This window comes from Tepidimonas thermarum (genome assembly GCF_007556705.1).
GTDB classification, from domain to species: Bacteria; Pseudomonadota; Gammaproteobacteria; order Burkholderiales; family Burkholderiaceae_C; genus Tepidimonas; species Tepidimonas thermarum.
Genome location: NZ_VJOL01000016.1, coordinates 1 through 46791 on the forward strand (window position 1 = coordinate 1; position 46791 = coordinate 46791).

A 46791-nucleotide genomic window follows, 5' to 3' on the forward strand; every position below is an offset into this window, starting at 1 on the left:
CGGCCATCACCTCCTCCAGCAGGCGGGCGCGGTGCTCGATCGGCCCACCGTAGGCGTCGGTGCGCTGGTTGCTGCCGCGACGCAAAAATTGGTCCAACAGGTAGCCGTCAACGACGCGCACGACGACGAGCCGCAACCGCTGTTCGACCACGTGGTGCGCCGGCTGGCGCCGCTGGGCTTGGCCTATGTGCACGTGATCGAGGGGCAAACGGGCGGCCCGCGCGACCACCAGCAGGGGCCGCAGCCGTTTGACTACGCGGCGCTGCGCCGCGCTTACCGCGACGCCGGCGGGACAGGGGCCTGGATGGTCAACAACGGCTACGACCGCGCGCTGGCCGAGCACGCCTTGGCCAACGGCGCCGATCTGGTGGCGTTTGGCCGCCCGTTCATCGCCAACCCGGACCTGACCCGGCGCTTGCGCGAGGGTCTGCCCCTCAACCCCCTGGACCGCGCCACGCTCTACGGCGGCGGGGCGGCCGGCTACACCGACTACCCGTTTGCGGCCTGAGGGGGCCGCTGCGCCACACGCCCGCCGACACGCGCGGTGCCGCGCGCCGGCGCCAGCCCGCTGGCACCGCGCTGGCGCCTCACAGCGGGCTGTCGATGCGGATCCAGGTGGTCTTGAGCTCGGTGTATTTGTCGAAGGCGTGCAGCGACTTGTCGCGCCCGATGCCGCTTTGCTTGAAGCCGCCAAACGGCACGGTGATGTCGTCCTCGTCGTACTGGTTGACGTGCACGGTGCCGGCGCGCAGCGCGCGCGCCACGCCGTGCGCCTTGTTGAGATCGCGGGTCCACACCGCCGCCTGCAGGCCGTAGATGCTGGCGTTGGCCTGCCGCACCACGTCGGCGATGTCGGTGAAGGTGATGACCGACAGCACGGGGCCGAAGATCTCCTCGCGCGCGATCGTCATGTCGTTGGTCACGCCATCGAAGACGGTGGGCTGCACGTAGCACCCGCCGGGCACGGGCTCGACGGCCTGCCCGCCGGCGAGCAGCCGCGCCCCTTCGGCCTGGCCTTGTTCGATGTAGCGCAACACGGTGTCGAGCTGGATGCGATCGACGATCGCGCCCATGACGGTGTTGCGGTCGAGCGGATTGGCCGGCTGGTAGCGCGGCACCAGGGCCAGCGCCTTGTCCAAAAAGGCGTCCTTGATCGACGCTTCGACGAACAGGCGCGAGGGGGCGTTGCAGCTTTCGCCCTGGTTGAAGAAGATGCTGCCCACGGCGGCCTCGACCGCGCGGTCCAGATCCGGGCAGTCGGCAAAGACGATGTTGGGCGACTTGCCGCCGAGCTCGGTCCAGGCGCGCTTGAGGTTGCTCTGCCCCGCCATGACATGGATTTGCTTGCCCACGCGCGTGCTGCCGGTAAAGGCAATGCAGTCCACGTCCATGTGCAGGGCCAGCGCGCTGCCCGCCTCCGGCCCAAAGCCGGGCACGACGTTGAAGACGCCCGGCGGAATGCCCGCTTCCAGCGCCAGCTCGGCCAGCCGCAGCGCGCTCAGCGGCGACTTTTCGCTGGGCTTGAGCACCACCGAATTGCCTGCGGCCAAGGCAGGGGCGATCTTCCACGCCGCCATGATCATCGGGTAGTTCCAGGGCACGATCACGCCCACCACCCCCACCGGCTCGCGTGTGATGAGCGCCAGCGCGGTTTGCGGCGTGGGCGCGATCTGGTCATAGACCTTGTCCACCGCCTCGCCATACCAGCGGATGCAGTTGGCGGCGCTGTTGACGTCCACGCCCCGGGCGTAGCGCAGCGGCTTGCCCATGTCCAGGGTTTCGATCAGCGCCAGCTCGTCGCCGTGCGCCAGGATCCGCTCGGCAAAACGGATGAGCACGCGCTTGCGCGCCGCCGGCGCCATGCCGGCCCAGCGCCGGTCCTCGAACGCCGCGCGGGCGGCGGCCACGGCGGCGTCGATGTCGGCCGGCCCGCCGCGCGCCACGCGCGTGAGCAGCCGGCCATCGACCGGCGAGAGGCAGTCGAAGGTGCGGCCATCGGCGGCATCGACGCGGCGGCCGTCGATGACGGCGCGGCCATCCAGGGACAGGGTGGACAGGTCGGGGGTGGCGCTGGTCATGGGCAAGGTCCTGGGGTTGGGGATAAGGGGCCGTTCAACGTCCGGTCAGTGCCGGGGTGTCGGCGCGCAGCGCGGCGGCGATTTCGCGCTCGCGCCGGCGCGTGCTGCGCGCCACCCAGGTGGCGTAGCCGACCACCACCAGGGTCACGACCGTGATCAGTATCGTGGCCGCCGCATAAATGGTGGGGTTGATGCCGCGGCGCGCGTAGCCAAAGATGACCTGCGGCAGCGTGTTGACGCCCGGGCCGGAGAGGAATTCCGAAATCACCACATCGTCGAACGACAAGGTGAACGAGAGCAAAAAAGCCGCCACCACCGCCTGCGCAATGTTGGGCAGCGTCACGAGGAAGAACACCTGGTGCGGCCGCGCGCCCAGGTCCATCGCCGCCTCCTCGATGCGGCGGTCCATCTCCAGCAGGCGCGACTGCACCACCACCATCGCGTAGGCCATGCCCATGAGCGTGTGGCCCAGGATGATGGTGAGCATGCCGCGCTCGGGCCAGCCGAACACGTTTTGCGCCCCCACCATGAGCAGCAGCAGCGACAAGCCGATGATGACCTCGGGCATCACCAGCGGGGCGTTGACCATGCCGGAAAACACGGTGCGCCCCCAAAAGCGCCGGTAGCGCACCAGCACGAAGGCGGCAAACGTCCCCAGCACGGCCGACAGCGCCCCGGTGGTCAGCGCCACTTTGAGCGAGATGAAAAAGCCGTTGACGATCTTGGTGTCGCTCAGCAGCGCCTCGTACCAGCGCAGCGAAAACCCGGTAAAGACCGCATCCTGGCGCGTGCTGTTGAACGAAAAGACGATCATGAACAGCAGCGGCGCGTACAAAAAGGCATAGACCAGCAGCATCCAGCCCTTGCCAAAGTGGCGCGTGAGCAGGGATTTCATGGGGCCTCCGGTTCAGGCAGCGGTGCGCTCACCGCTGTAGCGGTAGTAGATGGCCAGCGGCACGACGATCAGGCCGATCATGACCACCGCCAGCGCCGCCGCGCGCGGCCAGTTGTTGGCGGCAAACATCTCGTCCCACACCACGCGACCGATCATGAGGTTTTCCGGGCCGCCCAGCAGCGACGGGATGACGAACTCACCCACCGACGGGATGAACACCAGCATGAAGCCGGCGATGATGCCTGCCTTGGACAGCGGCACGGTCACCAGCCAAAACGCGCGCCACGGCGTGGCGCCCAGGTCGTAGGCGGCCTCCAGCAGCCGCCAATCCAGCTTGACCAGGTTGGCGTAGAGCGGCAGCACCATGAAGGGCAGGTACACATAGGTCATGCCCACCAGCATCGACACGTTGGTGTAGAGCAGGTGCAGCGGCTCGTCGATGAGGCCGATGGCCATGAGCGCGCGGTTGAGGATGCCGGCGTCGGCCAGGATGCCCTTCCAGGCATAGACGCGCAGCAAAAACGAGGTCCAAAACGGCAGCATCACCAGCAGCAGCAGCGCCGGCCGCACCGACGCCGGGCTGCGCGCGATGAAGTACGCAAACGGGTAGCCGATCAGCAGGCACAGCGTGGCGGTGATGCCCGCATACAGCAGCGAGCGCACATAGGCCTCGATGTAGAGCGTCTGAAACAGTGGGCCGTCCCATTCGGCCTTGAAGATGGTCCAGTAGTTCTCGTACTTCAGGCGCAGCACGCCGGCCGAGGCGTCCCACAGGGGTCGGAACGGGTCGATGCCGTCGCCCATGTCCACGAAGCTGATGTAGAGGAGGATCAGAAACGGCAGCAGAAAAAACACCGTCAGCCATGCAAACGGCACGGCAATGACGAAGCGGCGTCCCGGCACGGACAGCCAACCGGGGGCGGGGGCGGGGGCCATCGCGGTTCTCCAGCAACGGGGGCGGCGTCAGTCGCGCAGCACGACGCCGGCGGTGTCGCTCCACCAAAACCACACCTCATCGTCCCAGGTGATGTCGGAGAGGTCGTGGCGCGAGGTATTGGCCTCGGTGATGCGTATCTTTTGGCCCGAGGCGGTGACGACGATGTAGCTGTTGTACGAGCCGAAGTAGGCGATTTCCTTGACCCGGCCCTGGAACAGGTTGCAGGGCACCCCTTCCGGGCGGGTTTTGGCGATGTCGATCTTCTCGGGCCGCACGGCCACGCACAGCGGCATGCCCACGGTGCCCGTGGTGCCGTGGCCGACGTGGATGCGCCCGACCGCGGCATCGACGGCGCAATGGTCGGGCTCGTCGATGCTGAGCGTGCCGTCGAACAGGTTGACGCTGCCGATGAAGTCGGCCACGAAGCGGTTGGCCGGAAATTCGTACATCTCCTGCGGCGTGCCGACCTGCAGCACCCGGCCCTTGCTCATGACGGCGATGCGGCTGGCCATGGTCATGGCCTCTTCCTGGTCGTGCGTGACCATGACGCAGGTCACGCCCACCTGCTCGATGATGTTGACCAGCTCGAACTGGGTCTGCTCGCGCAGCTTTTTGTCCAGCGCGCCCAGCGGCTCGTCCAGCAACAGCAGCTTGGGACGCTTGGCCAGGCTGCGCGCCAGCGCCACGCGCTGCTGCTGGCCGCCGGAGAGCTGGTGCGGCTTGCGCTTGGCGTAGGCGGTGAGCTGCACCAGCGCCAGCATGTCATCGACGCGCTTGGCGATTTCGGCCTTGGGCAGACCCTCGCGCCGCAGCCCAAAGGCGACGTTTTCCCAAATGTCCAGGTGCGGAAAGAGCGCGTAGCTCTGGAACATCATGTTGACCGGGCGCTCGTAGGGCGGCAGGCCCGCCACATCCTGCCCCCCCAACAGAATGCGGCCCGAGGTGGGCGTCTCGAAGCCGGCGAGCATGCGCAGCAGCGTCGATTTGCCGCACCCGGAGCTGCCCAGCAGCGCAAAGATCTCGCCGCGGCGCACGGACAGCGACACCTCGTCGACGGCCACCGCCTCGTCAAAGCGCTTGACGAGCTTTTCGGTGACCAGGTAGTTCTCCTGCTCGCCTGGAGCACGGGGAGCTTCAGCCATGACGGTTCACACTCCTGCAGGTCGGCCACGGTGGCCTACAGACAAACAAAACGGGCTGTTCATACACGGTGGCACGAACAGCCCGGGGGTCATCGGCGGTGCGGGAGGACACCGCCCGGCATCACTTGCCGCGCTTGAACGCGTTGTAGGCCGACGCCATCGCCTCGCGCGCCTCGTTCGTGAAGCTGCTGGGCTGGATGAGCTTGGGCATGTAGTCGGCCGGCGGGAAGATCGAAGGGTTGTTGACCACCTCGGGCTTCATCTGGTCGCGGCCCTGGGTGTTGCCGGTGTTGTAGCCCATTTCGTTGGCCATGGCGGCGGCGTTTTCGGGCTTGAGGAAGAAGTTGATGAACGCGTGCGCGTTGTTGGGGTGCTTGGCGTCCTTGAGGATGGCCATGGTGTCGAAGAACGCCAGCGCACCGGTGGCGGGCAGCAGCGCGACGATTTCGTCCTTGGAGCCGGTTTCGGCGGCGCGGCTGGCAGCGATGTTGATGTCGCCCGCCCAGCCGATGACCGCGCAGGCCTTGCCGCTGGCGATGTCGTCGATCATGGTGGAGCTGAAGATCCGGATGTCCTTGCGCACCTTGAGTAGCATGTCCACCGCGGCCTTGTAGTCGGCCGGATCATTGGAGTAGGCGTCCTTGCCGATGTAGTGCAGCGCCACCGGGATGATTTCGGTGGGCGAGTCCAGGTAGGCGATGCCGCAGGACTTGACCTTGGCGGTGTACTTGGGGTTGAACACCAGGTCCCAGGCGTTGTCGGGCATGGGCATGCCGCCCAGCGCCTTTTCCACCTTTTGCTTGTTGATGCCGACGGTGGTAAAGCTCCAGCCCCAGGGCACCAGGTATTGGTTGCCCGGGTCGACGCGATCGAGCACCTTCATCACGGCGCTGTCGAGGTTGCCGTAGTTGGGGATCTTGGCCTTGTCCAGCGGCTGGAACAGGCCGGCTTCGATTTGCGGCTTGGCAAACACGCTGCCGGGCACGACGATGTCGTAGCCGGTGTTGCCCGCCACCAGCTTGGCGTGCAGGGCCTCGTTGGTCTCGAAGGTGTCGTAGTTGACCTTGATGCCGGTCTCTTTCTCGAACGCTTCGAGCATGCCCTCGGGGATGTAGTCGGGCCAGTTGTAGATGTTGAGGACTTTCTCGTCGTCGAGCACGGGACCGGCCGGGGCTTGGGCGACCGCGGGGGCCGGGGCAGGGGCGGGCTGGGCGACGGGTTCTTCTTTCTTGCCGCAGCCGGCAACGAAAGCGGCGGCCAGGGCCAGGGCCAACAAGCGCTTTTTCATGTCCACACTCCTATCGGGATCGAGGGTTTTTGGAGATTGGGATTGCCAAGCAACCATCAGGCCGGTGCGGACGGACCCACCACGACGCCCCAAGATGCTCGTGGCAGATTCTAGGACACCCCCGGCGCGGTTTTGCCCTGTTGTCGCAAATCCGCCCATGTGGCGTCGAGCGCGCGGCGAATCAGCGCAATCATGTCGTCGATGTCGGCGCGCGTCATGACCAGCGGCGGCGCGATGATCATGCGGTCGCCCACGGCGCGCATGACCACGCCGGTATCGAAGCAGTGCGCGCGGCAGGTCATGCCCACCGCCCACTCCTCCGGGAACGGTGCCAGCGTGGCCTTGTCACGCACCAAAATGAGGCCGGCGACGAAGCCGCAGGTCTCGGCCACCCCCACCAGCGGGTGGTCGGTCAGCTCGGCAAAGCGCTGCGCCAAATAGGGGCCGGTGTCGTGCCGCACGCGCTCGGGCAGGTGCTCGCGCGCCATCAGGTCCAGGTTGGCCAGCGCCACCGCGCACGCGACCGGGTGGCCGCTGTAGGTGTAGCCGTGGGTGAACTCCCCCCCTTCGATGAGCACGCGCGCCACGCGCTCGTTGACCAGGACGCCGCCCAAGGGGATGTAGCCGCTGGTGACCGCCTTGGCAAACGTCACCAGATCGGGCTGGGTGCCAAAGCGCTCGTAGGCAAACCAGTGGCCCAGGCGGCCAAAGGCGCAGATCACCTCGTCGGAAATCAGCAAAATGCCGTACTTGTCGACGATGCGCTGGACCTCGGGCCAGTAGGTCTCGGGCGGGATGATGACGCCACCCGCACCCTGCACGGGTTCGGCAATGAAGGCCGCCACGCGTTCCGGGCCGACCTCGAGGATTTTTTCTTCCAGCCAGCGCGCGGCGCGCAGGCCAAACGCCGCCGGCGTCTCGTCGCTGCGCCGGTGCTGCCAGTAGTAGGGCTGCTCGATGTGCACGATGCCGGGGATGGGCAAATCCCCCTGCGCGTGCATGCCGGCCATGCCACCCAGCGAGGCGGCGGCGACGGTGGAGCCGTGGTAGGCGTTCCAGCGGCTGATGATGACCTTGCGCTGGGGCTGGCCCATCAGGTCCCAATAGCGGCGCACCAGCCGCACGTTGGTGTCGTTGGCCTCCGAGCCGCTGCTGGTGAAAAAGACGTGCGAAAAGCGCCGCCCGTTGACCGGCGGGGCCAACGCGGTCAGGCGCTGGGCCAGGCGCACGGCCGGCTCGGTGGTGGTCTGAAAAAACGCGTTGTAAAAGGGCAGCTCCAGCATTTGGCGGTAAGCGGCCTCGGCCAGCTCACGCCGCCCATAGCCGGCGTTGACGCACCACAGCCCGCTCATGCCATCCAGAATGCGGTGGCCTTCGGAGTCCCACACGTAGATGCCCTCGGCGCGGGTGATGACGCGCGCGCCCTTGGCCGCCAGCGCCTGGTGGTCGGTAAAGGGATGCAAAAAATGCGCGCTGTCCAGCGCCTGCAGCGCGCGCGTGTGCGCGCTCGGGGAGGGAAAGCGGTCGGCGGGGGCGTTCATGGGCGGGCTCCTCGGGGCGGTCTCGGGCAGGTCAGACGTGCAGCAGCAGGTGCTCACGCTCCCAGGGCGAGATGACTTTCATGAACTCTTCGAACTCGAGTTCCTTGATCTCGGTGTAGATGGTGATGAACTCCTCACCCAGCACGTGGTGCAGGTCGGGCTCGCGGCGCAGCCAGTCCAGCGCTTCGCCCAGGCTGCGTGGCAGCGCGTAGGGCGACAAATAGGCGTCGCCGCGCATCTCCGGCTTGGGCTTGATCTTGTTGACCAGGCCCAGGTAGCCGCAGGCCAGCGTCATGGCCATGGCCACGTAGGGGTTGGCGTCGGCGCCGATGACGCGGTTTTCCACCCGGCGCGCCTGCGGCGGCGCGATGGGCGAGCGGATGCCCACCGTGCGGTTGTCGTGGCCCCATTCGATGTTGATGGGCGCGGCGGTGTGACGCGCCAGCCGCCGGTAGCTGTTGACGTAGGGTGCCACCAACGCCATGGCCGCCGGGATGTAGCGCTGCAGCCCGCCGATGTAGTGGTAGAAGGCCTCCGAGGGCGAGCCGTCCTCGTTGCTGAAGAGGTTGCGGCCGGTGGCCTTGTCGACGATGCTTTGGTGGATGTGCATCGCACTGCCTGGCTCGCCGGCGATCGGCTTGGCCATGAAGGTGGCGTACATGTCGTGGCGCAGCGCGGCCTCGCGCACGGTGCGCTTGAACAAAAACACCTCGTCGGCCAGCGCCAGCGGGTGGGAGTGGAAGAAATTGATCTCCATCTGCCCGGCGCCCACTTCGTGGATCAGGGTGTCCACGTTGAGCTCCATCTTTTCGCAGCAGTCGTAGATCTCCTCGAACAGGGGGTCGAATTCGTTGACCGCGTCGATGGAGTAGGCCTGGCGCGAGGTTTCGGCGCGGCCGCTGCGGCCGATGGGCGGGTGCAGCAGCGTGTTGGGGTCGGTGTTGCGCGCGGTCAGGTAGAACTCGAGCTCCGGCGCCACCACCGGCTCCAGGCCCATGGCCTCGTACAGACCGCAGACGTGGCGCAGCACGCTGCGCGGCGCGTAGGGAATGAGCTTGCCGCTGTGGTCGAAACAGTCGTGGATGACCTGGGCCGTGGGGTCGCTGGCCCAGGGCACGATGCGCGCCGTGGTGGGGTCGGGGCGCAGCTGCATGTCGCGGTCGGTGGGCTCGATGACGTCGTAGTACGGCCCGCTTTTGGGCTGCTCGCCGGTCACGCTCATGGCCACGATGGCCTGCGGCAGCCGCATGCCGCGGTCTTCGGTGAATTTTTCGCGCGGCAGGATCTTGCCGCGCGCGACACCGGTCAGGTCGGGCACCAGGCACTCGACTTCGGTGACCCGCCGTTCGTTGAGCCACTGTTCGAGATCGTTGAAAGATTTGAGGTGTTTGGAACTGCTCATGGGTTGCTCCGTTGCCCGGAAGGAGGCGCCACGGCCGGCACGGCTGGCGACGCCCACGGGGGTTGCCCGGTCATGCTGGCTGCGGGCGCGGCCACGCACCAAGACCCGGCGCACAGAACAGCCTAAGGGAATTCGGGGGCGGCGGCAAAGGCGCGCGCCTCGGCCTCGCGGCGCGCGCGCCGCTGGCGCAGCGCCTGGCCAAAGGCCTCAAATATGGCACTGGACAGCGCATCCTCCCAGCAGCGCCACTCCGGGTGCCACTGCACGGCCAAGGCAAAGGCGCGGGCCTGCTCGAATTCGACCGCCTCGATCAGGCCATCGGGCGCATGGGCCACGGCACGCAAGCCGGGCGCAAGGCGCCGGATGCCCTGGCCGTGCAGCGAATTGACGCGCACGCTGGGCGCGCCGCGCGCCAGCCGGTGCAACAGGCTGTCGGGCTGCAGCGTCACCTCGTGCCGCGGCGCGTATTGTTCGTCGAGCGGCGCGCTTTTGGGCTCGCGGTGGTCCAGGTAGCCGGGCAGGGCGTGCACCGCCTGGTGCAGGCTGCCGCCCAGGGCGACGTTGATTTCCTGAAAACCGCGGCAAATGCCCAGCAGCGGCACACCCTCGGCCAGGGCCTGCCGCACCACGGCCAGCGTCACCTCGTCGCGCGCCTCGTCCAGCGGCAGCGACGGGTCGGCCACCGGCTCGCCAAAGTGACGCGGGTGCACGTTGGAGGGCGAGCCGGTCAGCACGACACCATCGACCAGCGCCAGCAGCCGCGCGACCTCGCTGGCATCGGCCAGCGGAAACATCACCGGCTGGGCCTGCGCGCCCACCTTGACGGCACGGGCGTATTTGTCCCCCAGGATCAGGTAGGGTTGCGCGTGCACCGTCTCGCCCAGCAGGCGGTGGTCGGCGGGCATCCAAACGAGGGGGGTGGCAGAGGCGACCGACATGGTTGGACCCATTCTGGCGGTCGATTGGGTGCACAATGGGTGCCATTTGCCCCCACCGCATGGTGCCACTTGACGGGGGACAAGGATGGCTTTCGATGACGCAATCCTCCACGCTGCTGGCCGATTACGTGCTCACGGAGATGGCGCGGCCCGACGGCCCGGCCGGACCGGGCTCGGGGTTGCCGCTCAACCGCCGGCTCTACGAGGCGCTGCGGCGCGCGATGCTCGAGGGCCGGCTGTCGGCGGGCGATCGCCTGCCGTCGAGCCGCGAGCTGGCACAAGACCTGCACCTGTCGCGCAACACCGTGGTCGCCGCGCTCGAACAGTTGGGCGCCGAGGGCTACCTGGTCAGTCGCGTCGGCAGCGGCACCTATGTGCATGAGCAGCTGCCCCACGCTGGCATGGGCGCCCGCCCGCGCGCGCACGCCGGCACAACGCGTCTGCCCGGGCTGTCGGGGCGCGGGCGGGTGCTGGTCGAGCGCTACGGTGCGTGCGCGCTGGAAATCCAGCCTTTCACGCCCGGCCCGGCGGACTTCAGCGCCTTTCCGGTGGCGCTGTGGCAGCGGCTGCAAAACCGCCACTGGCGCAACGCCCGGCCCGAGATGCTGGACTACACCACCTCGGGCGGCTACGGGCCGCTGCGGCGCGCCGTGGCCGACTACCTGCGCGTCTCGCGCAGCGTGCGGCTCGACCCCGAGCAGGTGCTCATCACCACCGGCACGCAGCAGTCGCTGGAGCTGTGCGCGCAGTTGCTGGCCGACGCGGGCGATGCGGTGTGGATCGAGGACCCCGCCTACTGGGGCGCGATCAAGGCCTTGACCGCGTGCGGCCTGCAGCTGCAGCCGGTGCCGGTGGATGGCGACGGCGTCGACCCCGCGGCAGCCAGCGGGACGGCACCGCGGCTCATCTACGTGACGCCGTCGCACCAGTACCCCAGCGGCGTGGTGATGCCCTTGGTGCGCCGCCAGGCGCTGCTGGCCGCCGCCGCCCGCGCCAACGCCTGGATCCTGGAGGACGACTACGACAGCGAATTCCGCTTCGACGGCGCACCGATCGCGTCGCTCAGCGGCCTGGACGACGACGGCCGCGTGTGCTACCTGGGCACGTTTTCCAAGGTGCTCTACCCCGGGCTCAAGCTCGGCTACCTGGTGGCGCCGCGCGCGCTGGTGGACGCCTTCCGGCAGGCGCACTACGACCTCTACCGCCCGGGCCAATTGCCGCTGCAGGCGGCCCTGGCCGAGTTCATCGAGATGGGCCATTTTGCCGCCGCCCTGCGCCGCACGCGCCAGACCTACGCCGCGCGGCGCGCGCAGCTGCTGCAGGCGCTCGAGCCGCTGTTGCACACCGGCCAGGTCCAGCTCACCGGCGCCGCCCAGGGGCTGCACCTGTGTCTGCGGCTGCCGCTTTCGGTGGACGACCGCGCCATCGCCGAGCAACTGGCCGCCGAAGGCATCTCGGTGCGGCCGTTGTCGGCCTATTGCCTGCAGCGGCGTGATCTGCGCGGGCTGCTCATCGGCTACGGCTACGCGCAGCCCCAGCTCATCGAGCCGTGCGCGCGCCGCATCGTGGCCGTGGTGCAGCAGGCGCTGCGCTAGCCCGCGCGCGGTGCGCGCCTGGGGGCAGGGTTTAGCTGCCCAGCGCGTCGCGCCAGCGGTGCCACGCCATGCCCAGGGCCAGCACCGGGGTGCGCAGCCACGGCCCGCCGGGAAAGTCGCGGTGGCGCAGCCGCGCAAAAAGGTCAAAGCGCTCGGACTGGGCCGTGATGGCTTCGGCCACCAGGCGGCCGGCCAGCCCGGTCAGGGCCACGCCGTGGCCGCTGAAGCCCTGCAGGTAGTAGATGTGGTGCCCCACGCGGCCAAAATCCGGCGCGCGGTTCATCGTGATGTCCACGAAGCCGCCCCACACATGCATCGCCTGCACGCCGGTGAGCTGGGGAAAGACCGCGCACAGGCGCCGCAGCAGGGTGTCGCGCAGGTGCCGCGGCGTCATGGTGGTGTAGCTCACGCGCCCGCCAAACAGCAACCGGTCGTCCGCGCTGAGGCGAAAATAGTCCAGCACGACGTTGTTGTCGCACACCGCCGCCCGGCTGGGGATCAGGGTGGACGCCAGCGCGCGCGGCAGGGGTTCGGTGGCCAGGATGTACGTGCCCACCGGCATGATGCGCGGGTGGATGTCGGCCAGCACACCGGGGCCGTGCTCGGGCAGCGTGCAGTTGCCCGCGACGACGGCAAAGTCCGCCTCCACGGTGCCAGCGTCGGTGTCCACGCGCACGCCATCGGGCAGGCGCTGCAGCCGGCGCACCGGGCTGTGTTCGTGCAACACGGCCCCGGCCGCCTGGGCTGCGCGCGCCAGCCCCAGCGCGTATTTGAGTGGGTGCAGGTGGCCGGAGACGGTCTCGTAGGCCGCGGCCACGTAGCGCGGGCTGTCGATGTGGCGGCGCACCTCGGCACCTTCGGCCCAGGTACTGGCCAGGCCGTAGTCGCGCGCCAGCGCGTCCATCTCGGCCCGCAGCGCGCGCGCCTTGCGCGGGCGGTCGGCCACGTACAGGTAGCCATGCACACGGTCGCAGTCGATGCCGTGGCGCGCGATGCGCTCGTCAATCAGCCGCACCGCCTCCAGCGACAGCTCCCAGGCCATGCGCGCCGCTGCCCGGCCCAGCTGCGCCTCGAACGGGGCCATGCCACTGGCATAGCCGACGATGGCCTGGCCGCCGTTGCGCCCGCTGGCGCCGGCCCCGATGCGCTCGGCTTCCAGCAGCACCACGCGCCGGCCGCGCTCGGCCAGCTCCAGCGCCGCGCTCAGGCCGGCAAAGCCGCCACCCACCACCACCACGTCGGCACGCTGCCGGCCCGCAAGCGCGGGCTGCGCCGGCGGACGCGTCACACTCGCCTCGTAGTAGCTGTCGGCGTTGAGCTGGGTGTCGGAACGCAAAAGGGAAGGGCGCAGCATGGCGTGACCAAGGCAAGCAATGGCACCGTACCATAGCCCATACAGGCTTGTCCCAGGGTGCCAATCGCGCCCGCGTGCGCGGCGCCAGCGCGCGCCCGCACACGGCTCAGTTCAGGTGTGCAGCAGCGCGGCCGTCTGGCGCGCCAGCTCGTCGAGGAAGGCGCGGGTGCGTGCCGGCAGGTGGCGCCGGCTTGGCAGCGCCGCGTACAGCGACCAGTGGTCGGTGACCCAGCCATCGAGCACGCGCTCGAGCTCCCCGCTGGCCAGGCGCTGCGCCACCAGGTCGAGCGACACCGACACAATGCCGCCCCCGTCGAGCGCCATGCGCAGCAGCGCTTCCAGGTGGTTGCTGCACGCGCGCGGCTCGACCGCCACGCGCACCTTCTGCTCCGGGCGGTCGGGTGGCCACAGCGTCCACGCGTGGGCGTGCTGCCCCGGGGGACGGTAGCGCAAGCAGTGGTGGCGCACCAGCTCGTCTGGGTGGCTGGGTGCCCCCATACGGCGCACATAGGCCGGCGCGGCCACCAGCGCGCTCACCCCACTGGCGATGCGGCGCGCGATCAAGCCGGTATCGACCACCCCTTCGACCGCGAACAGCGCGACGTCGTGCTCCTCCACCGACGGGATGGCGTAGCTCTCGACATCGACTTCGACACGCAACGCGGCATGTTGCGCGGTCAAGCGCGGCACGATGGGCGCCACCAGCACGCTGGCCAGCACCGGGGTGGCCAGCACCCGCAACACGCCCGAGACGGTGTGGCTGCGCTGGCTCACCAGCGCGTCGGCCTCGTCCAGGTCGGCCAGGATGCGCCGCACCCGGTCCAGATAGGCCGCGCCCTCGTCGGTCAACACCACGCGGCGCGTGGTGCGCTGCAGCAGGCGCACGCCCAGTTGCGCCTCGAGCTCGGCCACCATGCGCGTGACGCTGGCAGCCGAGACGTCGAGCACCCGGGCGGCCGCAGCGAAGCCGCCCGCATCGACGACGGTTTGAAAGGCGCGCAGGCAGTGCAGTCGGTCCATGGGGATATTGTCGATGTTTGTTTCATTTACCGCAACAGTTTATTGCACTTCAAGCGGTTTATCGGCACGACGTTGATCAGTACAGTTCGTCTCACGGGCTGCGACGACAGCCCCGAATCTGCAAACCACGCACTGCTTCAACGAAAGGAAATGATCATGAACCGCTTGTCTTTTGCCACTCTGTTGGGTGCTGCCCTGCTCGCCAGCGCAACGGCTGCTTCGGCCGCGGGCTTCCCGGTCGCCTCGGGCGAATTCTCGTCCGTGGACATGGCTGCCGCCAACGCCAGCGCACCGGCGCGCACCGCCAGCGCAACCCCCAAGGCCGAAGGTCGCACGCGCGCCGAGGTGATGGCGGAACTGGAAGCCGCCCGCTGCCGTGGCGAGCTGCTGTTCGACGGTGAAACCGGCCGCACCTACAAAGACGTCTTCCCCGGCCGCTATCCGCTGCCCGAATGCCGTTGAGGACAGCACGTCACCGGGCCGGGCCTGCACGCCTGGCCCACACGCCCGACCCACCCAAAGCCTCCGTTCGCGGAGGCTTTGTCATGGGTTTGTCACGCCCTCGGCCGACGATCGTGGCCTCCCTGGTTCACCTCCCACGACTCACCATGGCCAAAGACTTCGACCTGATGGAAGACTCCAACCGCAGCGCCAACCCGACCATCCACGAGGTGTCGGATCCCGCACGGCGCATTTTCGTGCGCGGCGCGCTGGCCAGCGCCACCGCTGCGCTGTTTGGCGGCAGCCTGCTGGCGGGCTGCGCCAGCACCGGTTCGTCGCAGGCGGCCTCGCTCGGCCGCGGCATCGGCTTTGCAAGCGTTCCGATGCGCGACGTGGACGAGGTGCTGGTGCCGCCGGGCTACACTGCGCGCGTGCTCAACCGCTGGGGCGACCCAGTGGGCATTGCCGGCAAGATGCCCGCGTTCAAGACCGACGGCTCCAACACCGCCGACGAGCAAGCGCTTCAGGCCGGCATGCACCATGATGGCCTTGCCTACTACCCGCTCGACGGCAGCCGCCGCGGCCTGCTGGCCATCAACCACGAGTACACCGACGACGGGCTGCTGCACCCGGATGGCATGAAGACCTGGAGCGCCGAGAAGGTGCGCAAGGCCCAAGCCGCGCACGGCGTGTCCATCATCGAGGTCGAAGCCGGCCCGAACGGCTGGCGCCAGGTGCTGCCGTCGAAATACGCGCGCCGCATCACCGCGGCCACGCCGATGACGATCAGCGGCCCGGCCGCCGGCCATGCGCTGATGAAGACCGCCGCCGACCCGAGCGGCACGCGGGTGCTGGGCACGCTCAACAACTGCGCGCACGGCCAAACGCCCTGGGGCACCTACCTGACCTGCGAAGAAAACTTCATCGGCTACTTCCACGGCCCGGACAGCCCGGACGCGCACGGCAAGCGCTGGGGCCTCAAGAAAGGCGGCGCCGGCTACCGCTGGCATGAGTACGACGAGCGCTTCGACGCCACCCGGCACCCCAACGAACCGAACCGTTTTGGCTGGGTGGTCGAAATCGACCCGATGGACCCGACCATGACGCCGATCAAGCGCACCGCGCTGGGCCGCGCGGCGCACGAGGGTGCGGCGGTGGCGCTGACCGACGATGGCCGTGCCGTCGTCTACATGGGCGAAGACGCGCGCTTCGAGTACATCTACAAGTTCGTCAGCCGCGACCGCGTCAAGCCGGGCGGTTTTGCCGCCAACCGCGATTTGCTCGACCACGGCACGCTGTACGTGGCCAAGTTCAACGCCGACGGCAGCGGTGAGTGGCTGCCGCTGGTGCATGGCCAAGGCCCGCTGACGGCCGCCAACGGCTTTGCCAACCAGGGCGCAGTGCTGATCCAGGCGCGTCAAGCCAGCGATGCCCTGGGCGCCACCAAGATGGACCGCCCGGAATGGACCGCCGTGGACCCGATCAGCAAAGAGGTCTATTGCACCCTGACCAACAACAGCAACCGCGGCCGCGACAAGAGCCCCGGTGCGGATGCGGCCAACCCGCGCGTGAACAACACCATGGGCCACATCATCCGCTGGAAGGAAAGCGGCGACCTGGACGCCACCCGCTTCACGTGGAACCACTTCGTGATGGCGGGCGATCCGTCGCTGCCGCGCGCCGAGGCCAAGGGCAACATCCGCGGCGATATCTTCGGCAGCCCGGACGGCCTGTGGGTCGATCCGCGCGGCGTGCTGTGGATCCAGACCGACGTGTCCACCTCGACGCTGGGCAAGGGCGACTATGCCAACTTGCCCAACAACCAGATGCTGGCCTGCGACCCGACCAAGGGCGAGATCCGCCGCTTCCTGGTCGGCCCGCGCGGCTGCGAGGTCACCGGCATCGCGATGACGCCGGACCTGCGCACGATGTTCATCAACATCCAGCACCCGGGCGAAAGCCCCAGCGAGCGCAGCGACCCGGACGCGCCGACCAAGTACTCGCGCTGGCCGGACGGCGGCCGTCCGCGCTCGGCCACCGTCGTCATCACCAAAAACGACGGCGGCGTCATCGGCCTGTGACCCCCGGGCGGACACCCGGTCCGCCTGCCCCCGATCTGCCGGCCCCTCGGGGCCGGTTTTGTTGAGGAGTCCGATCCCATGCGTTTTCCCCTTTTGCCCCTGGCGTGGCGCGGCGCCGTCGCCGCCACGGCCCTGCTGCTGGCCGGCACCGTCGCGGCCCAGACCGTGCGCTTCGTCGCGCTGGGCGACATGCCCTACGGCCCGCCGGACAAGAGCTATCCGCCCTACCGCGCGCTGATCGAGCGCGTCAACGCGCTGCAGCCGGCCTTCACCGTCCACGTCGGCGACTTCAAGGCCGGCTCCACGCTGTGCAGCGACGAGGAGTTTTCCGCCCAGTTGGAGCACTTTGGCCGCTACCGCGGTGCCGTGGTCTATACCCCAGGCGACAACGAGTGGACCGACTGCCACCGCGCCAACAACGGCAGCTACGACCCGCTGGAGCGCTTAACCACGCTGCGCCAGCGCTTCTACACCCCCGGGCGATCGCTCGGCCAGCAGCCCATCGCGGTGGAAAACCAGTCCACCGCCATGCCCGCCTTCGCGCCCTATGTGGAAAACCAGCGCTGGTGGGCCGGCGACGTGCTGTTCGTCGCCGTGCACATCGTCGGCAGCAACAACAACTTCGAGACGCGCGACCCCAAGGCCGTGGCGGAGTTTTTCGAGCGCGACCGCGCCAACGTCGCCTGGCTGCGCGCCGCCTTCGAGCTGGCGCAGCAGCGCAACGCGCGCGCCATGGTGGTGGCCATGCAGGCCGACCCGTTCGACAACCAGCAGCCGGTGGAGACGTTCCCGCGCCACTCAGGGTTTGCCGCCAGCATCGGCGACACGCTGGTGCCGCTGGCCGCGCAGTGGGGCCGCCCGGTGTTGCTGATCCACGGCGACAGCCACGTGCTGGCGTTCGACAACCCTTTCAAGCACCAGAAAAAGCCGGTGCTGAACCTGACACGCCTGCAGGTGCCGGGCGCGGCCGACGTGCGCGCGGTGGAGGTGAGCGTCGATCCGGCGTCGTCGCAGCCGTGGACCATCCAGGTCTTTGACGCCCAGCCTTGAGGCGCGTGTGAAGCCCGATGACGTTGTTTATGAACAACATTCGGGTCATCACGAATTGACTTCACATCACCGTCATCAGGGGCCGGTGCAATAGCCCCTGTGGTTCGGCCCTCCGGGCCACCCATCCCCGGTTGCAGCCCCCCATCCGGGGCTGCCGCTTTCTGGTTCAACCCTAGGAAATCCGACGATGAAAAAATCCCTGATCGCCCTGGCCGCCCTGATGGCCACCGGGGCCGCCCTGGCCCAATCCAACGTCACGCTGTACGGTCGCGTGGACCTGTCGGTGGGCAACCTCAAGGACAAGGTCAAGAACACCTCCACCACCCAGATGTTCCAGGGCGGCGAGGGCGGTCTGACCACCTCGCGCTGGGGCCTGCGCGGCACCGAGGATCTGGGCGGCGGCCTGAAGGCGGCCTTCAAGCTGGAAAACCGCTTCAACGCCGACACCGGCGCGTCGCAAGACCCATACTTCAAAGGCGAATCCAGCCTGTCGCTGATGGGTGGCTTCGGCGAGGTCAAGCTCGGCCGCAGCACCACGGTGTACGACGACGTGCGTGCCCTGGGCCAGAGCCGCGATGTGTTCGACTCGGCCTTCACCGCTTCCAGCAACGGCGTGTTCAAGTCGGGCGGCGACTACACCTCGCGCTTTGACAACAAAATCAGCTACTACAGCCCCAACATGAACGGCTTTTACGCCGGCATCGACTACGCGCTCGACGAGGACGCGACCAAGTCCGCCGACCAGTACGCGCTCAAGGTGGGCTACAAGGTCAAGGACTTCGAGGTGGCGCTGGCGCACCAAAACGAAAAAGGCAAGCAGGACAAGTACACCGTGCTGGCCGCGATGTACGACTTTGGCGCCGCCTCGGTGTCGGGCTCGATCAACCAGCGCAACGGCAACGCCACCAATGGCGACGACACCGAGTACGCCTTTGGCGTGACGGTGCCCATGGGCGCGTTCGCGTTCTCCGGTGGCTACGCCTACAGCAAGACGAAGAGCTCCGCGGGCGGCGCCAAGAACGGCAAGGGCAACGGCTTTGCGCTGGGCATGACCTACAGCCTGTCCAAGCGCACCCGCCTGTACGCCGGCTGGCGTGATGTCGAGGTCAAAAACGCCGCTGGCAAAAAGACCAAGGACGAGCGCCTGTACGCCGTCGGCGTGCGCCACGACTTCTGATCGCCGCGCCGCGGCCGACCCGGGCGGGAACGGGCCGCCTGGGTTGCTCTCCAAGGAACGCTTTCGGGCCGTCTGCGCACGGCCCGTTTTTTCGTCTGGCCAAGGCGCACGGGCGGTTTACGCCAACGCCCGCTGCCGCCACGCCGACGCGGCCCCCAGCCACAGCGCCAGGGCCGAAAACAACAAACCGCGCTCCAGCCCACCCGCTGCGTCGCCGATCCAGCCCACGACCGTCGGCCCAACGATTTGCCCCGCCGCAAACACGATGGTGAACGCGCTGATGCCCGCCGCCCAGCGGTGCGCAGGCAGGTTGTGGCGCACCAGCGCCGTGGTCGAGGCCACCACGGACAAAAACACCGCGCCAAACAACACGCCAGACGCCAGCACCATGGGCCAGGCGTGGGTGAGGGCCGGCAACACCGTGGCCACGCCAAGCAAGGCGTTGAGCCGCGCCAGCGGCTGCCCATCGCGGTGGCGATCGAGCAAACCGGCCCACAAGCGCGAAGAGGCCACCACCGCCACCCCAAGCAAGGCATAAAACAGCGTGATGTCCGCCGCCGGCGTGCCGCGCTCGCGCAGCAGCGCAATGACGAACGTCATGTAGCCGATGTAGCCCACGCCAAACAGCAGGTAACCCAACAGCGCCGGCGCCAACGCGCGCAGCAGCGCCCCGGTGGGGTGGGCCCGGTCTGCGCCGGGGGACGTTGGCCCGCCCGATGCGGGCGGTGATGGCGGCACGGCCGGCGCGGGCCCCGCCAGCCCCAAGGTCGCCAGGACCCGCTGAACATGGGCCAGGCCAGCCGTTGCCACCAGACAGACCAGGGCCAGCCCCCACCAGGCCCACGCCCACGCGTGCGGGCGCTGCGCGGCCCAGGCCAACAGGACCGGTACCGCCAGGGCCGACACCACGATGCCACTGCCCACCCCGCCGTAGTACAGGCCCAGCAGCAACCCCGCGTGCCGCGGCCAGACGCTGCCCAGCCGCGCCGCCAGCAAGCCCCCGGCAACGAACACCCAGGCGCTGGTGATGCCGGCCAGCCAGCGCTGCGCCAGCAGCGGCGCATCCGCCGTAAAAAACCCGCTGCCCGCCATGAACAGCGCCGCCAGCGCCGACCCACCCAGCAGCACCGCCATCGCGCCCCAGCGCCGCATCAGCGCCGGCACGGTAAGCGCACCCACCAAATAGCCCACGGCGTTGGCGGTGTTCATGGCGCCGGCCAGCACGTAGCTCCACCCCAGGTCCGCGCGCATCGGCGGCAGCAGCAGCCCATAGGCAAAGCGCGTGATGCCCAGCGACACCGCCGCGCCCAGCGACAGCCACAGCGCCAGCACCACCCCCTGGCGCAGCGGTCGCCCAGAAGCGGATCCTTGCTCGATGCTCGACATGGCTCCGCATTGTGACGCGCCGCTGCCTATGCTGTCTGATGATGCGTGACACCCTGCCCCCTCTACGCGACGAACCCGTGCCGGCCGAGCGCCTGGCTGCCCTGCAAGCGCAGGAGCGCGAACGGTTTTTGACGACCCACCCGGCGTCGCACGCCCTGGCCGCGCGCTGCCAACACCACTACCTGTTTGGCGTGCCGCTGCACTGGATGCGCGACTGGCCCAACCCGGTGACGCTGTTCGTGCGCAGCGCTCAGGGTGCCGAGCTTACCTGCGCCGATGGGCACCGCTATGCCGACTTTTGCTTGGGCGACACCGGGGCGATGTTCGGCCATTCGCCGCCAGCGGTGGCGCAGGCGATCGCCGCACAAGCCGCCCAGGGCCTGACCTGCATGCTGCCGGATGCCCGCGCGGCGCGCGTGGGCGAGGCCCTGGCCGAACGCTTTGGCCTGCCCTGCTGGCAACTGGCGATGACCGCCAGCGACGCCAACCGCTTCGTGCTGCGCTGGGCGCGCGCCATCACCGGGCGGCCCCAGGTGCTGGTATTCGACGGCTGCTACCACGGCGCGGTGGACGACACCCTGGTCGACCGCGACCCGGCCACGGGCGCCACGGTGCGCCGCCGCTCGGTGCTCGGCGGCGTGCACGACCACCACGCCTACACGCGCGTGGTGCCGTTCAACGATTTGGCGGCCCTGGAACAGGCGCTGGCCGATGGCCAGGTGGCGGCATTGCTGGCCGAGCCGGCCCTGACCAATTTTGGCCTGGTGCCGCCCCAGCCCGGCTTTTGGGCCGCGGCGCAAGCCTTGTGCCGCCGCCACGGCACCTTGCTGGTGCTGGATGAAACGCACACCCTGTCCAGCGGTGTGGGCGGCTACGCCCGCACGCACCGGCTGCAACCCGACCTGTGGGTGGCGGGCAAAGCGGTGGCAGGCGGCCTGCCCTGTGCGGTGTACGGCTTTACGGCCGACGTGGCCGCGCGCATGCGCCGCGCCAAGGAAGCCGCGCCGGATGGCCACAGCGGCATTGGCACCACGCTCACCGCCAATGCATTGGCGCTGGCGGCGCTGGAAGCAGCGCTGGCGTACCTACACACCGACGACAGCTACACGGCCATGAACCGCGCGGCCGACGCCCTGGAGCACGGCCTGCTCGAGCGGCTGCACCGCCGCGGTCTGCCCTGGACGGTCACGCGGCTGGGCGCGCGCATGGAATTGCAATTCATGCCGCACACGCCCCGCAACGCCGACGACGTGCGGCGCCACGCCCAGCCCGCGTTGGAGGCCAACCTGCACCTCTTCCTGCTCAACAGGGGGGTGCTGCTGACCCCGTTTCACGGCATGATGTTGTGCTCACCCGCCACGGGCGAGGCGCACGTGGCGCGGTTGCTCGACGCCTTTGACGCCTGGCTGGCCGCGCTCGGGCGGTAAGCGCTGTGTCCGTGCGCGCCAGCGCTCACGCCCCCAGCCCGATTGGCGCTGGCGCCACCTCCAAAATGCGCTGAAACAGCCGCTCGTACGCCGGATCCGGTGCGTAACGCCCGGTCAGGGGGTCGCGGTTGGCCTCGAAGGCTTCGTCCAGCGCGCGCCAGTCGGCCTCGTCGAGCACGCGCTGGGCAGCGGGCAGGATTTCCTGTTCCTCCAGCCGCATGTGCTCCAGGTAAAACGCCACGTAGCGTTCGCAGGCCTCGACGAAATCGGCGCGCCGCGCCTCCCCCAGCCACTCCCAGGCCAGCAGACGGTGCTGCAACTCGCGCACCTGGGATTCCCCTTTCATGTGGTCCTGCTCCAGCCGCGTCACCGTGGGCAACACGGCCGGCTCGCGCTTGACCACGCGCGGAAACAGCAAATCCGACTCCTTAGGGTGGTGCAGCCGTTCGGGGAATTCGTCGATGTAGAACAGCATCGCGCGCAGCGTGTCGAAAAAGCGCGCGCGGTCCTCACCCGGTCCATGCCGAACCAGCCACAGCAGCGATTGCAGCATGGCCGCCAAGGCGGCATGTTCGTCGCGGATGGTGCGCAAGGCGCTCGATGGGTGCATGGTGTGTCTCTCCTGCCCGACGGCGCAAGCCGTTCGCCGGGCGACATGCCCCTGCTGGTCCCGGCGCGCAACCGCCCACGCCCAAGCATGCGGCCAAACGCGGCGCTGCAGCTTGACCTGGGTCAAGTGGGCGCATCGGTGGCGCGCGGCCGCCAGCGGCTCAACCACAGCGCGTTGGTGACGACGCTGACCGAGCTGGCGGCCATGGCCGCCCCCGCCAGCACCGGGTCCAGCACGCCAAACGCCGCCAGCGGAATGCCGGCCACGTTGTAGACGAACGCCCAAAACAGGTTTTGGCGGATTTTGCGCACCGTACGCGCCGCAATGTCCAGCGCCGCCGGCACCAGCAACGGGTCGCCGCGCAGCAGGGTCATCCCCGCCACGTGCATCGCGACGTCGGTGCCATTGCCCATGGCAATGCCGACGTCGGCCGCCGCCAGCGCCGGGGCATCGTTGATGCCGTCGCCCACCATGGCCACAGCGCCGTCGCGCTCGCGCAGGCGCGCCACCACGGCCGCTTTCTCGGCCGGCAGCACCTCGGCATACACCTCGTGCGCCTCGGGGCGCAGCCCCAAGCGGCGCGCCATGGCCTCGGCCGCGGGGCGCTGGTCGCCAGAAATCATGGCCACACGCAGCCCGCGTGCGCGCAACGCGGCAATGGCCGCCGCCGCATGCGGTTTGGGTTCATCGGCAAAGGCCAGCAGCGCCAGCGGGTGCCAGCCGTCGTCGCGCTGCCACGCCAACACCGCCAGCGTGGCACCGGTGCCCGCCTGTTCGTCCCGCAACTGCGCCCACGCCGGCACGGACGCCGCCAGCGCGGGCCAGGCACAGCCCAGCTCCGCCATCCACGCCGGGCTGCCCAAGGCGAGCGGCACGCCCTCGACGCTGGCGCGCACGCCGCGCCCCGGCACGGTTTGGCTGTCCTGCGCCACCGGGATGGGCTGGCCCTGCGCCGCGGCCAGCACCGCGCGCGCCAGCGGGTGGTTGCTGCCCGCCTGCAAGGCGGCCGCTGTCTGCAGCGCCGCCGCGGCATCCACCCCGGGGGCAGGCACGAACGCCGTCAGCCGCGGTTGGCCCAGGGTCAGCGTCCCCGTCTTGTCAAAGGCCACCACACGCACACGCTGCGCCAACTCCAACGCTTCGGCGTCTTTGATCAGGATGCCGTGGCGGGCGGCCGCGCCGGTGCCGGCCATGATCGCGGTGGGCGTGGCCAGGCCCAGCGCGCATGGGCAGGCGATCACCAGCACCGCCACCGCGCGCAGCACCGCCGTCTCGACCCCCACACCGCCCACGCTCCACCACAGCAAGGCGGTCAACAGCGCCAGGCCAACCACGACTGGTACGAACACCGCGGCCACGCGGTCGACCAAGCGCTGCACCGGCGCCTTGCCAGCCTGGGCGTCCTGCACCAACGCAATGATGCGTTGCAACACCGACTGCGCGCCCACGGCGGTGACGCGCACCTCGATCGTGCCTTCGCCGTTGAGGCTGCCCCCGGTAACGGCATCCCCCTCGCCCTTGGCCACAGGCAGCGGCTCGCCGGTCAGCATGGATTCGTCGACCTGGGTGCGGCCACGCTCGATCACGCCATCGGCCGGGATGCGTTCGCCGGCGCGCACCAGCACGCGATCGCCGGGGAGCAGCTCGGCCACCGGCACATCCTGCAACGCCTCGCGGCGCACGCCATCGGGCAGCAGGTGGGCCAGCGGCGGCTGCAAGCGCTGCAACGCGTGGATGGCCGCCGTGGTGCGGCGCTTGGCGCGCGCCTCCAACCATTTGCCCAGGCGCACCAGGGTGATGACGACCGCCGACGCCTCGAAATACAGGTGCGGCGTGTCGGGCGGCTGCGTGCGCCACCACAGCCACACGCTCATGCCCCAGGCGGCGCTGGTGCCCAGGGCCACCAGCAGTTCCATGTTGCCCGAGCCGCTGCGCAACGCCTGCCAGCCGGCGCGATAAAAGCGCGCACCCAGGCCAAACTGAACGGGCGTGGCCAGCAGAAACTGCCACAGCGCTGGCAGCATGACATGCGCCCCCCACAGCAGCGCCACCATCGGCGCCACCAGCGGCAGCGACAGCAGCACCCCCGCCAGCACCCAGGCGCCTTCGCGGCGCATGGCGTCGCGTTCGCGTTGGGCGTCGGCATCGCCGCTTTCGATGGGGCGTGGCTCGTAGCCGGCGTCGCGCACCGCGCGCTGCAGGCGCGCCGGCAACTCGGCGGCCGCGGCGGCATCCGCCTGCCAGCGCACGCGCGCGGTCTCGGTGGCCAGGTTGACGCTGGCGTCCACCACCCCCGGCACGCGGCGCAGCGCCCGCTCCACACGCGACACGCACGAGGCGCACGTCATGCCGCCGATGCCCAGATCGCATTGGCCCGTCTGTGCATCCGCGGCGGTTTCGGCAGCTTGCTCGGTCATGGCCACAGTATGCCGCAGCGTCTCTACCGGCGTATCATCGCCGTCTACGTTCACTGGCGGGAAACCCCATGCAACACGTCTTCACCGTCAACGGCATGTCGTGCGGTCACTGCGTCAAGGCCATCACCCAGGCCATCCGCGCGCTCGACCCCAACGCCACCGTCCAGGTGGATCTCGACGACCGTCGCGTCGAGGTCGATTCCGAACAGCCGCGCGTCGCGCTGGCCGACGCCATCCGCGACGAAGGCTACACCGTCCTCGACTGAGTCGAAGACCGGCCACGCCGGTCCACGTCCTGGGTCCATCGGCCCGCACGCACGGGTCGCGCCATGGCGCGACCCTCTCGCACCCCCCACACCCGCCCGCCCGCGCCGGCACCCCGCTGAGCGGGTCGCCCACGGCGCAACTCCCCCTGCCATCGCTTGGATGCCCACACCGGCTGACCGCTGGCCATGCGCGCCACGGCCAGGCGGTGCCATGCGCACCCTGACCGCCGCGGCCCAGCACGGCGCCCAAAGGGGTTTTGCACAAATCTGTGGACAATTTACGTAAAAACCCCTGGTTATCCACATCGCCATCGGTCCCGGGGCAGGTTGTTCGCCTTCGCGCCGGCTTCAGCGAGCGCCCCGCCCACAGGGTCATGCGCCAGCCAAGTGCTTGTGGCAACAGGACAAAACCGGCTTGTCCACGCCCGGCCGCCGCCTTCTAGCTACGACGACTACCTCAAGACACTGAACATAAGGGAAAACACGGCACAAGCCGCGCGCGCCGTTGACCGCCGAACCCGTCGGGGCACGCAGCCACGCTGCTAAGATGTGCGGCCAACATCGCCATGTCCAGCGCCACACCCTTGTCAACCGCGATCGAGATCCGCCATGGGCACATGCCCCTGGTGGTGGCTCGCCTGCGCGGCCCTGACGTGTCCAGCACGCTGGTGGAAATCGAGCAGCGTTACGGGGACGCCCCCGGCTTTTTTGAAGACGAACCGCTGCTGCTGGATTTGCTGGAATGGCCGGACAGCAACCGCCAACCCGCCCCGCTGGAAATACAAGCGTTGCTCGACGGTTTGCGCCGCATCGGCTTGCGACCCCTGGCCTATCGCGGCGGATCGCCCACCTGGCAACAAGCGCTGCAGGCGCGCGGGCTGGTGCCATCGGATCTGCACGGCGCAGGTGCCGTACGACCGGTCGAAGCGGCCCAACCTCCGGCGCCGTCCCCCGCGTCGCCTGCGCCGGCGTCGGTGGCCGCATCGGCCCCAACGGCCCTGGTGGTGGACCGCCCGCTGCGGTCGGGTCAACAGGTCTATGCGCGCGGGCGCGATCTGGTGGTGCTGGCCATGGTCAACCCCGGGGCGGAGGTGATTGCCGACGGCCACATCCATGTCTATGCGCCGCTGCGCGGGCGCGCGATGGCGGGTGCCCGGGGCTTGGCCGAGGCGCGCATCTTCGCCCTGGCGCTCGAGCCGGAGTTGGTGTCGATCGCGGGGGTCTACCGGACCGCCGAGGCACCGTGGCCCGAAGAGGTGCGTGGCAAACCGGCGCAGGTGCGCCTGACCAGTGGCCCCGAGGGCGACAAGTTGCTCTTCGAACCGTTTTCCTGATCCGACAACGCACCCTCTGAAAGCGTTACACATGGCCAAAATCGTCGTCGTCACTTCTGGCAAGGGCGGCGTGGGCAAGACCACGACCAGCGCCTCGTTCGCCACCGGGCTGGCCCTCAAGGGGTTCAAGACGGTGGTCATCGACTTTGACGTCGGGCTGCGCAACCTCGACCTCATCATGGGTTGCGAGCGGCGCGTGGTGTACGACTTTGTCAACGTCATCCACGGCGAAGCCAACCTGAACCAGGCGCTGATCCGCGACAAGCAAGTCGATCAGCTCTACGTGCTGGCGGCCAGCCAGACGCGCGACAAGGAGGCCCTCAAGCAGGAGGGGGTGGAGCGGGTGCTCAACGACCTGGCTGCCATGGGCTTCGAGTACATCGTGTGCGACTCGCCCGCGGGCATCGAAACCGGTGCGTTGATGGCGATGCACTACGCGGACGAGGCGCTGGTGGTCACCAACCCCGAGGTGTCGTCGGTGCGCGACTCCGACCGCATCCTGGGCATGCTCAGCTCCAAGACCAAGCGCGCCATCGAGGGCCGCGAGCCCGTCAAGGAGCATCTGTTGATCACGCGCTACAACCCCAACCGCGTGCAGGATGGCCAGATGCTGTCGCTGCAGGACATCCAGGACATCCTGCGCATCCCGCTCATCGGCGTCATTCCCGAGAGCGAAGCGGTGTTGCAGGCCTCCAACCAGGGCGTGCCGGCCATCCACCTGCAGGGCACCGACGTGTCGGAAGCGTACAAGGACGTCATCGACCGGTTTTTGGGCCAGGACAAGCAGCTGCGCTTTACCGAAGCGGAAAAACCCAGCTTCTTCAAGCGCCTGTTCGGGAGGTGAGCGCCGTGTCGTTCCTGTCCTTTTTGCTGGGCGAGAAGAAAAAAACCGCCTCGGTGGCCAAGGAGCGGTTGCAAATCATCCTCGCGCACGAGCGCGCCGGGCGCAACGCCAGCGAGCCCGACTACCTGCCTGCGCTGCAGCGCGATTTGGTGGCGGTGATCGGCAAGTACATCGCGATCAATCCGGACGACATCAAGGTTCACCTCGAGCGCCACGACAACCTCGAAGTGCTCGAGGTCAAGATCGAGCTGCCCGATGCCCGCTGAGGCCTGGGCTGGCTGGGCCGATACGATCGGCAGCCTGGCCGCGCTGTTGACGACGGTGAGCTTCGTGCCACAGGCGTGGCTGACCTGGCGCACGCGCGACGTCAGCGGCATCTCGCTTGGGATGTATTCGGTGTTCACCACCGGTGTGGCGCTGTGGCTGGTCTATGGCCTGTTGCTGGGGGCGTGGCCCATCGTGGCCGCCAACACCGTGACGCTGGCCCTGGCGTTGTCGATCCTGCTCATGCGCATCCGCTACGGCGGGACCACGCACGCCAACACCCCGCGGTCGCACGACACCACAGGGTGAGACCGGGGCGGATCGTCGGCTTAAGAGGTGGCGGTGCGAAAGGCGTCGGCGTAGCGCTGGCGCAGCAGGTTTTTTTGCACCTTGCCCATGACGTTGCGCGGCAGCTGATCGACCACGAACAGGCGTTTGGGCACTTTGAAGCCGGCGATGCGGTTTTTGACCGCGGCCAGCAACGCGTCGGGGTCGAGCGTGGCCCCGGGTCGGGCCACCACCACGGCCACCACGCCTTCCCCCAAGTCCGGGTGCGGGCAGCCGATGACGGCCGATTCTTCCACCCCTTCCAGTTCGTTGAGGTAGCTCTCGACCTCGGCCGGATAGACGTTGTAGCCGCCGGTGATGATCAGGTCTTTGCTGCGCCCCACCAGCGTCAAATAGCCCTGGGCGTCGACAAAGCCCATGTCGCCGGTGCGAAACCAGCCATCGGGCGTGAACTCCTTGGCGTTGACGTCGGGCATGCGCCAGTAGCCCGGAAAGACGTTGGGCCCGCGCACTTCGACGCCGCCGATGTCGCCGGTGGCGCAGACAGTGCCAGATTCGTTGACCACGCGCACCTGCACGCCAGGCAGCGGCCGCCCCACCGTCCCTGCAAGGCGCGGCCCCTCGGCCGGGTCGTAGGGGTTGGAGGTCAGCATCAGCGTCTCGCTCATGCCGTAGCGCTCCAAAATGGTGTGGCCGGTGCGCGCCTGCCAGGCGTGAAAGGTCTCGGTCAGCAGCGGGGCCGAGCCGCTGATGAACAGCCGCATGCGCGCACACACCGCCGGCGACAGCGCAGGCTCTTGCAACAAGCGCACGTACAGCGTCGGCACGCCCATGAACACGGTGGCGCGCGGCAGCCACTGCAACACCTGCGCCGGCGTGAACCGCGCCATCCACAGCATGGGGCTGCCGTTGAGCAACGCCAGGTGGGCGGCGACGAACAGGCCGTGCACGTGGAAGATGGGCAGCGCATGGATCAGCACGTCGTCCGGCTGCCAGCCCCAATAGCGGTGCAGCGTCTGCACGTTGGAGGCCAAGTTGTCGTGGGTCAGCTGGGCGCCCTTGCTGCGCCCGGTGGTGCCGCTGGTGTAGAGGATGGCCGCGACATCGGAGCCGGCCACCGCCGCCACGCGGTGCTGCGCGGCGTGGTTTTGCGCGTCGGTCCATGCACTGCCCTGGCCGCTGGCGTCCATTGTGGCCAGGTGCGCCACCCCCAGGCGCTGCGTCAACTCGCGCAGAACATCGTGCTTGGCAGGGTCGCCAACGACCAGCCGCGGCTCGGCGTTTTCCATGAAATAGGCCAGCTCCGCCGCCTGGTACGCCACGTTCAAGGGCACGTACACCACCCCTGCGCGCAAGCAGGCCAGATACAGCACCAGAGCAGGCACCGACTTTTCCACCTGCACCATGACGCGGTCGCCCGGCTGCAGACCCAGCGTGGTCAGCCAGTTGGCCATGCGCGCAGAGTGGGCCTCGAGCTCGCCAAAGGTCCAGGTGCGACCGTCCTCGGTTTCCACGGCCACGGCATCGGGTTGCTGTGAAAACGTCTGTTGAAAGAGGCTGTAGAGGTTGGGGTTGGTCATGGCATGAAGCCCCATCATGGGGTTGGCGCTAGGCGGCCGCCCGCTGCAGCCGGTCGCGGATGCCGTCCCAGGCCGGATCGGCGGGCGGGCGTTCGACCCAGATCAGGCGCGTTTCGCCATCGTCGAGCGCGCGCAGCACGGCAAACAGCTCGTGCGCACAGGCGGCCGGGTCGTCGGGCATGCGCTGCAGCCGCACCTGGGCGCTGACGCTGCGCAGCGGGCTGCGGTGGTAGATGGCGATGTGGCGCGCCTGCGCCCCCAGCACATCCAGCGCGGCCTGCAGTTCGGCCGCGTCCATCAGGCGCACCGGGGCCTGGGGGGCGTAGTGCGACGCCAGCGTCCCCGAGGCGCGCGGCGCGGCTCCGTCGCGGTCGGCCACCGGCAGGCCGGCTGCCGCCTGCACGTCGGCACGGCCGATCATGCCCGGGCGCAACAGCACGGGCTGCGCGCGGGTGGCGTCGATGATGGTCGATTCGATGCCCACCGGACAGGCACCGCCGTCCAGGATCAGCAGCGCCTCGTCATCCAGGTGGCCCAGCTCCGCCTGCACATGGGCGGCGCTGGTGGGGCTCACACGTCCAAAGCGGTTGGCGCTGGGCGCGGCCAGCCCCCAGATGCCCGCGGCCCGGCACGCGCCCAGCAGCCGTTGCGCCACCGGGTGCGAGGGACAGCGCAGGCCAATCGAGGGTTGACCGCCGGCAGCGGCGTCGGCCACGCCGGGCCGGCGTGGCAGGATGAGCGTCAGCGGCCCGGGCCAAAAGGCGTCCATCAGGCGCTGCGCGAACGGGGGTACCGCGCTCGCGTAGTGCGCCACGGCCTCCGCGCGCGCGGCCGGGCTGGTGGCGGCGATGTGCACGATCAGCGGGTGGTCGCTGGGGCGGCCTTTGGCGGCAAAAATGCGCGCCACGGCCGATAATTGGTCGGCATCCGCCGCCAGGCCGTACACGGTCTCGGTCGGCATGGCCACCAGCCGGCCGCTGCGCAAGCGCTGCACCGCATCGGCGATGGCGTGCTGCGCCTGTGGCCCCAGGGCGTCGCGCGTCAGGGCCATGGCGCGATGCCCAGCAAAGTGGCGGCCGCGAGCGCACGCTCGCGCGCGGCGGCCGCGGTGGCGGCGGTGATCGTCACGTGGCCCATTTTGCGACCGGGCCGTGCCTCGTGTTTGCCGTACAGGTGCAAATGGGTGCCCGGCAGGGCCAGCACACCGGCCCAATTCGGGGTCACGGGCTGGCCGTTGCGCCACCACAAATCGCCCAGCAGGTTGAGCATGACAGCCGCGCTGTGCTGACGCGGCGTGACCAACGGCAGGCCGGCCAGTGCGCGCACCTGCAGCTCGAACTGCGAGACGTCGAACGCGTCGATGGTGTGGTGGCCACTGTTGTGCGGGCGCGGCGCCATCTCGTTGACCACCAGCGCGCCGTCGCGGCTGCCGTCATCGACGACGAAAAACTCCACGCACAACACGCCCACGTAGTGCAGCTCGGTGGCGATTGCGCGCGTGGCGGCGATGGCCTGCTCGGCCAGCGCCGCCGGGATGTGGTCCGGGTACACCTCGGTCACGGCCAGGATGCCGCCGCGGTGCAGGTTGCGCTGCACGGGAAAGTGCACCATCGAGCCGTCGGCCCCCCGCGCGACGATGACCGAGAGCTCATCACGCAGCGCCAGCCGCTGCTCCAGCACGCATGGCACGCGCCCCAGCTGCACCCAGGCCGCGGCCAGCGCTGCGCGGTTGTCAACCCGCACCTGGCCTTTGCCGTCGTAGCCCAGGCGGGCGGTTTTCAAGATGCCGGGCAGCAGGGCCTCGGGCGCCGCCGCCACGTCGGCTTCCGAGGCGATGGCCGCATGGGGCGCGGGCCCCACGCCCGTGGTGGTGGCACAGACGGCAAAGTGCGCCTTTTCGGCCAAGCGGTCCTGGGCCACGGCGACCGCCTGGGGTCCGGGCGCCACCCGGCGCTGCGCCGCCAGGGTCGAGAGCGCGCTGGCGGGGACGTTTTCGAACTCGGTCGTGATGGCCTCGCAGCGCTGCATCAGCTGCGCCAGGCCCTGCTCGTCGTCGTACGCGGTGGCGATGTGGTAGTCGCTGACCCGCCCCGCCGGGCTGGTGGGGTCCGGATCCAGCACCGCGGTCTGAAAGCCCAGCGCCTGGGCCGCATGCACGAACATGCGCCCCAGCTGGCCACCGCCCATAACCCCCAACGTTGCCAGGCGGCCGCCACCGGCCACCGGCCCGGGCAGGATGGCGGCGGCGCTCATGCCCCCCCTCCCACACCCGCATCCAGTGGCAGCGTCATGGCACGTGCTTGCGCGGTTTGCTCGGCGCGAAACGCGTGCAGCCGCGCGCGCAGGGCGGGGTCGTCGTGCGCCAGCATCGCCACCGCGAACAGCGCGGCGTTGGCAGCGCCCGCGGCGCCAATGGCGAAGGTGGCCACGGGCACGCCTTTGGGCATTTGCACGATCGAATGCAGCGAATCCACCCCCTGCAAGTGGCGGCTGGGCACCGGCACGCCCAGCACGGGGACGGTGGTCTTGGCCGCCAGCATGCCGGGCAGGTGGGCTGCGCCGCCCGCGCCTGCGACGATGGCGCGCAGACCACGGCCCTCGGCGGCCTCGGCGTAAGCGAACATATCGTCCGGCATGCGGTGGGCCGAGACCACGCGGGCCTCGAACGCGACGCCGAACTGTTGGAAAATGGCGGCTGCATGTTGCATGGTGTCCCAGTCACTGCTGGACCCCATGACGACACCGACCTGGACGTTGCTGCTGGACATGGCGACCCCGGGGGAAATCCCTTCATTCTAGAGAATCGGACGCTGCCGACATGATCGACGTCACGCTTGCCAATTTCCAGGCCGAGGTGCTCGAGGCCTCGCTGACCACGCCCGTGTTGGTGGATTTCTGGGCGCCCTGGTGTGGCCCCTGCAAAGTCCTCGGCCCCATCCTGGAGAAGGTGGAACACGCCTACGGGGGGCGCTTCATCCTCGCCAAGGTCAACACCGAGGAGGAGCAGCAGCTCGCCGGCTACTTCCAGATCCGCAGCATTCCCACCTGCATCCTGTTCGTGGGCGGCCAGCCCGTGGATGGCTTCATGGGGGCGCTGCCCGAAGGGCAGATCAAGGCGTTTTTGGACCGCCACCTGCCCAGCGAAGCCGATGTGCAGGCCCAGGCCGAGCGCCTCGAGGCCGAACAGGCCGCGGCCCAGGGCGATGCCGACACCGCGCTGCAGCGCCTGCGCGACGCGCTGGCACAAGCGCCGGACAACGACGATGTGCGCTTCGACCTGGTGCGGCTGCTCATCACCTCGGGCCAGTTGGGCGAGGCGGCGGCAGCCCTGGCGCCGGCCCTGGGCAAAATTCCGGTGCCGCTGCGCTTCGAGGCGCTGGCCCAGTGGCTCAACGCGCTCGAATTCGCCAGCACCGACCCGCGCGGCCAGTGGCCGCTGGAGCAGTTCGACGAGCGCATCGCCGCCAACAAGCGTGACTTCGAAACCCGCTTTGCCAAGGCGCGCGTGCTCATCGCCCGCGGCGACTGGACCGCGGCCATGGACGAGCTGCTCGAAATCATCATGCGCGACAAAAAGTGGGCCGACGAGGCCCCGCGCAAGACCATGGTCGCGCTGCTCGAGCTGCTCACCCCGCCCAAGCGCGAAGCCAGCGCCGCCCCCAAATCCGCCGCGGGCTTGGAAATTGCCGGCCACACCGCGACCGCCGAAGACCCGCAAGCCGAGCTGGTGTCGCGCTACCGGCGCAAGCTGAGCATGGCGCTCAACTGACGGCGCAACGGCGATGATCACGGTGCGCTTTGTCACCCCGGGCCCCAACGGCCCGATCGACGACCGCGAGGTCCAGGTGCCGGCCGACGGCCGCAGCCTCATGAAAGCCGCGGTGGACGCCGGCATCGACGGCATCGCCGCCGACTGCGGCGGCAGCCTGACCTGCGCCACCTGCCACGTCTTCATCCCGGAGCCGTGGCAGCAGCAACTGCCGCCACCGTCGGCCGACGAGGACACCATGCTCGACTACACGGCCGAGGAGCGCCGTCCCAACAGCCGCCTGAGCTGCCAGATCCGCCTGGTCCCGGCGCTGGATGGCCTCACCGTTGAGCTGCCCGCGCGCCAGTACTAGTGGCGCATGCCGCCCGGCGTGGCCGCGTGGCGCGTTCGCCCGGGTCATCGACGGCAGGCTTCACATTTCTTTACACAACGCTCAAGCGCGCGTTACGCCCGGTGCGCACCATGAACGGTGTGGGCAGACGTTGGGTTTGCCCCGATCGCCGCAAAGGAGTGTGAGATGTCCCGTTCAAACGTTGTGTGGTCTGTGCGCGGCCGCGCCCTGGTGCTGGGGACGGCGCTGGCCATTTCCACGCTGGCTGCCTCTGGCGCTTGGGCGCATGGGATGCGCCCGGACGCTGGCCCCCAAGGCCCCGGCATGGGCGCGCCGATGGGGCCGCTGGCGGGCGTGTTGCTGCACGATCCGGCGCACCTGGACCGTCGCTTGGAGCGCCTGGGCGAGCGGCTGAACCTGCAGCCCGAGCAGCGTACCCAGCTGCGCAGCATTGCCCAACGCACGGCGCAGGATGTGGCGCCGCTGCGCGAGCAGGCGCAGCAATTGCGCGACGAGCGCCGTCGCCTGTGGACACAGCCGACGCTGGACGAGGCGGCCATCACCGCCTTGCGCGAGCGCAGCACGGCGCTGCATGCGCAACTGGCCCAGCGCATCGAGCAGGGCCTGCTGGAAGCGGCGCGCGTGCTGACGCCCGAGCAGCGCCAGCGCCTGGCCGCGTTCACCGCGCAGCGCGGTGCGCACCGCCACGGTGGCCACGGCGATGGGCCTCCGCATCGCCGCCATGGCGAGCCGCGCGACCTGCCCGGCCGCGGTTGAGGCTGCGCGCGTGTGCGCGACGGCGTATGCTCGCACCCGAGTGTTGTGACCGATACCCCTGCCCATGACCGCGCGGCTGCTGCTGGTGGACGATGACCTGCGCCTGACGGCGATGGTGGGCGACTACCTGCGCGCCGCCGGCTGGTACATCGAGGTGCAATCCACCCTCACCGGGGCGCGCCAGCGCTTGGCCCCGGGGACGCCGCGGCCCGACGTGCTGGTGCTGGACCTGATGCTGCCCGATGGCGACGGGCTGGACTGGTGCCGCGAGCTGCGCGCGCGGCCGGATACGCGCACGCTGCCCATCCTGATGCTGACCGCGCGTGGTGAGCCCAGCGACCGGGTGATCGGCCTGGAACTGGGTGCCGACGACTACCTGCCCAAGCCCTTCGAGCCGCGCGAGCTGCTGGCGCGGCTGCGCGCCCTGCTGCGGCGTGCAGCCCCCGCCGGCGCCGCAGGCGAGGTGTTGCGCTTTGGGCGGCTGGAGGTGGACTTTGGCGCCCACGTCGCGCGGCTCGATGGGCGCGTGTGCGAGCTGACGGCCTATCAGTTCCAGCTGCTGGCGGTGCTGGCGCGCAACGCGGGGCGGGTGTTGTCGCGCGACCAGATCATGGACGCCCTCAAAGGCCATGCGCAAGAGGCCTACGACCGCTCGATCGATGTGCACATCTCGCGCATCCGCGCCGCCATCCAGGACGACCCGCGGCAGCCGCGCCGCATCCTGACCGTGCGTGGGGCGGGCTACCTGCTGGCACGCCAGCCTGCGGGCGATGACGGCCCCACCCCATGAAAACCCTCTACCTGCGCATTTACCTCACGGTGGTGGCGGCGCTGCTGCTGTTCGCGCTGCTGTCGGGCTGGCTGTTCCAGCGCAACATCGACCGGGTGCGCGCGCTCGACCGTGCCGCGTGGAGCGAGCGCCTGGCCGGCTGGGCCGAACTGGCGCAGGAGGTGCTGCCGCCGCCCACGGCCACGCCGGCGCAGCAGGCCGAGGCGTTGCAGGAGTGGTCGCAGCGCTTGCGCCTGCCCCTGGCGTTGGACGACGCCGCGGGGCAGCGGCTGGCGGTCACGCCGGCGTACGAACGTGGCATGGAAGCCGGCGGACGTGGCATACGCCTGCCGCTGGCCGATGGGCGCACGCTTTGGGTGCTGCGTGCGCCGCGACCCGAGGGCCGGGCCCCCGGCGTGCCGCCCATGGGGGGCCGCCACCCTGCGGCCGTACCGCACGAGCCGCCGTGGTGGCCCGGCGGGGGCGGCCTGCTGGCCATGCTGCTGGTGCTGTTTGCAGCCGTCGCCGCCGGGGCCTACCCGGTGGTGCGCCGCCTGACGCGCCGGCTGGAGGCGCTGCGCCAGGGCGTCGAAGCCTTTGGCGACGGGCAACTCGGGTACCGGGTGGCGGTGGATGGGCGCGACGAGGTGGCGGCGCTGGCGGCCAGCTTCAACCGCGCGGCCGAGCGCATCGAATCGCTGGTGCGCTCGCACCAATCGCTGCTGGCCAACGCCTCGCACGAGCTGCGCTCGCCGCTGGCGCGGCTGCGCCTAGCGCTGTCGCTGTGGGATACCGACGCACCCGAGGCGCGCGCCGCGCGCCGGCAGGAGATCGAGCGCAACATCCGCGAGCTGGACGCGCTGGTGGACGAGGTGCTGCTGGCCAGCCGGCTGGATGCTGCGCCCGCCCTGCAGCGCGCCCCGGTGGACCTGCTCGGGCTGGCGGCCGAAGAGGCGGCCGCGCTGGGGGCCGATGTCAGCGGCGAGGCGCTGCTGGTCCCCGGCGACGAACGCTTGCTGCGCCGCGCCGTGCGCAACCTGCTGGACAACGCCCGCCGCTACGCACCGGAGCAGCCACCCAGCGTGCAGGTCGCGCGCGCGGGCGATGCCGCCGAGCTGCGCGTGTGCGACCGCGGCCCCGGCGTGCCGCCGCAGCAGCGCGAGCGCATTTTCGAGCCGTTTTACCGGCTGCCCGGCCACGCGGAATACGCCGGCGGCGTCGGCCTGGGGTTGAGCCTGGTGCGCCAAATCGCCCGCCTGCACGGCGGCGAGGCACGCTGCGAGCCGCACCCTGGCGGCGGCAGTTGCTTCGTGCTGCGGCTGCCGCGGGCCTGATCAGCCGATCAGGCGCGTGAGCGCCTCGCGGTATTTGGCCGCCGTTTGCTCGATCACCTCCGGCGGCAGATGGGGCGCCGGCGGGGTTTTGTTCCACGGGCGGCCGTCGATGCGCACCGCCTCGAGCCAGTCGCGCAAGTACTGCTTGTCGAAGCTGGGCGGATTGGTGCCCTCGGTGTACGACTCGGCGGGCCAGTAGCGCGACGAGTCGGGCGTGAGCACCTCATCCATGAGCGTGAGCGTGCCGTCGGCATCCAGCCCGAACTCGAACTTGGTGTCGGCAATCAAGATGCCCCGGGACGCCGCGTACGCTGCCGCCGTCTGGTACAGGCGGATGGCAATGTCGCGGATGCGCTCGGCCAGGTCGGCGCCGATGCGCGCGGCCATCTCGTCGAACGTGATGTTTTCGTCGTGTTCGCCCACCGCGGCCTTGGCCGCCGGCGTAAAAATCGGCGCCGGCAGTCGGGACGCGTTGCGCAGCCCGGGGGGCAGCGGCACGCCGCACACCGACTGCGACTGCTGGTACTCTTTCCAGCCGCTGCCGGCCAGGTAGCCGCGCACCACCGCCTCCACCGGGATCGGGCGCAGGCGTTTGACCAGCATCGAGCGCCCGCGCACCTGCTCGCGCTCGTGCGGCGCCACCACGCTCTCGGGGTCGTCGCCGGTCAGGTGGATCGGGCACAGGTTGGCGCCCTTGGGCCCGAGCTTGTCGAACCAAAACAGGCTCAGGCGCGTCAGCAGCTCGCCCTTGCCCGGGATGGGCTCGCCCATGATGACGTCGAACGCACTGATGCGGTCGGTGGCCACCATCAGGATGCGATCGTCGCCGACGGCGTAGTTGTCGCGCACCTTGCCCCGCGCCAGCAACGGCAGCGAGGTCAGGTTGGAGGTGTGCAGCGCGGCGGCCATCTCAGCGCACCACCTGGGCCAGCTCGCCGCGCGCGTAGCGCTCGGCCATCACGGACAGCGGCAGACCCTTGATCTTGGCGCCCATGCCCTCGCAGCCAAACTGCAGGTAGCGCTGGCGGCAAATCTGCTTGGCGGCCTCGCGCGCGGGCTTGAGCCACTCGCGCGCATCGAACTTGTCCGGGTTTTCGTGCAGGAACCTGCGCACCGCCGCCGTCATCGCCAGCCGGATGTCGGTGTCGATGTTGATCTTGCGCACGCCGTGCTTGATGGCCTCCTGGATTTCTTCCACGGGCACGCCGTAGGTCTCCTTCATGGCGCCGCCATATTGGCGGATCTGCTCGAGCAGCTCCTGCGGCACGCTCGAGGAGCCGTGCATGACCAGGTGGGTGTTGGGGATGCGGGCGTGGATTTCCTTGACGCGGCCAATGGCCAGGATGTCGCCGGTCGGCTTGCGCGTGAACTTGTAGGCACCATGGCTGGTGCCGATGGCAATCGCCAGCGCATCGAGCTGCGTGGCCTTGACGAACTCAGCCGCTTCCTCGGGGTCGGTCAGTAGGGCCGAGTGGTCGAGCACACCCTCGGCACCGATGCCGTCTTCTTCGCCCGCGCGGCCGGTCTCCAGCGAACCCAGGCAACCCAGCTCGCCTTCGACCGTCACACCCAGGCGGTGCGCCATCTCCACCACGCGGCGCGTCACGTCCACGTTGTAGTCGTACGGTGCCGGGGTTTTGCCGTCTTCCTTAAGCGAGCCGTCCATCATCACCGACGTAAAGCCCAGGCGGATGGCGCTTTCGCACACCGCCGGGCTTTGGCCGTGGTCCTGGTGCATGGCCACGGGGATGTGCGGCCACGCCTCCACCGCGCCCTGGATCAGGTGGCGGATGAAAGACTCGCCCGCGTACTTGCGCGCGCCCGCCGAGGCCTGCAGGATGACCGGTGCGCCGACCTCGTCGGCCGCCGACATGACCGCCTGCACCTGCTCCAGGTTGTTGACGTTGAAGGCCGGAATGCCATAACCGTGCTCGGCCGCGTGGTCGAGCAGTTCGCGCATGGAAACGAGCGCCATCGGGGTCTCCCGCAGTGTGGTTTGCGACGGCCGCCGATTGTACGGACTCGCGCCGAATGCGCACCCCGCCCCGCGCGCATGTCACGCGTCGGTGTCGGCCACCCCGTGTTGCGCGTCCAGCCGGTTCATGTACCACGCGTAAAACGCGATCAGGCCCACGTACACCAGCAGCGCGCCCTGCGCGCCCACCCAGTAGCTAAACGGCCAGCCAAAAAACGCAACGTTCAGCTCGCGCGCGTAAAAACCGACCACAAAAGTCACGACGAACCACACGGCCAGCAGCACCAGCGTCACGCGCACCGTGCGGCGCCAGTAGCGCCGCAGGGCGTCGGGCCCAGGCACGCTGGCCGGTGGCGGCGACGGCGCGCTCATGCGACCTGCCCGACTTTGAGCATGTTGGTGCCGCCGGGCGTGCCCATCGGCTCGCCGGCCGTGATCACATAGCGATCGCCCGGTTGTAGCCGGCCCCGTGCCTTGAGCTGCTGCTCGGCCTGCAGCAGCGCGGTGTCGCGGTCCGCGCTGCCGCCCGTGATGCGCAGCGCGTGCACGTTGCGGTAGAGCGCCAGCTTGCGCGCCGTGGACAGGCGCGGCGTGATCGCGTAGATCGGGATGTCCACCGTGTGGCGGCTCATCCACAGCGGGGTGGAGCCGGATTCGGTCAGCGCGATGATGGCGCGCGCCTGCAGGTGCGACGCGATGAACAGCGCCCCCAGGGCGATCGACTGGTCGATGCGGGCAAAGGTCTTGCCGATGAAGTCGCGGTCGAGCGCGTCGTGGTAGGCCTGCTCCGCCGCCAAGCAGATGCGCGCCATCTCCTGCACCGTCTGCAGCGGGTACTTGCCCGCGGCCGTCTCGGCGCTGAGCATCACGGCGTCCGTGCCATCCAGCACCGCGTTGGCCACGTCGCTGACCTCGGCGCGCGTGGGCACGGGCGCGTGGATCATGCTCTCCATCATCTGCGTGGCGGTGATGACCAGGCGGTCGTGTTCGCGCGCCAGGCGGATCATGCGCTTTTGCAGCGCCGGCACCGCGGCGTTGCCCACCTCCACCGCCAAGTCGCCACGCGCCACCATGATGCCGTCGCTGGCCAGCAAAATCGCCTCCAGCTCCGGGATGGCCTCGGCGCGCTCGATCTTGGCGATCAGGCCCGGCCGGTGGTCGTCTTGCGCCGCTTCCTCACACAGGCGCCGCGCCAGCCGCATGTCCTCGGCGTCCTTCGGGAAGCTCACCGCCACATAGTCGGCGCGCAGTGCCATGGCGGTGGCGATATCGGCCATGTCCTTGGGCGTGAGGGCCGGCGCCGTCAACCCCCCGCCACGCTTGTTGATGCCCTTGTGGTTGGACAGCTCGCCCCCCACCACCACGCGCGTGTGCACGGCGGCACCCTCGACGCGCGTGACTTCGAGCTCGATCAACCCGTCGTTGAGCAGCAGCACATCGCCGGGCACCACGTCGCGCGGCAGCTCTTTGTAGTCCAGCCCCACGGCGTGTTCGTCGCCAGGCTCGGTGCGCGCGGCGTCGAGCGTGAAGGCGTCGCCCTCGCGCAACAGCACCTTGCCATGCGCAAAGCGGCCCACCCGGATCTTGGGGCCTTGCAGGTCGGCCATGATGGCCACCTCCTTGCCCACCCGTGCCGCCACCTCGCGCACGGCGGCGGCACGGCGGCTGTGGTCGTCGGCCGTGCCGTGGGAGAAGTTGAGCCGCACCACATCCACGCCCGCCTGGATCATGGCTTCCAGCGTATCGGGCGCATCACTGGCCGGCCCAAGGGTGGCAACGATTTTGGTGGCGCGCAGCGGCATGGTGTCTCCTTGATGATTTGACACCCCCTATGGTAGTGCCTGGCCGTGTCGGGCCGATGACGGACCGCGCACTTTGCTAGAGTGGGGGGCATGGCAACACCCAAGGCCGCTGCGCGACCACGACCCCGGCCCCCGCGACCCCTGGCGGGCGTGCACGTCGTGAGCCTGGCGCTCAACCTGCCCGGGCCCGCGGCGCTGATGCGCCTGCGCGCGCTGGGGGCGCGCTGCACCCAGGTCGAACCCCCTGCCGGCGACCCCATGCGCGGCTACTGCGAGGCTGCCTATGCACACATGCACCGCGGTGTGCGCACCGTCACGCTGGACCTCAAGGCCAGCGCGGGTCAGCGCCGGCTGCAGCGCCTGCTGGCCGGGGCCGACGTGTTGCTGACCTCGTTTCGACCCTCGGCGCTGGCACGGCTGGGGCTGGATGCGGCCACCGTGCAGGCGCGCTGGCCGCAGCTGTCGCTGGTGCGCATCGTGGGGGCCGCCGGCCCCCGGGCCGAGGAGGCCGGGCATGACCTGACCTACCAGGCCGACGCCGGTTTGCTCGACGGCCTGGCCCTGCCGCCCAGCCTGTTGGCCGACATGGCCGGCGCCCTGCTGGCCACGGAGGCGGTGCTGGCCGCCCTGCGCCAGCGCGACGCCACCGGATGCGGCGCGGTGCGGGACGTGGCGCTGGCCGACGCGGCCTCCTGGCTGGCGTTGCCGCGCCACTGGGGCCTGACCGCCCCCGGTGCGCTGCTGGGCGGCGCACACGCCGGCTACCGGGTGTACGCCTGCGCCGACGGCCGGGTGGCGGTGGCCGCGTTGGAACCCCACTTCGCCCGCCGCCTGGGCGAGGTCGCGGGCCTGGGGCCGCTGACCCCGCAGGACTGCTTGCGCCCCGCCACCACCCAGGCGTTGGCCGACTGGTTTGCCGCACGCACGCGCGCCGAACTCGACGCGCTCGCCCGCACCCACGATGTGCCGTGGGTGACGCTGGCGCCCTGATGCGCGGGTAAGCGATAACGGGCGCGTTTCGCGCCACCACAGCGGCATTTTGCGCACGGCTGCTGCATTTCGTCGCATGCCCGTGGCCGCCGGGGGCGGTCATCGGCACAGTGCGTCCATCGCCAACCCGATGGAGTCAATGCCATGCAACTCACCCCCGTTATCGCCATCCACCTCACCGCCGCGCTGGGTGCGCTCGTCACCGGGCCGGTGGCCTTGTGGGCCCGCCGCCACGGCGCGGCGCGGCCGAGGCTGCACCGCGCCTTTGGCTATGCGTGGGTCACGCTGATGCTCGTTAGCGCCGTTTCGGCGCTGTTCATCCGCGACTTTCAGCTGCCCAACGTCGCTGGTTACACGCCGATTCATCTGTTGATTCCGCTCACGCTCGCCGGCTTGTTCATGGCCTTTCGCTACCTGCTGCGCAAGAACATCGCCGGCCACCGCATGGCCATGCAGCAGCTCTACCTCGGTGCCTGCGTCGGCGCCGGCCTCTTTACCCTGCTGCCCTCGCGCTACCTCGGCCAGCTGGTCTGGGGTCAGTGGCTGGGCTGGCTTTGACCCTTCCAACCCAACATCCGAAAAGGATCCGCCATGCTGCTCAACATCGTCACCCACACCCCGCCATGGGTCTTCGTGTCGTTCGTCGTCCTGCTGTGGCTGGGCATGAAGCAATTGCTCACCCATGAGCTGAGTTTGTTGCGCGTGAGCGCGCTGGCGCTGGGCATGAGCGGCTGGTCGCTCTACAGCGTGGCCACGGCATTCAGCGGCGCGGTGCTGCCTATCCTGGTCTGGCTGGTCGCGACGGGTGTGTTGATGGCCGTCGTGCTGCGCCGCAGGCCGTTACCGTTGGCGCACTACGACCCCTCCCATCGACGCTTGACCATGCCGGGCAGCCCCGTACCGCTGGCGTTGATGATGGGCATCTTTGTCGCCAAATTCGCCGTCGGCGTTGCCTTGTCGATGCAGCCGACCCTGTCGGGCAACGGCGCATTCGCCATCGCGGTGGGTGCCGTCTACGGCGCGTTCAGCGGCGGGTTCACTGCTCGGGCGCTGCGGCTGTGGCGGCTGGCCTTCGCGCAGGACCGCCGAGGGGTATCGATCGCATGAGCCCCGATCGCCTGTATCGACCACCCATGCGGCGGGTTGAAACCCACAAAGGATTTCACGGTCCACTGCCGCTTGTGCATACTGTGGCCATGACTGCCCTGCACTTCGTCCGGACGTCGTCGCTGGCGACGCGTGTGGTGGTGGTGTTGGCTTTCAACACATTGATTGCCTCGCTGCTGCCGCGTACCAGCGGGCAGGGTTTTGCGCAAAACCTGTTGTATGCCCAGCTCATCGGGCTGGCCATCTGGGCCTTGATCGACGCAGGCCGCCGGGTTTTGTTTCGACGACGGCGTGGTTGGGACGGCGCCGTACCCATGGTGATCTGGGTTCTCGTGGCCGTGCCCCTGGGTTATGCCGGCGGCAGCATCGCGGCGGACCTGTTGCTGGGCCATCCGGCGCTGCGCTCCTGGCACGCTGCGCCTGAGCTGACGCTGCGCATGCTGCTGATTTCGCTTGCCGCTGGCGGTGCCGCGGCTTATGTGTTCGCCAGCCGCGAAATGCTCGCGCGTGCCCGGCTCGACGAAGCACACGCGCGACAGCAGGCGAGCGAAGCGCGGCTGAAACTGCTCGAATCGCAGCTCGAGCCGCACATGCTGTTCAACACGTTGGCCAACCTGCGCGCACTGGTTACCGTTGATCCGGGTGCGGCACAGGTGATGATCGATCACCTCAACAACTATCTGCGCGCCACGCTCAGTGGTTCACGCGCCGCCTGGCACCCACTGGCGGTGGAATTCGATCGGTTGCGCGACTACCTCGAGCTCATGCGGGTGCGCATGGGGTCGCGGCTGGCTTTTGATCTGTCGCTGCCGGAGGACATGCGTGCCATTCCCGTGCCACCGCTGCTGTTGCAGCCCTTGGTGGAAAACGCCATCGTCCATGGGCTCGAGCCCTCGGTGACGGGTGGCAGCATCGAGGTACAGGCCCGCCGCGGCGTCGACGCACAGGGTGGTGCCTGGTTGCTGCTGGACGTTCGTGACACCGGCGCACGGCTGCATGCGGATGTGCCGGTGCAAACGTTTGCGGGCTTTGGGCTCACCCAGGTGCGCGAGCGTCTGGCCACCTGCTACGGTCCATCGGCGACGCTGGATCTGGTGGCCGAACCCGGCCAGTTCACACGGGCCTCGCTGCGGATTCCATTGCAAAATGCCTAAGCCGCCCAACCCCACGGCGCTGATCGCCGAGGACGAGCCGCTGCTGGCCGCGGCGCTGCAAGCGGAGCTTGCGCGGGCCTGGCCCGAGCTGCGGGTGCTGTCCATCGCGGGCGATGGCCATACGGCCGTGGCGCAGGCGCTGGCTTTGCAGCCCGACGTGCTGTTCTTCGACATCCGCATGCCGGGGCTCAGTGGCCTGGAGGCCGCCGCCGAACTGGCCGAACGCTGGCCCGCCGATGTCAATGGCCGCGCCTTTCCGGCGCTGGTGTTTGTAACCGCCTACGATCAGTACGCCGTGCAGGCATTCGAGGCGCAGGCGGTTGACTACCTGCTCAAGCCGGTGCAGCCGACCCGCTTGCAAAAAACCATCGAAAAACTGCAGCGCTCAGGCATCGAGCGCAGGTCATCGGCCAGCGAAATGGAATTCGCATTGGAGACCACGCTGGCACGGCTCAGCACTCTCGCTGCCCAAGTGGCGCCGTCCGAAGCGCCCGCCTCACCCGTAACCTCACCACCCGCTGCGCCTTTGCGCACCCTGGTGTGCAGCGTGCCGGGTACGTTGGGCACAAAGGTGCGCATGGTTCCCGTGGGTGAGGTGTTGGCTCTCGATGCCGCAGACAAGTACCTGCGCGTGCTCACCGCCGATGCCGAGTACCTGATCCGCACGCCACTCAAAGACCTGCTACCCCAGCTGGACCCGACAGCGTTCTGGCAGATCCATCGCGGCACCGTGGTGCGCGCCGAAGCCATCGACTTCGTGGAACGCGACGAATCCGGTCGACTGCACCTGCGCCTGCGCGGAACGGCCGAGCGCTTCGCGGTCAGCCGTCTTTACGCGCCGCGTTTTCGGGCCATGTGACCCCGTGCACGGCCCATGCGCGCGACGACACGCCAAGCCATGACCCCAACGAACCCATCCGACCTGTCCGCGCAAGGCCTCTCCAGCGCCGAAGCGGCCGACCGGCTGCGCCGTGAAGGCCCCAATGCGTTGCCCAGCGGGCAGCGGCGCACCTGGATCACCATCGTTGCGGAGACGGCCCGGGAACCCATGTTCCTGCTGCTCTTGGCCGCCGCCGCGCTCTACCTGGTTTTGGGGGAGCTGCACGAAGGGCTGGTCCTGTTGGGTTTGGTGCTGGTCACGCTGGGCCTGACGCTGTACCAGGAGGGCAAAACCGAGCGCGCCATCGAGGCCCTGCGCGACCTCACCAGCCCGCGCGCGCTGGTCATCCGCGATGGGCAGCGGCGGCGGATTGCAGGGCGCGAGGTGGTGCGTGGCGAGCCGGCGCCCGCGCGGCCCGGTGGCGACGGTACGCCCTATCTCTACTCCGGCACCCTGGTCGTCGCGGGCCAGGGGGTGGCGCGGGTGAGCGCCACCGGCGCCAACACCGAAATCGGCTGCATCGGCGCCGCCCTGGGCACGCTGGGTGCCACGTCCGCCTTGTGCGTGGACAAGACCGGCACGCTCACCGAAAACCGCATGACCATGGTGCGGCTGTGGGCCGGCGGCCAAACCTTCGCCGTGGAGGACGCCACCGCCGCCGGGCTGCCGCGGCACCGACGTCGCGCGCGAGGCGGCCGCCTTGGTCTTGCTCGACGACAACTTCGCCTCCATCGTGAACGCGGTGCGGCTGGGGCGGCGCATTTTCGACAATATGCAAAAGTCCATGTCCTACATCCTGGCGGTGCACGTGCCGATCGCCGGCATGGCGCTGCTGCCGGTGCTGTTGGGCCAGCCGGCCTTGCTGTTTCCCATGCACATCGCGTTTCTCGAACTCATCATCGACCCGTCGTGCTCGCTGGTGTTCGAGAACGAGCCGGCGGAAGCGGACGTCATGCAGCGGCCGCCTTCGGCCTTGGGCTGGCCAGCGTGGTGTGGTTGGGGCTGCTGCCACGCTGGCGCCGCAGGAGCACCGCATGAGCCCAGACCCTGCCACCGCCATGGCGCCACCGCCCGTCGATGCACAGCGCCTCAACCGCGGCTGCGTTTGCCGCACCCTCGATCCGCAGCGCCTGCGCCAGCAGCTGGAGCAGGAGCCGGCGCTGGCGGGCTTGTACGACCAGATGGCCGCAACCCGCCCCACGCTGTTTTCCGCGACGGCGGTGTTCATCTCGGTGGAGCAGCGCCGCGCCATGGTGGCCATCGTGTCGGCCGTGGAGGCGGTGGTGGCCCTGCCCGCCTACCAGGAGGCGGCGCTGGCGCGGGCGCCGGCCATTGCGCGCCTCGACCACGGGCCGCGTGGCGTCTTCATGGGTTACGACTTTCACCTCGGCGGGCAGGGGCCGCGGCTCATCGAGATCAACACCAACGCCGGTGGCGCACTGCTCAATGCGGCGCTGGCGCGGGCCCAGACCGCCTGCTGCCGCGAGACGGCCTGGGCGTTTCGGCCCAGCGCTGACCTGGAGCATCTGGAGGCCACCTTCCTGGCCATGTTCCAGGCGGAATGGCGCCGCCAGCGCGCGCATGCCCCGCTGACGCGCGTGGCCATCGTCGACGACGACCCCCCGGGGCAATACCTCTACCCGGAGTTCCTACTGTTCGAAAGGCTGTTTGCGCGCGCCGGCATCGAGGCCGTCGTCGCCGACGCGGGCGCCTTGGTCTGGCGCGACGGCCGCCTGTGGCACGACGGGCTACCCATCGATCTGGTGTACAACCGCCTCACGGATTTTGACCTCGACGAGGACCGCCACGCCGCCCTGCGCCGGGCCTACGAGGCCGGCGCCGTCGTCCTCACGCCGCATCCACGTGCGCACGCGCTGTACGCCGACAAGCGCAACCTCATGCTGTTGAGCGACGCATCGGCCCTTGCGCGGTTGGGCGCACCATCCGCGGTGGTGGCGGTGTTGCAGGACGGTGTGCCGCGCACCGAGGCGGTCACGGCGACAGCGGCGCAGCGCCTGTGGGCGCAGCGCCGTGGCCTGTTCTTCAAACCCGCGTCCGGCTACGGCAGCAAGGCGGCTTACCGCGGTGACAAGCTCACGCGCCGGGTGTGGGAGGCCATCCTGGCCGGTGACTACGTGGCCCAGGCGATGGCCCCGCCCAGCGAGCGCCTGACCGAGGTGGACGGGCAGCTCACCGACTTCAAACTCGACGTGCGCGCTTACGTCTATGGTGGCGACATCCAGCTCATCGCCGCGCGCCTGTATGCCGGCCAGACCACCAACTTCCGCACGCCCGGCGGCGGCTTCGCGCCGGTGTTCGTGGTGCCGCCGCCCGAGGAGGTGGAAGCCGCCGAGCCGCGATGAGCGGCGGCGGTAAGTGTGATGTAGGTGGCGAAAATAGAATAATATATACCCAAGCCCTTAACAGGCCGTTGAAAAAATACCCTTCGAACGCACCAGTGACGCTGCTTTCGAAGAAACGAGCCGCCCAGACGTGGCTGCGCAGCGATTGCGACGTGCATTTCGGCCGGTTTGCAGGCCGTTTTGCC

Annotated in this window: 43 protein-coding genes and 4 pseudogenes; 25 read left to right on the top strand and 22 right to left on the bottom strand. The window is 69.3% G+C overall.

Features of this window, described 5'->3' with window-relative positions:
- Positions 1–109: pseudogene (locus Tther_RS13450) on the bottom strand (oxidoreductase); the annotation flags it as partial.
- Here Tther_RS13450 and Tther_RS13455 point away from each other — a divergent pair.
- Positions 110–508 (top strand): annotated as a pseudogene (locus Tther_RS13455) (oxidoreductase); the annotation flags it as partial. It abuts the pseudogene before it with no gap.
- A gap of 79 nt (positions 509–587) precedes the next feature.
- Here Tther_RS13455 and Tther_RS05555 read toward each other — a convergent pair.
- The 8 genes from Tther_RS05555 to Tther_RS05590 form a co-directional block, all read right to left on the bottom strand.
- Positions 588–2078, bottom strand: a complete 1491-nt coding sequence (locus Tther_RS05555; protein WP_143901741.1) for an aldehyde dehydrogenase — start codon at positions 2076–2078, stop codon at positions 588–590.
- 34 nt (positions 2079–2112) lie between these two features.
- Complete coding sequence (locus Tther_RS05560; RefSeq protein ID WP_143901743.1) at positions 2113–2973, bottom strand: ABC transporter permease; 861 nt, start codon at positions 2971–2973, stop codon at positions 2113–2115.
- A 12-nt stretch (positions 2974–2985) separates the two neighbouring features.
- Positions 2986–3909, bottom strand: a complete 924-nt coding sequence (locus Tther_RS05565; RefSeq protein WP_143901745.1) for an ABC transporter permease — start codon at positions 3907–3909, stop codon at positions 2986–2988.
- A gap of 27 nt (positions 3910–3936) precedes the next feature.
- Positions 3937–5052 carry an ABC transporter ATP-binding protein gene (locus tag Tther_RS05570; RefSeq protein WP_143901747.1) on the bottom strand — a complete coding sequence of 372 codons (1116 nt, stop codon included), beginning with the start codon at positions 5050–5052 and terminating at the stop codon, positions 3937–3939.
- A 121-nt stretch (positions 5053–5173) separates the two neighbouring features.
- Positions 5174–6340: an extracellular solute-binding protein gene (locus tag Tther_RS05575; RefSeq protein ID WP_143901750.1), complete on the bottom strand. Its 1167-nt coding sequence runs from the start codon at positions 6338–6340 to the stop codon at positions 5174–5176.
- A 110-nt stretch (positions 6341–6450) separates the two neighbouring features.
- Entirely contained in the window at positions 6451–7881 is a 1431-nt protein-coding gene (locus tag Tther_RS05580) for an aspartate aminotransferase family protein (RefSeq protein WP_143901752.1), read from the bottom strand.
- Positions 7882–7912: 31 nt separating this feature from the next.
- Positions 7913–9283, bottom strand: coding sequence for a glutamine synthetase family protein (locus Tther_RS05585; RefSeq protein WP_143901754.1), 1371 nt, complete (start codon positions 9281–9283; stop codon positions 7913–7915).
- A gap of 122 nt (positions 9284–9405) precedes the next feature.
- Positions 9406–10221, bottom strand: a complete 816-nt coding sequence (locus tag Tther_RS05590) for a gamma-glutamyl-gamma-aminobutyrate hydrolase family protein (protein ID WP_185975014.1) — start codon at positions 10219–10221, stop codon at positions 9406–9408.
- Between the two features lie 113 nt (positions 10222–10334).
- On the opposite strand from Tther_RS05590, the gene pdxR reads away from it, so the two are divergent.
- Positions 10335–11816, top strand: coding sequence for a MocR-like pyridoxine biosynthesis transcription factor PdxR (gene pdxR, locus Tther_RS05595; RefSeq protein WP_143901823.1), 1482 nt, complete (start codon positions 10335–10337; stop codon positions 11814–11816).
- A 31-nt stretch (positions 11817–11847) separates the two neighbouring features.
- On the opposite strand, the gene Tther_RS05600 is transcribed toward pdxR, so the two are convergent.
- Positions 11848–13170, bottom strand: a complete 1323-nt coding sequence (locus Tther_RS05600; protein WP_143901756.1) for an NAD(P)/FAD-dependent oxidoreductase — start codon at positions 13168–13170, stop codon at positions 11848–11850.
- A 111-nt stretch (positions 13171–13281) separates the two neighbouring features.
- Positions 13282–14190 carry a LysR family transcriptional regulator gene (locus Tther_RS05605; protein ID WP_143901759.1) on the bottom strand — a complete coding sequence of 303 codons (909 nt, stop codon included), beginning with the start codon at positions 14188–14190 and terminating at the stop codon, positions 13282–13284.
- Positions 14191–14346: 156 nt separating this feature from the next.
- Between Tther_RS05605 and Tther_RS05610 the strand changes: the two genes are divergently transcribed.
- From Tther_RS05610 to Tther_RS05625, 4 genes are all read left to right on the top strand, one after another.
- Positions 14347–14652 (top strand): hypothetical protein, encoded by a 306-nt coding sequence (locus tag Tther_RS05610; RefSeq protein WP_143901761.1) that lies wholly within the window; start codon positions 14347–14349, stop codon positions 14650–14652.
- 146 nt (positions 14653–14798) lie between these two features.
- Positions 14799–16712, top strand: coding sequence for a PhoX family protein (locus Tther_RS05615; protein ID WP_143901763.1), 1914 nt, complete (start codon positions 14799–14801; stop codon positions 16710–16712).
- Between the two features lie 78 nt (positions 16713–16790).
- Entirely contained in the window at positions 16791–17762 is a 972-nt protein-coding gene (locus Tther_RS05620; protein WP_143901765.1) for a metallophosphoesterase, read from the top strand.
- A 187-nt stretch (positions 17763–17949) separates the two neighbouring features.
- Positions 17950–18939 carry a porin gene (locus Tther_RS05625; protein ID WP_143901767.1) on the top strand — a complete coding sequence of 330 codons (990 nt, stop codon included), beginning with the start codon at positions 17950–17952 and terminating at the stop codon, positions 18937–18939.
- A 117-nt stretch (positions 18940–19056) separates the two neighbouring features.
- On the opposite strand, the gene Tther_RS05630 is transcribed toward Tther_RS05625, so the two are convergent.
- The gene (locus tag Tther_RS05630; RefSeq protein WP_143901769.1) at positions 19057–20325 is read right to left on the bottom strand and encodes a YbfB/YjiJ family MFS transporter; all 1269 of its coding nucleotides are present in this window, start codon (positions 20323–20325) and stop codon (positions 19057–19059) included.
- Positions 20326–20366: 41 nt separating this feature from the next.
- On the opposite strand from Tther_RS05630, the gene Tther_RS05635 reads away from it, so the two are divergent.
- Positions 20367–21752: a transaminase gene (locus Tther_RS05635; RefSeq protein WP_143901771.1), complete on the top strand. Its 1386-nt coding sequence runs from the start codon at positions 20367–20369 to the stop codon at positions 21750–21752.
- A gap of 25 nt (positions 21753–21777) precedes the next feature.
- Here the strand turns inward: Tther_RS05635 and Tther_RS05640 are convergent, their stop codons facing one another.
- Both Tther_RS05640 and Tther_RS05645 read right to left on the bottom strand, forming a co-directional pair.
- Positions 21778–22362 (bottom strand): hemerythrin domain-containing protein, encoded by a 585-nt coding sequence (locus Tther_RS05640; RefSeq protein WP_143901773.1) that lies wholly within the window; start codon positions 22360–22362, stop codon positions 21778–21780.
- 122 nt (positions 22363–22484) lie between these two features.
- Positions 22485–24779 (bottom strand): heavy metal translocating P-type ATPase, encoded by a 2295-nt coding sequence (locus Tther_RS05645; protein WP_143901775.1) that lies wholly within the window; start codon positions 24777–24779, stop codon positions 22485–22487.
- A gap of 68 nt (positions 24780–24847) precedes the next feature.
- Between Tther_RS05645 and Tther_RS05650 the strand changes: the two genes are divergently transcribed.
- From Tther_RS05650 to Tther_RS05670, 5 genes are all read left to right on the top strand, one after another.
- On the top strand, positions 24848–25045 hold the full coding sequence (locus tag Tther_RS05650) for a heavy-metal-associated domain-containing protein (protein WP_143901776.1): 198 nt from the start codon (positions 24848–24850) through the stop codon (positions 25043–25045).
- A gap of 584 nt (positions 25046–25629) precedes the next feature.
- A complete protein-coding gene (gene minC / locus Tther_RS05655) occupies positions 25630–26379 on the top strand; it encodes a septum site-determining protein MinC (RefSeq protein ID WP_246098932.1) in 750 nt (249 codons plus the stop codon).
- A 31-nt stretch (positions 26380–26410) separates the two neighbouring features.
- Complete coding sequence (gene minD / locus Tther_RS05660; RefSeq protein ID WP_143901781.1) at positions 26411–27223, top strand: septum site-determining protein MinD; 813 nt, start codon at positions 26411–26413, stop codon at positions 27221–27223.
- 5 nt (positions 27224–27228) lie between these two features.
- Positions 27229–27489: a cell division topological specificity factor MinE gene (gene minE, locus Tther_RS05665; protein ID WP_143901783.1), complete on the top strand. Its 261-nt coding sequence runs from the start codon at positions 27229–27231 to the stop codon at positions 27487–27489.
- Positions 27479–27796 carry a SemiSWEET transporter gene (locus tag Tther_RS05670; RefSeq protein WP_143901785.1) on the top strand — a complete coding sequence of 106 codons (318 nt, stop codon included), beginning with the start codon at positions 27479–27481 and terminating at the stop codon, positions 27794–27796. The genes minE and Tther_RS05670 overlap by 11 nt, the downstream gene beginning before the upstream one ends.
- Before the next feature lie 20 nt (positions 27797–27816).
- On the opposite strand, the gene Tther_RS05675 is transcribed toward Tther_RS05670, so the two are convergent.
- The 4 genes from Tther_RS05675 to purE are packed head-to-tail and all read right to left on the bottom strand — an operon-like array spanning position 27817 to position 32123.
- Entirely contained in the window at positions 27817–29373 is a 1557-nt protein-coding gene (locus tag Tther_RS05675; protein ID WP_425472806.1) for a malonate--CoA ligase, read from the bottom strand.
- A gap of 10 nt (positions 29374–29383) precedes the next feature.
- Complete coding sequence (locus Tther_RS05680; RefSeq protein ID WP_143901787.1) at positions 29384–30406, bottom strand: L-threonylcarbamoyladenylate synthase; 1023 nt, start codon at positions 30404–30406, stop codon at positions 29384–29386.
- A complete protein-coding gene (locus Tther_RS05685) occupies positions 30397–31608 on the bottom strand; it encodes a 5-(carboxyamino)imidazole ribonucleotide synthase (protein ID WP_143901788.1) in 1212 nt (403 codons plus the stop codon). Before Tther_RS05685 ends, Tther_RS05680 begins: the two co-directional genes overlap by 10 nt.
- Positions 31605–32123: a 5-(carboxyamino)imidazole ribonucleotide mutase gene (gene purE, locus Tther_RS05690; RefSeq protein WP_143901790.1), complete on the bottom strand. Its 519-nt coding sequence runs from the start codon at positions 32121–32123 to the stop codon at positions 31605–31607. The genes Tther_RS05685 and purE overlap by 4 nt, the downstream gene beginning before the upstream one ends.
- 50 nt (positions 32124–32173) lie before the next feature.
- Between purE and trxA the strand changes: the two genes are divergently transcribed.
- From trxA to Tther_RS05715, 5 genes are all read left to right on the top strand, one after another.
- Positions 32174–33124, top strand: a complete 951-nt coding sequence (trxA, locus tag Tther_RS05695; RefSeq protein ID WP_143901792.1) for a thioredoxin — start codon at positions 32174–32176, stop codon at positions 33122–33124.
- 13 nt (positions 33125–33137) lie between these two features.
- The gene (locus tag Tther_RS05700; protein WP_143901794.1) at positions 33138–33476 is read left to right on the top strand and encodes a 2Fe-2S iron-sulfur cluster-binding protein; all 339 of its coding nucleotides are present in this window, start codon (positions 33138–33140) and stop codon (positions 33474–33476) included.
- Positions 33477–33641: 165 nt separating this feature from the next.
- Positions 33642–34232: a Spy/CpxP family protein refolding chaperone gene (locus Tther_RS05705; RefSeq protein WP_143901796.1), complete on the top strand. Its 591-nt coding sequence runs from the start codon at positions 33642–33644 to the stop codon at positions 34230–34232.
- Between the two features lie 64 nt (positions 34233–34296).
- The gene (locus Tther_RS05710; protein WP_143901799.1) at positions 34297–35022 is read left to right on the top strand and encodes a response regulator transcription factor; all 726 of its coding nucleotides are present in this window, start codon (positions 34297–34299) and stop codon (positions 35020–35022) included.
- The gene (locus tag Tther_RS05715; protein ID WP_143901801.1) at positions 35019–36335 is read left to right on the top strand and encodes a HAMP domain-containing sensor histidine kinase; all 1317 of its coding nucleotides are present in this window, start codon (positions 35019–35021) and stop codon (positions 36333–36335) included. The genes Tther_RS05710 and Tther_RS05715 overlap by 4 nt, the downstream gene beginning before the upstream one ends.
- On the opposite strand, the gene Tther_RS05720 is transcribed toward Tther_RS05715, so the two are convergent.
- From Tther_RS05720 to pyk, 4 genes are all read right to left on the bottom strand, one after another.
- Positions 36336–37244 carry a phosphoribosylaminoimidazolesuccinocarboxamide synthase gene (locus tag Tther_RS05720; protein WP_143901803.1) on the bottom strand — a complete coding sequence of 303 codons (909 nt, stop codon included), beginning with the start codon at positions 37242–37244 and terminating at the stop codon, positions 36336–36338.
- A 1-nt stretch (position 37245) separates the two neighbouring features.
- Complete coding sequence (gene fba / locus Tther_RS05725; RefSeq protein ID WP_143901805.1) at positions 37246–38310, bottom strand: class II fructose-bisphosphate aldolase; 1065 nt, start codon at positions 38308–38310, stop codon at positions 37246–37248.
- Positions 38311–38391: 81 nt separating this feature from the next.
- Positions 38392–38682 (bottom strand): DUF4212 domain-containing protein, encoded by a 291-nt coding sequence (locus Tther_RS05730; RefSeq protein ID WP_143901807.1) that lies wholly within the window; start codon positions 38680–38682, stop codon positions 38392–38394.
- The gene (gene pyk / locus Tther_RS05735) at positions 38679–40112 is read right to left on the bottom strand and encodes a pyruvate kinase (protein ID WP_143901809.1); all 1434 of its coding nucleotides are present in this window, start codon (positions 40110–40112) and stop codon (positions 38679–38681) included. The genes Tther_RS05730 and pyk overlap by 4 nt, the downstream gene beginning before the upstream one ends.
- 90 nt (positions 40113–40202) lie before the next feature.
- Between pyk and Tther_RS05740 the strand changes: the two genes are divergently transcribed.
- The 8 genes and pseudogenes from Tther_RS05740 to Tther_RS05770 all read left to right on the top strand — a co-directional run bounded on the left by Tther_RS05740 (position 40203) and on the right by Tther_RS05770 (position 46606).
- Entirely contained in the window at positions 40203–41102 is a 900-nt protein-coding gene (locus tag Tther_RS05740) for a CoA transferase (protein ID WP_143901811.1), read from the top strand.
- A 144-nt stretch (positions 41103–41246) separates the two neighbouring features.
- Entirely contained in the window at positions 41247–41660 is a 414-nt protein-coding gene (locus Tther_RS05745; RefSeq protein ID WP_143901813.1) for a DUF2306 domain-containing protein, read from the top strand.
- A 33-nt stretch (positions 41661–41693) separates the two neighbouring features.
- Entirely contained in the window at positions 41694–42209 is a 516-nt protein-coding gene (locus Tther_RS05750) for a DUF6622 family protein (protein ID WP_143901815.1), read from the top strand.
- Complete coding sequence (locus Tther_RS05755; protein ID WP_246098933.1) at positions 42206–43363, top strand: sensor histidine kinase; 1158 nt, start codon at positions 42206–42208, stop codon at positions 43361–43363. The genes Tther_RS05750 and Tther_RS05755 overlap by 4 nt, the downstream gene beginning before the upstream one ends.
- Entirely contained in the window at positions 43356–44222 is an 867-nt protein-coding gene (locus tag Tther_RS05760) for a LytR/AlgR family response regulator transcription factor (protein ID WP_143901817.1), read from the top strand. Before Tther_RS05755 ends, Tther_RS05760 begins: the two co-directional genes overlap by 8 nt.
- A gap of 39 nt (positions 44223–44261) precedes the next feature.
- Positions 44262–44384: pseudogene (locus Tther_RS13460) on the top strand (cation-transporting P-type ATPase); the annotation flags it as partial.
- Between the two features lie 520 nt (positions 44385–44904).
- Positions 44905–45210 (top strand): annotated as a pseudogene (locus tag Tther_RS13465) (cation transporting ATPase C-terminal domain-containing protein); the annotation flags it as partial.
- Positions 45211–45277: 67 nt separating this feature from the next.
- Positions 45278–46606 (top strand): hypothetical protein, encoded by a 1329-nt coding sequence (locus Tther_RS05770; protein ID WP_143901819.1) that lies wholly within the window; start codon positions 45278–45280, stop codon positions 46604–46606.
- The last annotated feature ends 185 nt before the right edge of the window (positions 46607–46791 follow it).

Bases quoted from the DNA above. Each gene is read 5' to 3' on its own strand.
- Tther_RS05590 (WP_185975014.1), bottom strand. From the start codon at position 10,221: ATGTCGGTCGCCTCTGCCACCCCCCTCGTTTGGATGCCCGCCGACCAC.
- Tther_RS05650 (WP_143901776.1), top strand. From the start codon at position 24,848: ATGCAACACGTCTTCACCGTCAACGGCATGTCGTGCGGTCACTGCGTC.
- Tther_RS05700 (WP_143901794.1), top strand. From the start codon at position 33,138: ATGATCACGGTGCGCTTTGTCACCCCGGGCCCCAACGGCCCGATCGAC.
- Tther_RS05635 (WP_143901771.1), top strand. From the start codon at position 20,367: ATGCGTGACACCCTGCCCCCTCTACGCGACGAACCCGTGCCGGCCGAG.
- Tther_RS05600 (WP_143901756.1), bottom strand. From the start codon at position 13,170: ATGCTGCGCCCTTCCCTTTTGCGTTCCGACACCCAGCTCAACGCCGAC.
- Tther_RS05580 (WP_143901752.1), bottom strand. From the start codon at position 7,881: ATGAACGCCCCCGCCGACCGCTTTCCCTCCCCGAGCGCGCACACGCGC.
- Tther_RS05620 (WP_143901765.1), top strand. From the start codon at position 16,791: ATGCGTTTTCCCCTTTTGCCCCTGGCGTGGCGCGGCGCCGTCGCCGCC.
- Tther_RS05555 (WP_143901741.1), bottom strand. From the start codon at position 2,078: ATGACCAGCGCCACCCCCGACCTGTCCACCCTGTCCCTGGATGGCCGC.
- Tther_RS05740 (WP_143901811.1), top strand. From the start codon at position 40,203: ATGGCAACACCCAAGGCCGCTGCGCGACCACGACCCCGGCCCCCGCGA.
- fba (WP_143901805.1), bottom strand. From the start codon at position 38,310: ATGGCGCTCGTTTCCATGCGCGAACTGCTCGACCACGCGGCCGAGCAC.
- Tther_RS05625 (WP_143901767.1), top strand. From the start codon at position 17,950: ATGAAAAAATCCCTGATCGCCCTGGCCGCCCTGATGGCCACCGGGGCC.
- Tther_RS05670 (WP_143901785.1), top strand. From the start codon at position 27,479: ATGCCCGCTGAGGCCTGGGCTGGCTGGGCCGATACGATCGGCAGCCTG.
- purE (WP_143901790.1), bottom strand. From the start codon at position 32,123: ATGTCCAGCAGCAACGTCCAGGTCGGTGTCGTCATGGGGTCCAGCAGT.
- Tther_RS05715 (WP_143901801.1), top strand. From the start codon at position 35,019: ATGAAAACCCTCTACCTGCGCATTTACCTCACGGTGGTGGCGGCGCTG.
- Tther_RS05615 (WP_143901763.1), top strand. From the start codon at position 14,799: ATGGCCAAAGACTTCGACCTGATGGAAGACTCCAACCGCAGCGCCAAC.
- Tther_RS05680 (WP_143901787.1), bottom strand. From the start codon at position 30,406: ATGGCCCTGACGCGCGACGCCCTGGGGCCACAGGCGCAGCACGCCATC.
- Tther_RS05645 (WP_143901775.1), bottom strand. From the start codon at position 24,779: ATGACCGAGCAAGCTGCCGAAACCGCCGCGGATGCACAGACGGGCCAA.
- Tther_RS05585 (WP_143901754.1), bottom strand. From the start codon at position 9,283: ATGAGCAGTTCCAAACACCTCAAATCTTTCAACGATCTCGAACAGTGG.
- Tther_RS05675 (WP_425472806.1), bottom strand. From the start codon at position 29,373: ATGATGGGGCTTCATGCCATGACCAACCCCAACCTCTACAGCCTCTTT.
- Tther_RS05685 (WP_143901788.1), bottom strand. From the start codon at position 31,608: ATGAGCGCCGCCGCCATCCTGCCCGGGCCGGTGGCCGGTGGCGGCCGC.
- pyk (WP_143901809.1), bottom strand. From the start codon at position 40,112: ATGCCGCTGCGCGCCACCAAAATCGTTGCCACCCTTGGGCCGGCCAGT.
- Tther_RS05720 (WP_143901803.1), bottom strand. From the start codon at position 37,244: ATGGCCGCCGCGCTGCACACCTCCAACCTGACCTCGCTGCCGTTGCTG.
- Tther_RS05710 (WP_143901799.1), top strand. From the start codon at position 34,297: ATGACCGCGCGGCTGCTGCTGGTGGACGATGACCTGCGCCTGACGGCG.
- minD (WP_143901781.1), top strand. From the start codon at position 26,411: ATGGCCAAAATCGTCGTCGTCACTTCTGGCAAGGGCGGCGTGGGCAAG.
- Tther_RS05760 (WP_143901817.1), top strand. From the start codon at position 43,356: ATGCCTAAGCCGCCCAACCCCACGGCGCTGATCGCCGAGGACGAGCCG.
- Tther_RS05605 (WP_143901759.1), bottom strand. From the start codon at position 14,190: ATGGACCGACTGCACTGCCTGCGCGCCTTTCAAACCGTCGTCGATGCG.
- Tther_RS05705 (WP_143901796.1), top strand. From the start codon at position 33,642: ATGTCCCGTTCAAACGTTGTGTGGTCTGTGCGCGGCCGCGCCCTGGTG.
- Tther_RS05610 (WP_143901761.1), top strand. From the start codon at position 14,347: ATGAACCGCTTGTCTTTTGCCACTCTGTTGGGTGCTGCCCTGCTCGCC.
- trxA (WP_143901792.1), top strand. From the start codon at position 32,174: ATGATCGACGTCACGCTTGCCAATTTCCAGGCCGAGGTGCTCGAGGCC.
- Tther_RS05575 (WP_143901750.1), bottom strand. From the start codon at position 6,340: ATGAAAAAGCGCTTGTTGGCCCTGGCCCTGGCCGCCGCTTTCGTTGCC.
- Tther_RS05565 (WP_143901745.1), bottom strand. From the start codon at position 3,909: ATGGCCCCCGCCCCCGCCCCCGGTTGGCTGTCCGTGCCGGGACGCCGC.
- Tther_RS05745 (WP_143901813.1), top strand. From the start codon at position 41,247: ATGCAACTCACCCCCGTTATCGCCATCCACCTCACCGCCGCGCTGGGT.
- Tther_RS05630 (WP_143901769.1), bottom strand. From the start codon at position 20,325: ATGTCGAGCATCGAGCAAGGATCCGCTTCTGGGCGACCGCTGCGCCAG.
- Tther_RS05570 (WP_143901747.1), bottom strand. From the start codon at position 5,052: ATGGCTGAAGCTCCCCGTGCTCCAGGCGAGCAGGAGAACTACCTGGTC.
- Tther_RS05755 (WP_246098933.1), top strand. From the start codon at position 42,206: ATGAGCCCCGATCGCCTGTATCGACCACCCATGCGGCGGGTTGAAACC.
- Tther_RS05770 (WP_143901819.1), top strand. From the start codon at position 45,278: ATGAGCCCAGACCCTGCCACCGCCATGGCGCCACCGCCCGTCGATGCA.
- Tther_RS05730 (WP_143901807.1), bottom strand. From the start codon at position 38,682: ATGAGCGCGCCGTCGCCGCCACCGGCCAGCGTGCCTGGGCCCGACGCC.
- Tther_RS05750 (WP_143901815.1), top strand. From the start codon at position 41,694: ATGCTGCTCAACATCGTCACCCACACCCCGCCATGGGTCTTCGTGTCG.
- Tther_RS05560 (WP_143901743.1), bottom strand. From the start codon at position 2,973: ATGAAATCCCTGCTCACGCGCCACTTTGGCAAGGGCTGGATGCTGCTG.
- Tther_RS05640 (WP_143901773.1), bottom strand. From the start codon at position 22,362: ATGCACCCATCGAGCGCCTTGCGCACCATCCGCGACGAACATGCCGCC.